Genomic DNA, 57,671 nt, shown 5'->3' with positions numbered 1-57,671 from the left:
TAGGAATGGCAGTCTGCGAAAAGTCGTACAGCAGGTTGTTGGTGAGCACCTGGATCGGCGCCATCGGCAGGAACGGAAGGATAATGCTTGCGCCAAGCACGCTGAACATGTTGCCAAAATTCGAGCTGGCGCCCATTTTGATGTACTTGGTGATGTTACCGAACACCTTCCGGCCTTCAAGTACCCCTTCACCGAGTACGGCGAGGCTCTTCTCTAGCAGAATGATATCGGCTGACTCCTTCGCGATGTCGACCGCGCTGTCCACCGAAACGCCCACGTCCGCTACTTTGAGCGCTGGTCCGTCATTGATGCCGTCCCCCATGAAACCGACAACATGCCCCTGCCGATGCAAGGCATCGACAATCGAGGCCTTTTGCGAGGGCGAGACTTTGGCGAAGACGGAAGCGGTCTCTGCGAGATCGGCCAACTGGGCCGGCGATAGTCGTTCCAGTTCCTTGCCAAGCACGAGCCGGTCCACCGGAAGCCCGACCTCATGGCAAATGTGGCGGGCAACAATGTCGTTATCCCCGGTTAGAATTTTCACCTGCACGCCGCAGGCCTTCAATGCATCAATTGCCGCCGCGGCTGTCTCCTTCGGTGGGTCAAGAAACGCAATGTAGCCGAGGAGCGTCAGATCCGCCTCATCGCCGACCGAATAGGCCGCCTGCTCCGGTGGCATCTCTTTGTAGGCGACCGCGATGACTCGAAACCCATCTGCATTGAGCGAAGCAGTGGTCGACTTCGCTGCGGTGAAATGGCTTTCGTCAAGCGTGCCCGTCTCGCCGTTGATGACGTAACGGGTGCAAACGGAGAAGATTTCCTCGACCGCGCCCTTGCAGATCAAGATATGCGCACCGTCCTCCCGGGCGAGAACGACAGACATCCGGCGCCGCTCGAAATCGAACGGCATCTCGTCGATTTTGGTGAACCGTTCATGTGCTTTGAGATACTCATGAAGCTCGACGTGCTTTAGCACGGCAACATCGAGCAGGTTCTTCAGGCCTGACTGGTGCGTGCTGTTCAGATAAGCATATTCGAGGACCTGGTCCGATTCGTCGCCGCGAAGGTCGAGATGACGCTTCAGGATGATGCGGTCCTGTGTAAGGGTACCCGTCTTGTCGGTACAAAGAACATCCATTGCACCGAAATTCTGAATCGCGTTGAGGCGCTTCACGATGACTTTCTTGCGCGACATCGCGATGGCACCTTTGGCGAGATTGACCGTCACGATCATCGGCAACATTTCGGGCGTGAGCCCTACCGCCACAGCAACCGCAAAAAGCAGCGCCTCGAACCAATTGCCCTTAGTCAGGCCGTTAGTGACGAATACCAGGGGCACCATTACCAGGATGAAACCGATCATCAGCCAGGTGAACCGCGTAATGCCCTTGTCGAAGCTTGTCTGTATGCGTTGTGCGGCAATCATGTCAGCGACGCGGCCAAAAGCTGTCCGCCCTCCTGTGAGCACAACGACGCCGCAGCCGATGCCGCTCACGACAGCACTGCCCATGAAGCAGATGTTCTGCAGGTCGAAGTGTGTCTCAGTTGACGTGGTGCAGGCATGCGCGACCTTCTCAAGCGGCATTGCCTCGCCGGTCAGCGCCGATTGATTCACGAAGAGATCTCTCGCCGAGATCAGCCGTAGATCTGCTGGAATCATATCGCCGGCTGACAACAGGACCACGTCGCCAGGAACGATCTGATCGATTGGAATGTCGACATCGTCCGCTTCAGCACCCGATGTGCGTCGGCGCACAGTGGCGGTCGTACGCACCATCTGGCGCAATGCGTCAGCGGCTTTGTTCGAGCGATGCTCCTGCAGAAAGCCGAGTGAAACACTTAAGATAACCATCACCGCGATCATGATCGCCGCGCGTGGATCGCCGAGAAAGTACGACGCAGAGGCCAGCGACAGAAGCAGCAGGTTTAGAGGGTTAATCGATCGCTTTGCGAGTTCACCCAGGACCGTGTGGCGTACCTCGTGAGCCACCTCGTTGGGACCGGTTGTAGTCAGCCGTTGCGCTACCTCGTCGATAGCGAGACCGCGCCCCGTGCTGTGAAGCCGCTGGAGCGCTTCATCAGGCGAAATCCGCGCGAACTCCCCGAGTGTTTCGCTGCTTGCGCTCGACATGTGCCCGCCTGCCGCCGGCGACCGTCTCAGCCAGCTCAGGAGTGGGATCGCGGCACGCGCGCCATATTTGTCGTCGAAAAGGATCATGGACTGGTCATGCGAAGTCGAACACCTCTGAACATTGGAGGCGGCGGTAGAGGCGGTAGAACCGGTAGAAGCGGGGCAGATCCGGCGCCCAGACTTCAGGCAACTACAGACGTTATAGGCAGTTCAGCGGATACTGGCGCGCGCGAGTCGCGGCACACTTGATGGGTATCAATAAAAGCGCCAGCATTACCGCTGGCAGGGACAGTCATATGCGCAGCCGGACGCCAACCGCTGCGACGGAACAGTGCAGCGCTCTGTTCCGACCGCGCTGTATCGCGTGGCCGATCACTCAATCTGGGTGGAAGCGGCCTGAGCCCGCGAACCGTCGGCGAACGCTTCTTCAAATGCGGTAATGAAGTTCTCAAGACGACTGCGCGGAAGCCGACTGATGCCGGCCGCCGTCTCCCGTCCGCCGCCACTGCCGAAGCGTCTGCACAGACCGTCGGCGCCACGAGGGTTCGTCAGCGGCGCACGCACGCTCACAACGTAATCGCCCTCGATGCCCACGCTTAGCACCGCGTGGGCACGGGCGGGAAAACTCGTCGCCAGAAAGTTGCTGAAAACACCGCGCACCCGCCGTGCCCATGGCTCGTTCGGTAGCACGTAAAGTGCTCCGCACGAGAGAGCAGTTTCGGGCGATAGCCTCTGTGCCCGCTCCATGTCCCGGTGTCGCGCGTCATGCAGCGCCTGTGCAATCGGCTCGTTCGCCACGAAATCGGATGGATCGGAATAAACTTGCAATGTTTTGTAAAGGGCGCCAGGGGAAATCAACAAATCCGCCTCAGTGTCCCCGTAGGCGTTGTAATTGATCGACTCGCCCAGTTCCCGCAACTGTTCGATTTGCTCCGGCTGGAGCATTCGGCTTTCGGCAAGCTTGTTTGCAGCAAGCGAGAGGTTGTCGCCAAAGGCACCGACGATAGCCCAGAGTCGATGTTGTCCGCCGATGTGACGGTCCACCAGCAAGCTGGTGCAGACCGCGGACGTCGTGTCGATTTCCGCCCTCAGGTTGGGATACTCAGGAATTGCGCCAGAGAAGTGATGATCGAAGTACTCCACTTCGACGCCGAGCCGAAGCAACGCAAGCAACGGGGCCCGGTTGGAGTCGAGGGAGATGTCCAGCACCGTCAGGGATACGTCGGATCTGACCGGAACGCGGGCAAGCAACTCCACCTCGCGCTTGACACCTGTGATCAACAACGACCTCAATGGCTTCGTCAATCGCAATTGATGCAATGCGCAGATTCCGTCGGCGTCGCCGTTGAATACGTCGAAATGTTCCATGCTTCACCGTACCATGAAGGAGCATCGCCGAATCATGACGTGGATGACCTTATCGGCGCCCGGCCCGTCTCCCGTACCGGCAGTGAACCCGCCTCGCGAATGTCAGCTGCACCAATAGCGGTGATTGCATCAGCCCGCCACCAGATCGGCAGCGGGTTCGAGCGATGCACCCGCTATCGCTCCATCTATCGCCGCCTGCAACATATCGTGGTCCAGCACTTCCCGCTCGAGCAGTAGCCGGGCAATGCGCTCGAGCGTCGCACGCTGATCAGTGAGTGTTGTGACGACGCGTGCATGCGCGTCGTCCAGCATTTGCCGGATCTCTTCGTCCACGAGACGCGCAGTTTCGTCGCTATAGGATGAACCGCGCCAGTGATCGAAACCCTGCGAGCTCATCTGCCCGGACGGCTCGCCGACGGTCGCGAGCCCGATGCGCTCGCTCATCCCATATCGCGTCACCATGTGACGCGCCATGGCCGTGGCGCGCTCGAGATCATTTTCCGCACCCGTCGATACATCGTCAAAAATCAGTTCTTCCGCGACACGACCACCAAGTAGCGCATCAAGCCGGTCAAGTAGTTCACTATGCCGCAACACGTACCGATCTTCGGTGGGGACCTGTTGGGTATAACCGAGCGCCGCGACGCCGCGTGGGATGATCGATACCTTCCTGACGGGATCGCAATGCTCGCGGCTGTGCGCCACAAGGGCATGGCCTGCCTCGTGATACGCGATCGTGATCTTTTCCCGCGCGTTCATCACGCGGCTTTTCCGCTCCATTCCTGTCATCGCACGGTCGATGGCCTCGTCGAAGTCGGACATTTCAACCGCTGCCTTGTCGGCTTCAGCCGCGTGCAGCGCCGCCTCGTTGACCACATTGGCAAGATCCGCACCGACAAAGCCCGGTGTGCGCGACGCCAGCTCGTTCAGATCAACGTCGGCGGCGATTGTCACAAGGCGGGTGTGCACCGCGAGAATCTGGCGCCGCCCATTCAGATCCGGGCGGTCGATCGCAATGTGGCGGTCGAAGCGGCCTGGCCGTAACAGCGCTGGATCAAGCGTTTCCGGACGATTTGTCGCCGCCATGATGATGACCCCGGAATTCGACTTGAAGCCATCCATCTCGATAAGCAACTGGTTGAGCGTCTGCTCCCTCTCGTCATTGCCCGACATCAGACCGGCGCCGCGGACCTTGCCGAGCGCGTCCAGTTCGTCGATGAACACAATGCAGGGAGCCTCGGCCTGTGCCTGCTCGAACAGGTCTCGCACGCGGGCGGCGCCCACGCCGACGAACATCTCGACAAAAGCCGCGCCGCTCACCGAAAAAAACGGCACACCGGCCTCACCGGCCACGGCTTTCGCAAGCAGCGTCTTGCCGGTTCCGGGCGCACCGACGATCAACACGCCCTTGGGAATCTTCCCGCCAAGCCTGCGATAACGCTCGGCGTCGCGCAGAAAGGCAACGATCTGCCGCAGCTCCGCCGTGGCTTCGTCGATTCCGGCAATATCGTCGAAGGTAATGCCTGTTTCGTCCTGCACGAGAACGTGCGCATTGGTCTTGCCCATCTTCGTGTACTGCTGCAGGCCGCCTGAGCGCCTCAACACCAGGTTCCACACGAAGACGAGTGCGACGAGCGGTATTGCCCACGAAAGCAGCATGCCCGGCCAGGCGCTGTCGACGTCGCCCGTATAGCGAATGCCGGCCGCGAAAAGTGAATCCGCGAGACGGTCGTCGGCAACGCGAGTCGTCGTGAAGCGCCACGGCTCGCCGCGCGTCTTTGCGGCTGCCGCATCGGACGCCGGCAAGAACGACGCGGCGCCCGGCATCCTCAGCGTGCCGCGAATCCGCGTAGGCGTCACTTCCAGGTTGTCCACCTGTTTCTCGGCGACGAGCTGCTTGAAATCGCTGTAGGCAACTTCCGTGGTCGAGTCCTGAAGGGACATGAATTGCAGCGCGGCCAGCATCAAGAAAACCAGCGCAAAAGCGATCCCGGACAGTTCGGACCAGCGAGCGGGTTTGTGCGGCTGGCGCGAAGAACGCTGGACGGGCATCATGATTTCCCGACGACCAGGAGAAGCGGCATATCCGCCAACAGTGCCACCGCGGCTCCCACGCTGCCGTAGCGCCACACGGCTTGCGTGGCCGTACCGTGCGTGCCCATTACCAACAGGTCGGCGCCCCACTCTCTCGCGGCCTGCACGATCGCGTGCGCCAGGTTATCGCTGTCACGCGCGGCGGCGAGAACGATAGTCCCGGCGTCGGTCGGGTGTGTTCTCTCCGCGTCGAACGATAGATACGCTCGTCGCAACTGCGCGTGTTCGCCCGCTATTCGCCGGGCCTCTGTAACAGCGCAAAGTGCGCTCGCACTGTCGTCGCTTGCAACGAATATGCGACGCGGCGGCACATGATACCGACGCGACTCATCGATCGGCACGAACAGCACATTGCAGGCGGCAGCCTGCGCGAGATGTGCAATGGAGCGGTCGTCGCAAAGCACGAGATCGGCGCCCCAGCGGTGCGCCATTTCGCCGATCGACTGCGCCGCGTTTGCACCGGCCGCCGGTTGCAGTGCGTACGCTGCGCCAGCATCGACGCCGCGCGCAAGCAGCGCGCAGCGCACGGCGTCGGCAGTCGCGATGTCCGGCCCGCAGACGCCGCCCCCGCCTTGCCCTGCGCCATGGGTCCTCGATGCGGCATCCGGCAGCATAGCGATCACGGCAACGGCATCGGGCATTGCCCAGGCGTCAGCGTATTCGACGCTCATGACCGGCAACGCACCGCCGTCCCGGATCACGACGAGCAACCGGCGATAGCAACCGCGCGTCGCAGGCCTTTGCGGGCCCGGACTGGTTTCTCGCACATCGCGCTGCACTTCCGCGGATTTCATCGTGCCCTCCTGTTGACGAACCGGATACCTCAAGGATCGACGATGGGGCGGCGCCCGGCTTGATGTCGATCAATAGCTGGCCATCTGCACGAACCTATGCGCGCTGACCGTGCCGAGGTGCTCCGTTGATTCACGTCAAGCCGGCAAAAAGCCGCGTACCCATCGCAACTGAAGGCGGCGCCGGCGGAAACACGTCCCATGCGCCGACACCGTGCCGAAAGAACACAATGCTCAATGGCGCCGTCGATACCTGACCTTCCAGACAGACGTAGCGCACGCCGGTGCGGCCTAGACGGCCGACCTGAGTGATGTGGGCCGGGACCGACGGCGTCGGCGCAAGCCATTTATCAACAAGCGCTCTGAGAGAAATATCATTGCCGTTCATCTCGTGCTCCTCGGTCAGTCCTCAGCGGTGGCTGAACGTCGTTCAGCGGTCGTGATGACTACAGTATTGGGAGCACCGCCACTGAAATTAAATCAGCGGCGCTTGAATCGCTTGTAGTCATGGAGGTTGCACGGTAGGAATTTTCTTACGTGCGTCTGCCGCCGTTGTGCTCGCAGTTCCTCGCTCATCGCGTGGGACGAGGCGAACGGCATGAGTGGGCGCTGCGCGCCGACGGGACGAGCGACGACGAAAATCGCGGCCGGCGCCGCGACTTTGACCAGCCGATCTCTGGAAGTCACTTCGTCGCAAAGGTGATGGCCGGAATCGACAACTCGAAGTGGCGAGTGGCGCTCATCCGGCCTTTCGAAGTCGTGGTGGTCACGGCAGACGTCGATCCGGAATATCGCTATCCCATCCATTGCATGCGGGACGACAGTATGGTGTGGCCGCTTACGTGCGCACCCGAGATTGATGAGACCCGGCCGGCTTCGCGCCTTGGATTTCAATCACGCGGATAGCGCGCCTAACCCTGTGACGAACCTGCGTCATACGCGTAAATTCAAGCCACGGCCAGTTGGTCGACCACCCACCGAACTCCCTTCGTGGCCCACGCCACGCCGCAGGCAACGCGCTTGTCAAGCAATGAGTCGACTACTCCAGTCAGCCTGACGACTCCATCGCGCACGTCGACGGAAACCCCCGCTTGTTCGTGCTGCGAACGCCGCCGCAATGCATCGGCGATCTCCTTGCTGATATCCGCAGCGAGCGGATCAACTCGCACCTCGATCTGATTGGCCACGCCAACCACGCCACGCATCCGGGCGACAAGCGTCTCAGCCATTTGACGCTGAAATCCGTACTCGACCTCCCCCGTTATCGTGACGCAACCACGTTCCACCATCACGCGAATGGCATTGGCGGGCAGGCCTTCCTGCCATTGCAGCGCCGATACAATGGCCGCGGCAAGATCCTCGTCGCTGTGTCTCAATGGGGACGGCGCACGGATCACAACGTCGAGCACAACTGCGCGCGCGCCACTGACCCTCTGGACCGCCTTCTGGACCGCGAGTTTTTGCGCACAACTTTCCACGGAGCCCTCGAGGGTAACGATGCGGTTGCACACGGTAGCGGTAACGTTCCTTGCATCGAGTGCCGGGTCCCACAGCAGCTCCTGGTCCACATCGCGCTTGAGTTCCTCGTCTGATTTCATCGGTATCTCCTGCGGCCGTGACGGACCGCGAATGGTCCTTCTGACACTGCGCAACGCGCGTGGCTAATGCCAAGCGCCCGAACAGTCGATGCTAGAACCTTAGTCCGCGCGGCCGACATCCGATTGACGCAAATCAAGCGCAAACCATGCGCGCAGGCGAATAGCGGGAACGCAGCGGTGGGACCCTACATCATCCGTCGATTACTCGGCATGCAAGGCGGGAACGCGCGGGTCTTCGGCTTTTTGCAGCGCTGCATCGCGGCCCGGCAGCGGCACCATGGACGAGGGGTCCATGACGTCTGGAGCCGGCGCTGGCGCAGTCTCCGCCGGTGGAGACTGCGCTGGAGTCACGGCTGAACCGACAAGGAAGCCCGCCGAAGTAAGGAAAATCGCGGCCAATAACACGAATGCCATGATGGATGCCTCGCAGATTATCGTCAGCAACAGCCAGCACCAGTAGCACCAGCAACCGATTTCGCAGAGCTCTCCCGTCATCCGCGCGCGCCGGGGACGCGACCCGCCATCGTTAGCAGTTGCCCGTGCTGTTAGCCTAACTGCGCGGCTTCCTTGTCAATTGACGTAGAACAAAGGAATTTCGCCACCAGAAACGAAGTGCATGTTTCGACACCCGTTTCGGCGTACTTTCATAGGACAGGTCCGGTGCGACGATCGGTGGAAGCTTGTGCCTCATGACGCGCCCGCGCCTGCCGCTCGAGGCTGCGAGTTATACGCCGCGATCTTCACCGCCAAGGCAAAAGCTACCCGCCATGCGATTGGGGAAATGTCGCGCGATGGCAATCCGATGTTCGTTGCGCGTCGTTGCCCATCGTTGCCTCAGACGTTCGGCCATCCGCCAGCAGCGCCCAGATCGAACTGCTCTGTCGCGGCACGAGACGAAGATAGGCGGCAAACTCGCGCCCTGACCGGAACGTCTTTGCCTGACGGCGCGACTGCCGAACCAGCAATGTCGCATGATCAGAGCGCGACACTGCGGCGCCGGACGGGCCGATAACGCGGGAGGCGACCATTCCATCTAGATAGCCGCCGCTGCGGGTGACGAGAGTTTCGACCTGCTGATGATGTGGCGCGAGACGCGACGTGTGACCAGATCGCCGACCATCCAGCACGAACGCGTCCATCGAGAGAACAAGCATTTGCGCATCACGGGTCTCGCCCGTGGATCACCCTATCGTGCCGGCATGGTCCGAGCATGTCTGGCGACGAACGCCGCGCCTAGAATGCGGTTCCCGTCGCCATCTCGAAGATGAAGTCTTTGAGCAGGACCTTGGCTTCGTCGGTGCGCGCGCCGAACTCGGCACCGACCAGCACGCCGTCTTTTTTGCGCCTGACGTTTCTGGCGACGCAATTCCATAGGACAGCGTGCATCTTGCCATCTGTCGGCAAACGCAATGCGAGCTTGAAGTGCTCCCCGGGCACCAATGTGGCATCGCGCAATGACAATTGAAGACCATCGATGCTGACGTTGACGACAGTCGCATCGTATCCCGCGGCGGCGACATCGTTGCGAATGACGCGGGCGGCCACCCTGGTTTCGACGCGACGATGGCGCCTCACCCTGTGTTTGACCACCTTCTCCGGATGCGCGAGCACTACGAGATCGGTGGGAGCCGCGTGCCGTGCGGTCACCCGTGTGCCGAACGTATACACGTCTCGCCCGAATATCATTTTTGCCTGGACGATGACCCCGGGTTGCAGCAGCTCATCATCCTCTGGCGCTGTCACGATCAGCGCACTTCCCCTGACGGTGCCGACATACGCAGTTTGCACCGAGTGTCTGTCCGCGCCCTCCACTGTGAGTTGCAAGCAATCCAGTGCCTGCGCCAGTGCGGGAAAGTCCACGGTGATTGCAGTAGCGGCGCTCGGCGCTGGACGATGGTTCGCGCTGGAAATCAGTATGCTGCGCGCAGAACCGCTCCCGTTTCGTGCCCCCGACCCGCTGTCGTCGCGATATGCACCGACATCGAAAAGGCGCTCAAGCTGCGCCTCAGAACTGATGCAGCAGCCCCGGTTCAGAAGCAGTCTGCCATTAGCCGTGTAAATCGAAAATCTGATGGGTGCACCCAGTTGTACGTCCCCTCTGCAGACTTGGACAAAGGCCATGGTGATCGACGGTATGAGTTGGACAAGTGGACTTCGCGCCGTTGCTTCGCGGCGGCTCGAATCATCGCGAGTCACCGGACTGTATCGCGGCACTTGAATCACAAACGTGCGCCAACGCTCTTCCGTCACACAAATTTCACGGACCCCGCTCCCTTTCCGAAGTCGATGCGCCCGGCCGCCCGCAATGATGTTTTCCGGGCTTGATGGAGCACAAAAGTTGCGGTACAGGGCCGCACCTGCTCCGTGCCCGTTCACCGCAACCCTAAATCCTGCCACTCAAAAGACACTTCGCTGGCGGCAGGCGGCTAGGATGAACTTCCGCCTGCCAGCGTGGCCAACGTCGATCGGGAAGGAGCAAAGAAGGTCGTACCGGTATGTGCCGTGGAGAAGTCCAGAAGCCTGTCGTATGCGCCCGCCGGTTCGCCAACGAACATCCGCTGCAGCATCTTCTCGATCACCCACAAATGCCGGGTGTATCCGATGAAGTAGGTGCCAAACTCGCCGTGGCCGGCGCGACCGAAAGGCATGTTGTCGCGCAAGATATCGTGCTCGTTGCCATCCTCATCGACGATGGTAGCCAGCGTCTTGTGCGACTTGCGTGGGGCATCGTCGTCATCGAGTTCGATATTGTCGATCTTGGTTCGGCCGACGATTTTCTCCTGCAAGTCGGTCGAGGTTTCGCCCCAAGCCGCAAGATCGTGCAGATATTTCTGCACCACGACGTAGCTACCACCAGCAAAGTCGGAATCTTCCTCGCCGACGAGCGCGAACTGACCGATCTCGTGTCCGACCGGGTTGGCAGTGCCGTCCACGAAGCCAAGCAGGTCACGAGCATCGAAGTATCTGAAACCCGAAACCTCGTCGATCATCGTCACCGCCGACCCGAGGGTTCGGAGCAGGATTCGCTCGAACTCAAAGCAGAAATCTGGCCGTTCGGCACGAATGTGAAAGAGGAGATCGCCTGGCGTAGCCGGCGCCTTGTGCCGCGTTCCTTCAATCGCGGCGAACGGCTTCAGTTCGCGAGGCTTCGTGGGCGCACCCATGCGATCCCACAGCGCGCTACCGATCCCGGCGATGCACGACAACCGGGCGGAGAGGTCGCGAAATCCTACGGATTTCACGAGGTCGTCGATCCCACCGAGCAAATCGCGAACCTTGGCGAGGGCGTCGGCCCCCTCGTTCACGCCGACCACGAGAAAGATCGCGGCCTGCGAAAGCGGTGCCTCGATACTCTGGGCGTCGATTGGCACCCGATCCCAAGCTTGTCCTGTCATATTCACTCCGTTGTTGTGACGCCGCAGCCGTGTCGACCACGGCCTGCGTGCTTCTAACCCTCTACCCCAGAAAGCAGACCATCCGACGCAATGGATCGCGATTCGAGCTTTACCCGCGGGACGCTCAAACGCAGACGTCCGGCGCGGCAATATAGCGCTGGCAGACGATCTAAAGCGGCCGCGTTTGCCATTGCGTGTATTGGGCGAACCCTAGAGGTTAGCGAAATCGCCGTCAAGTAGGACGGTCGGTGGCCCTTAAGGCGGCCTGCCGGCTTGCGCCGAACATTTCCTTACACCAGCTTCCATATTCAAACAAAGCGTGAACGCACGAACGCCCTTCGCGCTGCACTGAAAACCCCATGCATGCCCCATGCAACGTGCATTTGCACGCCCACGGGTGCCATGCAAAGCGGCGTCTTTCACGCGCGGGTTGTAACGGCTCCGTAAAACATGATCTTTCGTGGATGGGTAACTTCCCCACTGACACGCGGCGTCGCAGTTCCGCTTGCAGGCCGCAGCGCCGCGTGACCGTAGATCCATTGAAGGAGAAAGTATGAAAAAGCTGTTGGCAATCGCGGCGCTGGCCACCCTGAGCGCAACCCTGAGCGGATGTTGGTGGGGGCCGCCTCCGGGCTGGGGCGGCGGTCCCGGTGGCGGTGGCCCCGGCGGCGGCCATGGCGACGGTCCGCATGGCGCGATCGTGGTCCCGGGACATGTCGCGCAGGGCTGACGCGAACCGGCGCACAGTGTGAGTCGAAGAAGGACGGTCAGAAGCATGACCGCCCTTTTTGCGTCAGGCGGTGAAAATCATCGACACGACGAACCCGCCGTCGGCTGCATTGTCCGCATGAAAGACGCCGCCGTTGTATCGCACGAGTCGCCGCACGATCGCTAGACCGAGGCCGCAATGTGCGTCGCCGCTGCGGGCTTCGTCCAGTCGTACGAACGGTTGCAATGCGCGCTCCAGTTGCCCGCCCGGAATGCCGCCGCCGTGATCGCGAACCGTCAGCGTGTAGTGTCCGTTGTGCCGCGACGTCGAGATCTCGACCGGCGGTTCGCCGTACGTCAGCGCGTTCTCGATCAGATTAGTGAGTATCCGGTCGAGATCGACGAGCGGCAAGCCAAAGCCGTCGCCCGCCTGGAGGTCGAGGCGCACCAATGCGTCGTCGTCGAGACTATCGCCGTAATGGCGACGGCAATGCGCATTCACGCTCGTGGGCGGCGACCTGTCCGCGCTTTCGCGCGCGAAATCGAGAAACTGCGTGACGATGCGCGACAACGACTCCGCGTCGCGCAGAAAGCCGCTGCGGTTTGCTTCGTCCGGCAGCAAATCCGCGCGCACCTGCATCCGTGTGATGGGCGCACGCAAGTCGTGCGCGACGCCTGCGAGCATCACCGCCCTCTCCTGTTCGGCCCGTGCAAGCTCATGCACCATCCGGTTGAAATCGTCGATGAGTCCCTTCACTTCGCGCGGACCGCTCGCCGGCACGACCGGCGCGCGGTGCCCCAGACGAAACTCGCGCGCCGCAATCGCGAGGCGATGCAACGGCCGTTGCAAATGCCATGCACCGATCAGCGCAAGGATTACAGCGAACATCAGCATCATCGCGGACGCGCTGATAAAACGGCGCGCGGGCAGCATCGAACTCTCGAGTTTGAGCCAGCCTGCGTTGCCGGCATAACGCACCCAGACATTGCCGCTCTCCGGGTCCGCGACCACTGTGCTGCCTGGCGGCAGCTTCGCGCGCAACGCGTTCTGGAACGGGCCGGTCGTGTCCTGGCAAGGCGCGGGGCAGCCATACGGGATCGCATCGTCTGCGTTGATAACCGACACGCCGAGCGCCGCCGAGACCTGCGAAGCGGTAACCGCGCCGTCGCGCTGCGACTGAACGGCAAGCAGCAGCGCGCGCTGCGCGTGCCCCGTATCGATCTGGCCACGATCCCGGTCCACAAGCACGAGCGACGTGAGATGGACAATGACGATCAGACCGACCGTCATCAACGCGAGCTGGCCGAACAGCGTGTTAAAGGGATTTTTCATCGTCGCTGCTGCCGGGCACGAACATATAACCGATGCCGCGTACGGTCTGGATGCGTCTCGGGTTGGCGGGGTCGTCTTCGAGCAGCCGGCGCAGTCGCCACACGGGCACGTCGATACCGCGCTCGGTCACTTCAGAGTGCGGGCCATGCAACAGGTCGACGAGTTTCGATCGCGACAGCGTTTGCATAGGATGTTTCGCGAGCACTTCGAGCAACGCATATTCGCTGCCGGTCAGCTTGAGCGGCTCGTCCTTGCGAAACAGCGTACGGCTCGCAAAGTCGAGACGAAAGCTGCCGAAGCGCAGCGCTTCGCGCTTCTCCAGCGGCGCGGTGGCCGGCGCTGCCGGTTGTGCGTGCCGCCGCAGCACCGCATGAATGCGCGCGAGCAATTCCTGCGGCATGAAGGGCTTGCCGAGGTAATCGTCGGCGCCAAGCTCCAGACCGATCACCCGGTCTACGCCCTCCGCGCGGGCCGTCAGCATGATCACGGGGATCGTGTCGCCGCTCGCGCGTAGCTGCCGCAACGCGCTGAGGCCGTCCACGCCCGGCATCATCAGATCGAGCACGACGATGGACGGCCGTTCCCGTTCCAGCCGGCGCGCCAGCTGGTTGGCGTCGTGCAATACCGAGATTTCAATGCCGCGTTGCTGAAAGAAGGTTCGCAGCAGGTCGCGAAGGTCGGCGTCGTCGTCGACCAGTAACACCTGGATGGGCGTGTCTGACATGGCTGGGCCCTGCTCGATGATTACGTTCGCGGGCAGCGCAGCGCGCTCGCCCGTCGTAGCGAATATATCGAATCGCGCAACGTAGGCGGTTTCGGATTCTTCTGCAAGCTTACAGTCTATTACTGCGCCGCTCGCCATTTCCCCGCCACGCGTCCTCAAGCGACCGTTTGTGCGCGTTGCGTTACGGCTCGTAATGCTTGCCTAAGCCACCGTAAGACGTCTCTCATTACTCTCTGGCCCATCCGTTGCCGCTGGTGCGGCGTTGCGTGGGCTCCTATCGAACCGGCGACGCATGCCAGACGGTCCTTTGTCGAATTCAGTCGAAGGATGCCCAGAGCATGCCAACATTGTTCCACCCGTATGCATCGGTGGTGCGCGCACCCCGCTTCGCGCTTCTTGCCGCGACGCTTGTCGCCGCCACGCTGATGCTGGCGGCTTGCGGCGACAACGCGCCGCACGGTCCGCCGGAAACGACACCCGAGGTCGGTGTCGAAACCATCAAGCCCCATACCGTCGTCTCTAACACCGAACTGTCGGGCCGGCTGTCGGCCATTCGTGTCGCCGAAGTCAGACCGCAGGTCGAAGGCATCATCAGAAAGCGCCTGTTCACCGAGGGTTCGCAGGTCGCGGCCGGAGCAGTGCTTTATCAGATCGACGCAACCAGCTATCAGGCCACCTACGATCAGGCGATCGGCACGCTGGCAAAAGCTGTCGCAACCGCGAACGCCGCGCAAACCAAAGCCACGCGCTACGCCGAGCTATCGAAGATCCAGGGGGTGAGCCGTCAGGACTACGACGACGCCGTGGCCGCGCTCGAAGAGGCCAAGGCCGACGTGCTTGCAGACCGCGCCGCATTGAAAACCGCTGCGATCAACCTTGGCTACACCAAGGTCGTCGCGCCCATCTCGGGGCGCATCGGCAAATCGAATGTGACCGAAGGCGCGCTTGTCACCGCGGAACAAACCACTGCGCTCGCCACCGTGCAGGCGACGAGCGAGATGTATCTCGACGTCACGCGTTCTGCCGCCGACTGGCTGCGTTTGCAGAAGGAATTCGCGAGCGGCCAGTTGCAGCCGTCGGGCGCCGACGGCGCCGTAGTCCATCTCGTGATGGAAGACGGCAGCGCCTACTCACACGCGGGCAAGCTGCTGTTCTCCGACATCACCGTCGACGCTACGACCGGCTCCGTCACGCTGCGCTGCGTGTTTCCGAACCCGGACGCCGTGCTGCTGCCCGGCATGTTCGTGCGCGCGCGGCTCGAGGAAGGCGTGAACCACCAGGCGATCACGGTGCCGCAAATCGCGGTCTCGCGTGCGTCCGACGGTTCGGCCAGCGTGCTCACGGTCGGCGCGGACAACAAGGTCGCGCAAACGCCCGTTACCGCGGATACCGCGTCGGGCTCGGACTGGATCGTCACGGACGGCCTGAAGGCAGGCGACCGCGTAATCGTGAGCGGCTCGCAGCAGGCGCGCACCGGCGCGGTCGTGAAGCCGGTCGAGATGCCGGCGGCGCCCGGCGCGCCCGCCACCGCAGAGAGCGCAGCCGCCGCGTCCGCCGCCCACAGCTAAAGCGAGAATCTCATGGCAGGTTTCTTTATCAACCGACCGATCCTCGCGTGGGTTATCGCCATTGTCATCATGATGATTGGCGGCGCTTCCATCGAGACACTACCGGTCGAGCAATATCCGAGCGTTGCGCCGGCTTCCGTGCAGATCACGGCGACGTATCCGGGTGCGTCCGCGGAAACCGTCGCGACGACCGTAACGCAGGTGATCGAGCAGAAACTGAGCGGCATCGACCATCTGCTCTATATGTCGTCGACGAGCAGTTCGGTCGGTCAGGCGCGCATCACGTTGACGTTCCAGCAAGGCACCAACGCAGACATCGCGCAGGTCCAGGTGCAGAACAAGGTCGAGCAAGCGACCTCGTCGCTGCCCGAGACCGTCCAGGAGCAAGGCGTTCAGGTCGCAAAGGCGGCCAACTCGTTCCTGATGATCGTGTCGCTCTCGTCGAGCGACAACAGCATGAGTTCCATCGACCTCGGCAACGTCATCGCGACGCAGATCGAAGACCCGCTCACGCAGATCGACGGCGTCGGCGACGTCACGCTCTTCGGCGCGCAGCACGCCATGCGCATCTGGCTCGATCCGGTGAAACTGCAGGCAGTCGGCCTCGCCACCAGCGACGTCACCACAGCAATCACAAATCAGAACGTGCAGCTTTCCGTCGGCCAGATCGGCGGCTCGCCGTCGACTAAAACGCAGGCACTGAACGCGACGATTTCCGCGTCCAGCCTGCTGACCACGCCTGAGCAATTCGGCGCGATCCTGCTGCGCGTGAATAGCGACGGTTCGAAGGTGATGTTGAAGGACGTCGCGCGTATCGAGGTCGGCGCCGACGACTACAGCACCGACTCGCGTCTGAACGGCAAGCCCGCCGCATCGCTCGCGGTCAAGCTCGCAAGCGGCGCGAACGCCATGAGCGTGGCCAAGGCTGTGCGCGCGAAGCTCAACGAATTGAGTCCGCAACTGCCGCGCAATGTCGTCGTCGACTACCCGTACGACACCACGCCGTTCGTGCGCATCTCGATTGAAGAAGTGGTCAAGACGCTGATCGAAGCGGTGCTGCTTGTCTTCGTCGTGATGTACATGTTCCTGCAGAATCTGCGCGCCACACTGATTCCGACGATCGTGGTGCCCGTCGCCCTGCTCGGCACGTTTGGGGTCATGTCGGCGGTGGGCTTCTCGATCAACGTGTTGTCCATGTTCGGCATGGTGCTGGCAATCGGCTTGCTGGTGGACGACGCGATTGTGGTAGTGGAAAACGTCGAGCGCTTGATCGCGGATGAAGGTCTCTCGCCTATCGAAGCCACGCGCCGTGCAATGGAGCAGATCACCGGCGCGCTGATCGGCATCACGACCGTGCTGATCGCCGTGTTCATTCCGATGGCGTTCTTCTCCGGAACGACGGGCGCGATTTACCGGCAGTTCTCGATCACGATCGTTGCGGCGATGCTGCTCTCCGTGTTTCTTGCGTTGACGCTCACGCCCGCGCTGTGCGCGACGCTGCTCAAGCGCTCCGACGTCGAGCATCACCCGAAGCGCGGCTTGCTCGGCTGGTTCAACCGCGTGCTCTCGCGCGGCACGGACCGCTACGATTCGGCGGTCGCGCACGTAATCGGCAAGCCGATGCGCTACATGGCGATTTACGTGTTGATCGCGGGGGTAGTCGCGCTGCTGTTCATGAAGCTGCCGTCGTCGTATCTGCCTGACGAAGACCAGGGAACCATCATCACGTCGGTCTCCGCACCGGTCGGCACGCCCGCCTCGCAGACGCTGGAAGTGGTGAAGAAGGTCGAGGACTACTATCGCAGCCAGCCAGAAGTGGACCAGCTCATTACGCTGACGGGCTTCAGTTTCAACGGCTCGGGACAGAACAATGCGCTCGCCTTCGTCAAGTTGAAGGACTGGAGCGCGCGGCGCGGTAGCAACGGGTCGGCGGCTGCGGTGATACAGCGCGCGAACATGCACTTCGCCGCGTCGCACGAGGCGCAGATTTTCGCGGTCAATCCGCCGGCCATTCAGGAACTCGGCACGCAGAGCGGCCTCGACTTCGAACTGGAGGACCGCGCGGGCCAGGGCCACGACAAGCTGATGGCCGCGCGCCAGCAATTGATGGCGCTCGCGGCCAAAGACAGCGCGTTGTCCGGGATGCGGCCAGGCGGTCTGGAAGACACGCCGCAGTTCCATGTCGACATCGACCGTGAAAAAGCGAGTGCGCTCGGGCTTTCCATTGCCGATGTGAACGACACGCTGCAGACGGCGTTTGGCTCGTCGTACGTGAACAACTATGTCGATACCGGGCGCATCCAGAAGGTGTACGTGCAGGCCGATGCCCCGTACAGGATGATGCCGTCCGACGTGGGACGCTGGTATGTGAAATCGGGCACGACGAGCAGCGCGTCTGGCAGCACATCCAGCAGCAGTTCCGCAAGCAGCACCACAAGCAGCACCAGCATCAGCACGACCAGCGGCTATGACGGCCAGATGGCGCCGTTCTCAGCATTTGCGACGGGCAAGTGGACGTTCGGCCCGCCGCAGATCGAACGCTTCAACCGCACGCTTGCGATGGAAATGACGGCTCAGACCGGCGTAAATGCCAGCACCGGGGAGGCGATGGCGGCCGTGGATGCGCTCGTGAAAAAACTGCCGGCGGGCTATGGCATCGACTGGACGGGGCAGTCATATCAGGAGCGCATGGCCGGTTCGCAGGCTATCTACCTGTATGCGATTTCGTTGATCGTCGTGTTCCTCTGTCTTGCGGGCTTGTATGAAAGCTGGTCCATTCCGATCGCGGTGATTCTCGTGGTGCCGCTCGGCGTGCTGGGCGCGGTGCTCGGCGCGCATATCCGCGGCCTGTCGGACGACATCTATTTCAAGGTCGGTCTTCTCGCGACGATCGGGCTCTCCACGAAAAACGCAATTCTGATCGTCGAATTCGCAAAAGACCTGCAAGCGCAAGGTCGCAGCCTGATCGAGGCGACCATCGAAGCTGCGCGTTTGCGTCTGCGTCCGATTCTGATGACGTCGCTCGCCTTCGTGTTCGGCGTGTTGCCGCTTGTCATCAGCACGGGCGCCGGGTCGGCGAGCCGGCATGCGATCGGCACCGGTGTGATGGGCGGCATGATCGCCGCCACGGTTCTCGCGATCTTTTTCGTCCCCGTGTTCTTTGTGGTCGTGCGCCGTGTGTTCGGCGAGCACGGCGACGCCAGGCAACAGGAAGGTGTTGAATGATGAAACTCAAAGTCGGTGTATGCGCGGTCGCATGCGTGGCCGCATTCGCGCTCGCGCTGCTGACGGGCTGCACGCTCGATCCGCACTACGTTCGGCCCGCCGCGCCTGTTCCGGCAGCCTATCCGGAAGGCGACGGATATGAGAGCACGACCGCGGCGAAAGCCTCGGCCGATGCGGGCACGAGCGCATCTCTAACGGAGTCTGCAACGACGGCGAACACGGCACCGCTCGCGGTCGACACCGCATGGCGCAGATTCTTCCGCGACGAGCGTCTGCAACGATTGATCGAAATCGCGCTCGCCAACAATCGGGATCTGCGCGTCGCGGCGCTGAATGTCGCCGAATACGAAGCCCAATACCGGATCACGCGCGCTGCCCTTGCGCCGTCCATCACGGCAAGCGGCAACATGACTCGCGAGCGCACGCAAGGAGCGATTGCAAGTTCGAGCGATGTCAGCGTCGGCACGACGTCATGGGAAATCGATTTCTTTGGACGCCTGCGCAGCTTGAAGCGCCAGGCGCTGGAAAACTACCTCGCAACAGATGCATCGCGGCAAAGCACGCAAATCAGCTTGATCGCGACGGTCGCGACCGACTATCTGACGTTACTCGCGGACGAGCGTCTGCTGCAATTGACAGAAGACACCGTCAAGTCGGATCAGGCCACCTACGACGTCACGAAGCGCGTGCAGGAACTCGGCAACGCATCGCTCCTCGACGTGCAGCAGGCGCAGAACTCGCTCGCGAGCGCAAAGGCGAATCTCGCGTCGTACCGGCGCGCTGTCGCGCAAGACCGCAACAACCTCACGGCCGTGCTCGGCGCGCCGATTCCCGACAACCTGCCTCCCGCGCGGCAGTTCGACGACGAGTCAATGTTCGCAGACATCGGTGCAGGCGTTCCGTCGCTGCTGCTCACCCGTCGGCCGGACATCGTGCAGGCAGAGCATGCGTTGAAGGCGGCGAACGCGAACATTGGTGCGGCGCGCGCCGCGTTCTTCCCGAAGATCGAACTGACGGCGACGGCAGGTACGTCGAGTTCGACGCTGTCGAATCTGTTCAAGGCTGGCACCGGCGCGTGGGCGTTCGCGCCGAGCGTATCGGTGCCTATCTTCGATTACGGCAGCAACAAGGCATCGCTCGATGTCGCCAGAATCGAAAAGCAGATCGAGGTCGCCGACTACGAAAGCGCCATCCAGACGGCGTTTAAAGAGGTGTCGAATGCGCTGACGGCGCGGGCTACTTATGTGGATCAGATCAAGGCGGACCGCGAGTACGTGGCTTCGGCGCAGAACTACTACACGCTTGCGGAGGCGCGCTACAAGACAGGTACGGACAGCTTCCTCACCTTCCTCGACGCGCAGCGCACGCTCTACGCTGCGCAGCAACAACTCGCCACCGATATTCTCTCGCGGCAGTCGAATCTCGTGACGTTATACAAGGTGTTGGGCGGTGGCTGGGAGGGCTGACCCCGCGCATGTGCACGGCTGGCCGCCAGCAGAAAGCCTGGACGGGTTTTCAGGGCGGTAACTTTCGCTGAAACGGAACCGACATACACAGGAATTGCATAACATAACCACGACGCCGTCGTTCCGTTCGGATTGCCCCGCCTTCATAGAAACGCGCTTTACGCTGGCGATGTTCGAAAAGCCGGACGAGCCGCCAACACAAGCGCGCTGGAACTTCAAAATGCACGACGGCTCATGACAACCTCGTCCATTTGTTCGAGTCGAAGCGTCGTCCCATATAACCAGTCGTTTCGCTTGACGACGATTCAGACTTTAAAACAACTCACCGTCAGCAAACACCACGGCTGAATCCAATCGCTAAAAGCATGATCTCGCGCAAATGCGTCGGACCAAAGTCTTATTGTTTCTCCATGTGAACTCCCCCACATTGGTACAGAAAGCCGCGAGTCGGCAATCGGGACAATGTGCGCCATGAGCAGGTCTTGTACTGCATCCGTAACTGGCGCAGAGATCGGATCATTACCTCCCCAATTAATGGAGGTGCACGATGAGCACAGAGATCGGCACGTTCGGCGTTCACTCCGAAGCAGGCAGATTGCGCAAAGTGATGGTGTGTTCGCCCGGCCTCGCGCACCAGCGCCTGACTCCGAGCAATTGCGATGATTTACTGTTCGACGACGTCATCTGGGTAAGCCAGGCGAAACGTGATCATTTCGACTTCGTCACGAAGATGAGAGAGCGCGGCGTCGATGTCGTCGAGATGCACAACCTGTTGACTGAGACGGTCCGCAGCCCCGAAGCTTTGAAATGGCTGCTCGACCGGAAGATCCGCACGGACACCGTAGGTGTGGGCCTCGCTGGCGAAGTGCGCCAATGGCTAGAATCGCTTGAACCCCGTAAGCTGGCTGAGTTTCTCATTGGTGGCGTAGCCGCCGAGGACATGCCGGAGACCGGCGAAGGCGACGCACTCAGAATGTTCCGCCAGTATCTCGGCTACTCGAGTTTCGTACTCGCTCCATTGCCTAACACACTGTTCACACGCGACACCACATGCTGGATTTACGGCGGTGTCTCGCTAAACCCAATGCATTGGCCTGCGCGTCGTCAGGAAACACTACTGACCACGGCGATCTACAAATTCCATCCAGACTTCGCAGGCGGGGACTATCAGGTCTGGTATGGCGATCCTGACAAGGACCATGGCTTCGCAACGCTTGAAGGCGGAGACGTCATGCCAATCGGCAATCGCACTCTGCTTGTCGGCATGGGAGAGCGCACGACACGGCAGGCCATCGGCGAACTGTCGCTCGCACTGTTCGCGAAGGGTGCAGTCGACCGCGTCATCGTTGCAGGCATGCCAAAATCGCGCGCCGCGATGCATCTCGATACCGTTTTCAGCTTTTGCGACCGTGACCTTGTCACGATCTTCCCCGATGTCGTCCGGCAGATCGTCGCCTTCTCGATACGTGCAGAGGAAGCGACAGCGTCGTCAATCAAGGTTCATCGAGAAGAAAAGCCCTTCCTGGACGTCGTCGCTGAAGCCCTCGGACTCCAGAAGCTGCGTGTCGTCGAGACCGGCGGCAACACTTTCGCGGCCGAGCGGGAACAGTGGGACGACGGCAACAACGTGGTCTGCATTTCGCCCGGTGTCGTGGTTGGCTACGACCGGAACACCTATACGAATACCCTGCTTCGCAAGGCCGGAGTGGAAGTAATCACCATTACAGCGGGCGAACTCGGACGTGGTCGTGGAGGCGGTCATTGCATGACGTGTCCGATCAGTCGCGATCCTATCGACTAGCAGACAGGTCCCTATCGCCCTGCTCACCTACCTCGCTCCCATTCACCGACATGGAGAAGCATCATGGCCTTCAATTTGCGCAACAGAAGCCTGCTGAGTCTGCTGCACCACTCGACCCGTGAATTGCGCTACTTACTCGACTTGTCGAGAGATCTGAAACGTGCGAAGTACACTGGGACCGAACAGCAGCATCTGAAAGGCGTCAACATCGCACTGATCTTCGAAAAGACGTCCACACGTACACGGTGCGCATTCGAAGTCGCCGCCTACGATCAGGGTGCGAACGTAACCTATATCGATCCAAATTCTTCGCAGATCGGCCATAAGGAAAGCATGAAGGATACCGCGCGCGTTCTCGGCCGGATGTATGACGCGATTGAATACCGCGGCTTCAAGCAGGAAATCGTCGAAGAGCTGGCGCGGTTCGCGGGCGTTCCTGTCTTCAACGGTTTAACGGATGAGTATCACCCGACCCAGATGCTCGCTGACGTCCTCACGATGCGGGAAAACACCGACAAGCCGCTCACGTCGATAAGCTACGCCTACCTGGGCGACGCCCGTAACAATATGGGGAACTCGCTGTTGATGATCGGCGCGAAGTTCGGCATGGACGTGAGAATCGCCGCCCCGCGATCACTATGGCCCGCCGATGAGCATGTGGCGCTGTGCCGCCAGTTCGGCGACGAGACAGGCGCGAGAATAACGCTTACCGAAGATCCGAAGGCGGCCGTCAAGGGCGTCGACTTCGTACACACGGATGTCTGGGTCTCGATGGGAGAGCCCGTGGAAGCATGGGGCGAACGCGTGAAGGCGCTGCTGCCCTATCAGGTCAACATGGAGTTGATGAAGGCCACAGAAAACCCGCAGGCCAAGTTCATGCATTGTCTTCCAGCTTTCCATAACAGCGAGACGAAGGTCGGCAAGCAGATCGCCGCGCAATACCCCGCTTTGGCCAATGGCGTCGAAGTAACGGAAGAAGTTTTCGAGTCGCCGCTGAATATCGCGTTCGAGCAGGCCGAGAACCGGATGCATACAATCAAGGCAATTCTCGTCTCGACCCTCGCAGATTTGTGATGCGCTCGCGCAAAACCGAGCGAAGCATGGGCAACGCGAGTTGCATCGAAAAGACGATCTACAACGCAGCTTGCGAGGTAAGCGATCATGCGAATAGTCATTGCATTAGGCGGTAATGCGTTATTGCGCCGTGGCGAGCCGATGACCGCGGAGAACCAGCGCGCCAACGTTCGGATCGCAACCGAACAGATCGCGCAGATCGTCGCACAGAACGAGATAGTCATCGCTCACGGCAATGGGCCACAAGTGGGCCTGCTTGCGCTGCAAGGCGCGGCCTATCGCGAGGTCGATACGTATCCGCTCGACGTGCTCGGTGCGCAGACCGAAGGCATGATCGGCTATCTGATCGAACAGGAGCTCGGCAATCTTCTTCCTTATGAAATTCCGTTCGCAACGCTCCTGACTCAGGTTGAAGTGGATCGCAACGATCCTGCATTTCAGCGTCCCACGAAGCCGATCGGGCCGGTTTATACGAAAGAGGAAGCTGAAAAGCTCGCGGCAGAGCGTAACTGGAGCATCGCACCGGATGGCGACAGGTTTCGCCGGGTCGTCGCCAGTCCGCGTCCGAAGCACATCTTCGAAATCCGGCCGATCAAATGGCTTCTGGAACGCGGGACCATCGTCATCTGCGCGGGCGGCGGCGGAATTCCTACCGTGTACGACGACGACCACAAGCTCAACGGCGTTGAAGCCGTGATCGACAAGGATCTCTGTTCAGCGCTGCTTGCAGAAGAACTCGACGCGGACATGCTGATCATTGCGACCGATGTCGACGCCGCTTACATCGACTGGGATAAACCCAGTAGAAAAGCAATCTCGCGCGCAAATCCGGACGATCTCGATCAGCTCGGCTTTGCAGCCGGATCAATGGGGCCAAAGATCATGGCAGCGGCCGAATTCGCCAGGAATACCGGTCGCGACGCGGTGATCGGCGCGCTGCCTGACATTGTCGCGATTACCCGCCGTCAGGCGGGAACGCTGATCAGCACCGCTCAAAAGGGAATCGAGTATTACGAGTGAGCTTACGGGGCTGAGCGACAGCCCCGCGCGCACGTCGCGTGTACACGCGAATTCAAGCCTCGCACCTGGAGACGTACGGTTCACCTCGATGCGTCTACTCGGGTAACGCCACTATACTGAAGAACCTTAGCGCATCCTGATCGGGCTGGCCGAACCACGCGGTATAAAGGTCTCGGAATCCAGTAGAAACAAACAACCTGCTCAAGGTTCGATCAACTACCAGACGCAGATCATCTTCGCCTTGTGCGAGGCCGATTGCCACCGGCGCGTAAGTGAAGCGCCGGTCGAGCACGGTCACCTGGTCGCCAAAAGGCGCGCGGGTCGCGGCAGCAAGCAGGATCGAACGTTCCGCGAACATGACGTTGGCCTTGCGGTCGACTACATTTCCGATCCCGGCGTCTACGTTCGACACAGGCACAATTTTCGCCGGAATTTCGAGTTGCGCGAGCTTCGTCGCGACCCAGCGCTCTGTCGCCGATCCGGCGACCACGGAGATCGTTTGAGCGGACAATATCTGCGCAGGCGTCGCGCGCCACAGCGGCCTTGCAGATGCGTGCCCAAGGGTAAGGACTTCCTTCAATGCAGGCGGCGCGTCCGCGCGAACCATCGCGCCGAGCCCGCCCGGATACGTGGGGATCGAGAACGCAATCTGCTTACGACCCGTGAGCGTATCGGCCTCGCCGCACAAGAGGTCGACGCGATGCTCCTGCACGGCGACAAAGCGCTCCTGCGGTGTCACCGGCACCCACTGGACCGATAAAGCTGCTAGCTTGAGTTCACTCTTTACCTGCGCGGCAATTCTCTCGCAAAGCGCGACCGTGTAGCCCGCCGGATGACCCGCGTTGTCCCGATAGGAAAAAGGCTGCGAGTCCACCGAATAACCCAGATTGATTTTCCCGGACTGGCCGATTCGCGCTAACGCGCCGCGCTGCGCGGGTGACGCGCTGGCCACCGCTTCCGCAGCGCGAGCCGGACGCGGGCTGAGGATCGCTTGCGCCACTATAGCCAGCATCAGCATGGCTGCTGTCGCAGCACCCGCGCGGAGCGCGCTCCCACGGACCGAGAAGCGCATCGCAATGAAGCCGAACACGATGTAGCCGATTGCCATGACCAGCATGCCGCCGAGCACGGCGTCCTTGCCGGCCGCATAAAGCGCATATACGGAGTAGATCATCGCTATTACCGCAACAACAGCATTGCGTCGATAGACATGAGCGCTCACCTGTGCGTCACGCATCATCGCGAACAAGGCAGACATCGAGATGATGTAGGGCAGCACGTTCGTTACCACCGCCAGATTGACTAGAGCCTCGAATTGCTGGCTCAGGTTCGGGGAAATGGTAGAGAGTGCCATCAACGATTGCACAACGCCCATGATGACCATCCCGGCGATCGGCGCCCCCATTCGATTGGCCTTGCTAAATATCTTGGGAAACATCTGCGAATCCGCCGCATCCTTGGCGGTCTGAGCCAAGGTGAACTGCCAGCCCAGCAATGAACCCACGCAAGCCATCGCCGCTAGTGCCATCACAACAGAGCCGACGAGCGGATTGAACATTTTCGCGAAAGCCAGGCCGAACGGGCCGGCCGATTTCGCGAGCTCCGCTCCCGGCACAATGCCTTGTATTACCGCGGTGGACAGAATATAAATGGCCGCCGCGCCCAATGTGCCGAACAGACTCGCGAGCGGAACATCGCGCTTCGGGTTTTCCACTGCGGATGAATTCTGCACTGCCGACTCCATACCGAGGAACGCCCACAGCGTCAGCGAAATGCTCGACCCCATGCCCTGCGAGAGTCGCAATCCGTTAGGGTTCCATGCGGCGCCGAAGATCGCGCTGCTAAACCAGAACCACCCGAACACCGAGATAAAGCCCACCGGCAGAATGACGCCCCAGACCGTCACAGAGCCCAGGCGACCCGTTAGTTTCGGGCCGCCGAAATTCGCCGCGGTTGTGATCCACAGGAGCGCGATTACGCCAATACACGTCGCAATCGGCGTCGACGTGAGCACCGGAAAGAACGCGGACAGATACCCGAGCGCGGAGCTTGCAACGGCGACGTTGGCAATGGCGAGCGACAGGAAATACAGAAAGAACACCTGGAAGTAGCCGGGTTTGCCATACGCGTCCTCGGCATAGGCGGCCATGCCCCCGGCCCGTTGATTGAGAATTCCGGCTTGCGCGAAGCCATACGCGATGGCCATCGACCCGAGCGCCGTTACGATCCAGGAGAGCAGCGAGATGGCGCCGACCTTCGCCATATTAGCCGGCAGCATGATGATGCCGGAGCCCATCATATTCACCGTGACGATGAACGTCAGCTGCACGACGTTCATCTTCTTCTGCTGTTCGGCCATGGCGCACCTCTCTCTACAGTCACGTTAGAACACTATTCGCGAACCACATACGTATAAAAGCGGATCCGTCCGTTCTCCCGTTCCTGAAAGACCCCTTGCACTTCATAGTTGAAGCCTGGGAAACGATTGAATGACTCCTGGAACGCCATGAAGTAGTCGAGCATGGGTTGCGCACGTGCGTCCCAGCGTTCGCCGGGCAGCACGACACCGATTCCCGGTGGGTAGATCAAGGCTAACGTCGCTGAGATGCGGTTCTGCGCAGTATCCAGAGGAATGTAGTCCACGTCGTTTGCGACTAGCGCCTCGTACGCGTTCTCGGCGGACATCGCGAGTTCCGGGAAACTCGATGCCCTGAAGCATTTGCGTTGCAGGTCCTTTACGTTCGCCTCCCGATAGAAACTATGCATTTCGTTGCATACTTCGCGGAGGGTGAGATCCCCGTAGCGCTGTGCATGGGAAGCATGGAGCGTGGGCAATGCCTCGCCGAGTAAGGCGTCACGGTCCCAAAGGTTCTTGAACTTGACGAGCTTTGCAATCAGCGTGTTCAGCTTGCTTTCATCCTCGGCGGGGGTCATAAGAAACAGGATGCTATTCAGGTCGCATTTTTCGGGCACCACGCCTTCTTCACGCAGATAGTTGGCGACCACCGTCGCGGGAACGCCGAAGCTTAGGTAGTCACCTGTATTGCGATCGATTCCCGGCGTCAACAGCGTGAGCTTGTTCGGATCGACCATTGCATAACCTTCCGCATAGCCCCCGTAGCCATGCCACGCGGCCTTCGGATCAAAGGTCCAGCATTGCTGTTCGCGCTTGATCACTTCGGTAGGAATGCTTTCCCAGGCAGCGTTTTCCACGTTCCCGATAAACGGCGAATCCTTGATGCTGACGAGGTCCGGTACGAAAGGATCGAAAAACCACTGCTCCTGCGTCGACCTGCCTGTGGACATGTAATGTTGTTTGAATTGGCGGAATTTCTTGCGTGCGTCGATGCCAAGTTCAATGCAACGGTCCCACAGTACCTCGCCGGCTTTTCCCTCATGAACCTTGGCATTCACGTCGAGCGACGCGAAAAGTGGGTAAAAAGGCGAGGTGGACGCATGAATCAGGAACGACTCGTTAAACCGCTTATGCTCGATGTAGCGCTTCTGCCCGCGTATATGCTCGTCGCGCTTATGTATCTGCGACGCCTGTGAAAAGCCAGCGCCTTGTTTATGCACCGACTGCGTAGAAAACAGTCCGGGCAAGTCAGGAGTCAGCCGCTGGATGCGCATAGGGCTGTAATTCTCGTAAAGCGGATGGAACGCGTTGTAGCCGATCCATGCCTCGTCCCAGAGCACGTAATCGCACAGGTGCCCGATCCTGTCGAGTACCTTGCCGACGTTGTAAATCGTTCCGTCGTAGGTCGCGAGCTGGATGCACGCGAGTCGAAACGGACGCTCCGATCTGTGCCGCTCCGGGTCCTTCACTAGCGGATTGAGGCGGATCTGCTCGCGGAGATAGCTTTCATCCCACGCCTCCCAATCGACCGCGCCAATCATGCCGAAGGGATTTCGCGCCGTGGGTAGAAAGACAGGAATTGCCCCCGCCTGAACGAGCGCGCCCTGATGAATGGACTTGTGATTATTGCGGTCGAATAGAACCAGATCGCCGCGCCTGAGCACAGCGCCCGTGACGACCTTATTCGACGTGCTAGTGCCATTGAGGACAAAGTAGGTCCTATCCGCACCGAAGACCTGGGCCGCATGCTTCTGCGCGTCGGCCGCAGCACCCTCGTGAATCAGCAGGTCGCCAAGATTGACGTCCGCGTTACATAGATCGTTTCGAAAAATGCTTTCGCCGAAAGTCTTGAAGAACAACTGTCCAGCTGGAGATTTTCGGAAGAACTGCCCGCCTTGATGCCCAGGGCAGTCGAACGCGATGGTCGCCTGGGCGTCATACGCCGCGAGACCGCCGAAGAACGGCGGCAACAGACTCATGCCGTATCGAACGATGCTGCCTATAACCTGCTTGGCGTAGAAAGCCGGCGTCTGCTGCCCGAGGTAAATGTAGCCATCCACTTCACCAAGTCCCTCGGCAACGGCCAGATCGGATATCCGATGTGAATCGCCTAGCGCCCACAACGGCGTATTGAAGCCAAGCGCGCGTACGTCTAGCGCGAGTTTTCTCGCCGCGGTGAGACGTTCGCCGTCCACCAGCGCAATATAAGCGCCCACGTCTGCGTCTTCGCTGACATCGCGCGCAAACGTTCCTCGCACTTCCACTGTATAACCTGCTTCGCGAACATGGTCGAGCAGCGTTCGCGTCTCGACGTTTTCCATGTCGACGATCGCAACTACTTTCAGCAACTTCTGGAACGGTATAGGGATCGTCGGCGTCTTGATTGAACGGGGAAGCATCGCCCGGCCCTCCGGTTGTCCGCCACCCATGCAATACGTCTGTGTGGAAAAGCGGCGCGTCTGCGCGCAAGTGTTCGTGACTTAGCGCCGCGAACACTCATCGTCATCATTAGAAGAACACAGAATTCAGTTTGATATGAATCAGACTTTGGTCCTACACATCGGGGCGCCGCTATGCAAGACGCGCGAGCCCAATGCAGCGGCTGCCGAGTGACGCATTTAATAACTTACATCCATACGACCTTGGTCCGATGGCAGCTTCGATAGACGCATGATTTTCTATCGATGTATGCGGCGCGTACGCACGAGGCTGCTGCCCAGATTCCTCACGTCCCCGCGTCGTCGCCCGAAGGAGAATTCCATGTCCACTTCCCTAACCTTTTTGCGCGCGAAGTTTCCCGTCCTGATCGTCGACCAGGAATTGAACGCAGAGAACGCAGGCGGCCGGGCGATTCGCGACATCATTGACGGCCTGACTTCCCGCGGTCTCAAGGTGATCACGGCTAGCGACTTTACGGACGGTGCTGCACGGATCGTTTCGCATCCGGAGATCGGCGTGATCGTCATGAACCACAGTACGATCGCGCAAATCCCCTCCGAAGACATGGTGCGAGCCGTGAAGCGCTTCCGCGGTCGCTATCCCGGCGTCGGCATTTTTCTCGACTCGTCAATCGATGTGCTGGAGACCGTGCCGGTCGAACTCGTCGCGCAACTCACCGGCTTCATTTACAAGCTTGAAGACACCGCCGCGTTTATTGCGGGGCGCCTCGAAGAATCTTTGGATACCTATTTGAGCACTCTGCTGCCGCCGTTTTTCAAGGAGTTAATGGAGCACACCGAAAAGTACAAGTACTCGTGGCACACGCCCGGACACTCCGGTGGCGTAGCATTCCTGAAATCGCCAGTCGGAAGAGCATTTTTCGACTTCTTCGGCGAGTCCACGTTTCGCTCGGACTTATCGGTGTCCGTGCCGGAGCTCGGATCGCTGCTCGAACACACGAGCGTCGTAGGCGAGGCAGAGAGAGAAGCCGCGCTCAACTTCGGAGCTGATCGCACCTACTTCGTCACCAACGGTACTTCCACTTCGAACAAGATGGTGTGGCACGGCTGTGTGTCGCGCGGCGACGTGGTGATAGTCGACCGCAATTGCCACAAATCTATTTTGCATTCGCTGATCATGACCGGATCTATACCGGTGTATTTCCGCCCAACGCGAAATCCGTACGGCATCATTGGTCCGATACCCGCGGCTGAGTTCACCGTGGAAGCCGTCCAGAAGAAAATCGACGAGTCGCCGCTGATCGCCGACAAAAAGAGCAAGCCGCGGCTGGCCGTCGTAACCAATTCGACTTACGACGGTCTCTGTTATAACGCAGTAGCGATCCGCACGATGCTTGCGCACCAGGTCGAGGTACTGCACTTCGACGAGGCGTGGTTTGCCTATGCCAGGTTCAGTCCGTTTTATGAAAATCGTTATGGGATGGCAGCAAGCGCGAATCCACAGGCGGGTGAGCCTGTTACGTTTGCGACGCAATCCACGCACAAGTTGCTGGCAGCACTGTCGCAGTCGTCCATGATTCATGTAAAAAACAATGCGGAGGGGAGCTATTCACACGCCCGCTTTAACGAAGCGTACATGATGCACACGTCGACCTCACCGCAGTACAGCATCATCGCCTCTTGCGACGTCGCGGGAAGGATGATGGCAGGCGGCGCGGGCCGCGCACTAATCGAGGACGCGATCGCCGAAGCGGTCGCCTTTCGCAGAAAGATCGCGCAGACATATCGGACCATGTCTGAAAATGGCGACTGGTTCTTCGGCGCATGGCAACCCGCGCAAATCGCTGACAGCAGAGCCGCGAAGACAGGACCACTCGCGCCTATCGACGTCGATCGGGAAGACTTCGTTCTGAAAGCCGGGGATTCGTGGCATGGCTTCACACACGTAACACCAGATCATTCGATGCTCGACCCGATCAAAGTAACCGTTCTCACACCGGGGGTGGATCCTCACGGGGAGTTGCAGGCACAAGGTATTCCCGCGGCGCTCGTGAGTCGCTACTTGTGGGGCCGAGGAATAGTTGTCGAGAAGACCGGCCTCTATTCTTTCCTGGTGCTTTTCTCCATCGGAATCACGAAGGGCAAGTGGGGCACTCTTCTCGCCGAGATGTTCCGCTTCAAGGAACTGTACGACACCAATGCGCCGCTAGACCGCGTATTCCCGGATCTTGTCAAACAGCATCCGGCCGCATATGAAGGTGTCAGTCTTAAGACGCTTGCCGCGCGAATCCACGACTTCTATCGTGAATTCGGCACACTGAAACTCATGGGCGACATTTATACCGACTTGCCCACTCAGGTTGTGCTGCCTTGCGACGCATACGACAAACTGGTGCGTAACGAAGTTCAGATGGTCCCGCTAAATGATCTCGCAGACCGCATTGCAGCTGTAATGCTGGTGCCTTACCCACCCGGCATTCCCGTCATCATGCCGGGCGAGCAGTTCGACAAACCCTCGGTACTCGCCTATCTGCGAAATTGCTACGAGCAGCAAGCAAGGTTCCCCGGCTTCGAGACAGAGATTCACGGGCTCGAAATGGTGCGTGAAGGAGACTCCATTCGCTACGACGTCTGCTGTGTTAAATGACTAATGCCAGTCGCGCGGCGACAAGGCGTAAGTGGCCCAAGTCGCCATTAATCCAGACTCGCTGCTTCGCACGATAGTTGCGAGCATCGCCCTCAGCGTCGAAGCGTCCTGAGGCGCTCAATCGCGTGACGCGTCACGACTGACGCGAAGGGGGTATGCCAGCAACATGCAAGGCCATCGTGGCCGCGTGGCACTATGTCACGACGGTTTCCCTATTGAGTCGGCCCTGAACAATTCGGTTCTCGTGCCATTCGCGTTACGCCGGCACTTCGGTGGCAGTGTGGCAGTTGAACAGGGCAACGAGAACGAAGACACAAAGAAGCCGCAGCTTCCTCAGGATCATCCGGAAGTTGTGACCGGCGCCGCACAGCACCGCGTGCATCGCATCGCCGAGCGCGCCTTTGAGCCAGTTGCGATCAAGTTTTCCGTCTGTCTTCATGTGACCGATGGCTGGCTCGATTGCGCTGCGTCGCCTGATCATCGCTCGTAGTCCGCGTGTGATGCCACGCCGCAACCCCGGGTGATAGATCTTCACGCCATCGACGGCGACACCCTTGTAGCCGCGATCGACGATGGCGACTTCTGGCGTGTCGTCGCACAGGATTGCCGCCTGCTCCAGCGCTTCAGCCAGCGTGTGCCCGTCATACGGATTGCCCGGCATCGAGCGCATGCCAACGACCAGGCCTTCCTTGTGGGTCGTCGTGATCGACACTTTCACGCCGAATTCGTAGGGCGTGCGGGCCTTTCCCTTTGCCAGACATTCAACTTCCGGTGCGTGCAGCGCGTAGAGCTTATTTTTGTCCTTCGGCTTCTGCGCCAGGATGCGCTTCGTGCGACCAATTAACTCCTGCAACGCCACACGACCTGAGTCTGGCACGTGGGAGAGCTGCCGCTCCACATCACGCATCACCCGTCCAACGCGCGAACGCAGCGTGCGCAATGTCTTTCTCATGCGTTTGTACTGCTTCGCGTGAGCGTAGCGGCCAATCTGCAGCCCCAGTCGCGGCGCCTCGCGGTTGTAGTTTTGCCTCAGTTTCAGACCATGCCGTGCCGCAGCCTTCACCAGATGTTCGCGACACCGTTCGAGCAATCGCGAATCGGTTGGGTGTGCGATCGCCTTCTCCATGACAGTCGTATCGACAATCACGCGCTTGACGCTCGAGGCCTTGATCACGCCAGCGCGCTTCGCTGCTTCGATCGTCTCGGCGAGCAATTCTTCAACGCCGGCTTCGCCCAGTCGTTTGCGCCAGCGCGTCAGGCTCGACGGGTCGATTGGCGGCTCCGTCTGGAGATACGTCTCGCCCGTAAAGACCTGCCAGTAGGGGTTCTCAACCCATTGCCAGACGACCTCTTCGTCGGACAGGTCGAACGCGTGCTGCAAATACAGCAGCCCGGCAATCAGTCTGGGCGACGTCGCCGGTCGCCCCTTGCGCGATACAAAGCTTTCGCTCATCGACGCGCCCAGTCGCGCCCAGTTGATCAGGTCGGCCAAACGTATCAACGGATGCTTCAGGTTGATCTGTTCGCGCAGCGGTTGGCGGAAAAAATCTCCCTCCGTCACAGGTGTCTTCGGACCCATCCGCACCTCGTCGAAAAATGCAGGGTTCTCGCGTTAATGTGCCAGGTTCCTGCAATTCTCACAACACCATTTCGGCCTCAAAGCTCTGCTGCACAAGGAGCTCCGAATTGTTCAGGGTCGACTATTGATAAGAGGGTGACTTCCATGGACCAGCCTCACCCAATTCTCCCCCCCTCTTCTCCCCGACGATTTCACGGTCTGGTTTTCCGCTTATGGTTTCGGATGGGGATACTGCGCGTTTGCGCTTCCCGCAGAGATGGCATGTCAAAAGCTGGGCTGAGCTTGCCCCCGAAAAACGAATCCCTTGCTGAACAGGTAAACTCAAGCAAGGAGAAGAACGATGACAAGCAAGGCAAAGCGAGCACAGTACACGCTCGAGTTCAAGCTGGAAGCGGTACGGTTGGTGAAAGCCGGGCAAAGCATGGCAGCAGTGGCGGCGACACTGGGTGTGGTTGAACAGACACTGTACAACTGGGTGAAGGCTGACCGGGAAGGCAAGCTCGCGGGAGCAGGCACGAAGCCCGTGAGCCCGGAACAGATGGAGCTGGCGCGGCTGCGTGCGGAGGTAGCGCGCCTGAAGATGGAGCGAGATATATTAAAAAAGTGCGCAGCGTACTTCGCGAAGGAATCGATGTGAAGTACGCCTTCATCGAGCACAATCGACGCTACTGGCCAGTCTCGGTGCTATGCGAAGTGCTGGAAGTCAGTCCCAGCGGATATCATCAGCGCCGGCAACGCACCGCGCAGGACAAGCCGCACCGAAGCCGCGTAAGCAACGATGCACTGCTCGCGCAAGTCAAGGCAATTCACACGCAGGTTAAAGGCGAATACGGCTGGCCCCGCATGTGGAGGGAGTTGCTCACACAAGGCGTGCGCGTGGGTAAAGAACGGGTTCGCAAACTGATGGCGCAGCATGGCATTCGAGCTCGCCACAAGCGCAAGTACATCGCGACGACAAACTCTAACCACGATTTGCCGGTGGCGCCGAATCTGTTGGAGCGCAACTTCACCGCTAACGCACCGAACCAGGTCTGGACGACCGACATCACGTACCTGGCGACAGCCGAAGGCTGGGTCTACCTCGCGGTTATCATCGACCTGTTCAGCAGGCAGGTGGTGGGCTGGTCGATGCAGCCACACATGAAAGCTGAACTAGTCACGGACGCATTGCGAATGGCGTGGTTCCGGCGTCGCCCTGACGCCGGCGTAATCGTGCATAGCGACAGGGGCAGCCAATATTGCAGCGGCCTGTTTCAGGACACATTGAAGGCCTACGGCATGCGTTCGTCGATGAGCCGACGTGGAAATTGTTGGGATAATTCGCCGACGGAAAGTCTATGGGGTTCGCTGAAGGTAGCACGCATGCACGGACGACACTTCGCCACTCGGCGAGCAGTAATGGATGAGGTGATTGACTGGCTGGGCTTTTACAATGCGCGTCGGTTACATTCAACGCTCGATTACGTCAGCCCCATGACGTTCGAAAAGAACTGGTTCGCAGCTCAGCGAGGCGAAGCCGCATAATTCCCCCCAGCTATGGGATTCGTCAAACGAGGGCAAGGTCAGGCGCTCGGAGTAAGAGCCCGAAGCAACTGTTGCTTGCCTTCGAGCTTGGGAAGCGGACAGTTTCCCAAGCGATAAAGAATAAAGCGTTGCCCTTCTCAGGTGAGCGAATAACGCTCACGGCAGCCGACTTCTAAGCGCGCCGGACCGCCCGTTGTGTCACGCAGCGAGCAAAGCCGGTCTCATCGCAAACGCGTAGCCGCAGCAGGCGATCACGCCGGGGCGACCTGAGCTCGATGCCTTCGCCGGTGCAGCCACGATCGACTCTGAGAGCGCTAGCCAGTTCAGCGGCGCCCAACGCGCTGATGATGCCGCCCTGCGCTGCTGGCATTTTGCCGCGACGGCTTCGCCTGTCGACCAACAAGCAGACCAGGATCGCGATGCGACCAGCGCATTGCGCGGCGCAGCCGTTCGCGGCGGAGATGAGTTCCAACCGGGATGGTGGCCTCGCGGCGGTGGCGCAACTGCGGGCGCCATTCTTGAGTCACTGCGGCCGCACTGATTCAGAAACGCGCGCAGTGGATAGAATCACCGTCCCGGCGGGTTGAGAAGGTGCTTGCGATGTGAAACCGCCGCCTTCGGGGGACTCGGGAACGGACGGCGGCCCGATGGCCGTGGCGCGGGAGGATCCGATGTGCGGGGAGCGGCGATCAGAAATCCACTCGATGTCAAAAAGATCGCGAGTAACAGGACAAATTCCATGAGACTGCTCCTGTTGCGTAACTGCCAAGGCTTGCGGATCACCCTCGTTTATGCGAATGACCGCCGACATGCCACGCGGGCGTCCGCGTATTAGCGCGGTGAATACATATGTTTGGAGCGGCCAACTGGCTTCGGGTCCGGCGGTGAGTCACGCCACGACCGGAACGCCTGTCCTCGACAAGACATCTCGATGCCTGGTGGTCGCACTCGAATAGGATCAAGGCGCCGCTCCCAAGTCGCTAATCGAACGCTTCCTAGAAATTAGGCCACCCAATGTATCCGGCCAATAGGTCTTTGGCCTTATGCCAGAATCCGTTGGAAAGAGCGCTTATAGAGCCAGTCACCATCTCGACTTTTTCAAGGGAATCGAAAAACGCCGGTCGGTGTCATGAAACCCCGGTGAGCCAAGAATGGGCCGCTGTTGACTGTACTTCGCGCTTAACCTGTAGGACGGCCAGGTCATCTGGCGACATTCTGCAGAAGGTCATTCGCGCGAATAGCCGCTTCCGGGTCCACAGCCGTTGTAACGACTGTGGAACCCGGAAGCGCGAATGAATAGCCCGCTCACGCCTTGTGATCCCGGAGGAACCTGAAGAATTCCACGCCCTCGTGCAAGCGTCGCTTCATCATCTCCCAACTGACCAGCATCTCGCGGACGATCTCCCAGATTTTCGTCGGCCTGAAATAAAAGCGCTTATAGAACTCCTCGACGCCAAGAAAGATCTCTTCGCGCGACAAATGCGGATACCCTATAGTCGATGCTTGGGTGCCCGCGGAATTGACGAGCGTGATGACCTTGCTTTCTTCCAGCCATCCGTTCTCCACAGCTTGCTTGTGAAGGACCGTCCCGGGATACGGTGCGGCGAGCGATACCTGGATCGTGTGCGGGTTGATCTCCTTCGCGTACTGGATCGTCTTCTGTATCGTCTCGTGCGTTTCCCCGGGAAGCCCGAGAATGAACGTGCCGTGAATCTTGATGCCGAGCTTGCGGCAATCGTCACTGAAGCGGCGCGCCATATCGGTTCGCAGCCCCTTTTTGACATTCACGAGAATCTGGTCGTCGCCAGACTCGTAGCCTACGAGCAGGAGCCGCAATCCGTTTTCCTTCATCACTTTGAGGGTTGAATAGGGAACGTTCGCTTTCGCGTTGCATGACCATGTCACGCCGAGTTTGCCCATGCCGCGAGCGATCTCCTCGGCCCTCGGTCTGAGATCGGTGAAGGTATCGTCATCGAACATGATTTCCTTCACTTCTGGCATGTTGTCCCTGATCCATTTCACTTCTTCAAGGACATGCTCGACCGAGCGGGTGCGATAGCGATGCCCCCCAACCGTATGCGGCCAGAGACAGAACGTGCACCGCGATTTGCAGCCTCGACCCGTGTAGATCGAGACATACGGATGCTTAAGGTAACCGCTGAAGTAGTTCTCGCTGTTGAGGTCACGCTTGTAGACGGGCGCGACGAACGGCAACTGGTCCATGTCTTCGAGAATCGGTCGGGCGTCGTTGTGCGTGATTCCGCCGTCGGGCAAGCGGTAGCTGAGACCCAGAATCGATTCGAACGGAAGTCCCTGCGCAATCTCGCGACAGGTGAAGTCGAATTCTTCGCGGCACACGAAATCGATCGCATCGCTTGCGACAAGCGAGCCGTGGGGATCGACGGCTACCTTTGCCCCGACCATCCCGATCAGAATACTGGGCTTGCGCTGCTTCAGGTGCTCCGCGAATCGCGCATCGCTCGAGAACGATGGTGAGCTCGTATGAATAATGACAAGGTCGTACTCCTGAGCAATGTCGAGCGTGGCATCCAGAGACAGGCCATCTGCGGGCGCGTCCACGACGCGGCTGCCCTCGACCAGCGCGGCAGGTTGCGCGAGCCAGGTTGGATACCAGAAGGATCGAATCTCACGCCTCGTCTGGAAGCGTGAGCCCGCGCCGCCATCGAAGCCGTCGAACGAAGGTGCCTGTAGAAACAGCGTTTTCATAAATGCCCTCGAATATTACAGTTCACTTGCGGGAATCAGTAACTCACGGGGATTCGCCGGGCTTCGGCGATTTCGCGAATTGATGCAGGCTTTCGAAAAACTATGCTGGTCACTCTGGACAGCCGGTACGCACGCCCCTCTCCGGTGGCAACTCTGAACCGTAGGGGGCCGCTAAAGCATACTACGACTCCCGACGGGTAAATTGCAAAACCTCGGTCCTTTTTCTCAGTCGATTTGTACGTCGAGACTATTGCTTTGGCCGCCTGCCGTACCGGTGGCCGGTGTCACGAGATGCGCTGCGAAGGGACCTCAGTTCTACGAAAGGTGACGCCCAGATTGAGCTTCCGCTCGATGCGTACCAGAACGCTTACACGCATCGAGGTATTCGACTGCATACGCGGTTTGCCTCATACTGAAAACCAAAGTGGGAGGCGATCGATGACGCAAGGTCGAGACGATACGGACGGCGTGCCCGTCGGCAATGGTCAGCACATCAGCCCAGCCGAATTTTTGCTGATGGCAGGCTTTCTCGCATATCGCGCCCCGTTGGCGACACCCGACGCCCGAGCGGCCGCCCGCCGTGTATTGGTCGCCGTTCTCGAAGTAGCGACCGCGCGCGGATTCGCTGATTCGGATCCTTTGCGGGCAATGATGGCGAACGCCGAGAAGTCTTCACACGTCCTAATGCTGGCGGAGCAGGCCACGGCTGCTGTCGGCAATACGGCCGCTTACCTTCAAGTTATTCGCAGCGCTGGCGTAATAATGGAGGACGCGTAAAAGCAGTCGGTATGCAGCGTTCTCGCATCGAGTGCACTCCACTAAACTGTCCAGTTCCTCGAAGGTCGCTCGGGCCGGATCGCTACGTGCTCTTCCTGGCAAGCACCAATTCCAGAAGAGAAGTCATGGTCGACTCGTTGGTCGTTTCAGCGTCGAATCATGCTGGACGCACGGCGACAACATACCGTTCTCGTCGACATCGAACCTTTGTCCACGCCATAACACGCGGGACGAGAAGAAGCTCGCAACGTAGATTACGAACTGAAGGACATCCCACAGCGGAAGCCAGGGAAATCCCCTGCAACGCTCACCCGTCGCACAATCCGTCTGCCAAACCAATATCGCGCGCACCATGAGCGTCAGCACGACCAGCCAGCAGGCCAGTAGATTGCCCCATGAAGTCAGTGCGGCCAGCAAGGCAAGCGGAAACGGATGCATCAGGATAGCCCCGAGATGACCCGTCGGATCCGCAGCGCGAATCGTGCGGCTCCAGCGCAGTTCGTGTGCGAATAACTGGGAAAGCGTTGTCTCGACGCAACCGTGACGCACGACAAACGGCGGAACGACTACCGAGAAGCCGCTGCGGCGCACCGCTTCGCCAATCGCGTAGTCTTCTGCGAGATGATGTCCAAATTGCGCGAGACCGCCTATGCGCATCAGGGTCGTCCTTGTCATCGCGATCGTTTGGCCAAAACAGGGTCGCGCGCGTCCAATCGACAATCCGGTGACTACGCCGGGCAGAAAATGATAGTCAGTCATCGCTGAACTGATCTGAGGCCAGAACCCAGGCGCGCACAATCCACGATAAGCGCAGGTGACCAACCCGACGCCAGGTTGCTGGAGTGCGCCCATGATGTCACGGAGGAAGCTTGGCCCGACGCGTACATCGCTGTCGGCAAAGCAAAGCACATCATGCTCCGCGTGATCCAGAATGTTTGAAAGATTGGCAATTTTCCGGTTGGGCCCATTCATCCTGCCGTCCGCCACAACGGTTATGTTTTTGTCGGAAAAACGCGTGCGCAGAAAATCGACGGCACTGAGTGCCTCATCAGATTGGTCATGGACGCCGAAGACATATTGAACCGGCCCCGGATAGTCCTGTTCCACGAAACTCGTCAAGTTCTCCAATAACGCCCATTCGTCGCCGTGCAACGGCTTGGCAACGGTAACTGCAGGGAAGCCAACGGGCGCGACGATTGGACGCGAAAAGAACCGGCGCATAAGGATACTGGCCGACACGGTGTACACGATGCCGAGTCCGGCACCCAGGGCAGATAACCCTGCAGCGAAAGCGAAGAATAGGTGGACAACATGCGGCAGAGCCATACGCCTCCGAACCATAGTGCCCCAAGGACATTCGAGACTGCCTCACCGATGCTTAAGATAACCTTAGCGTCGAGGCCGTAGCCCTCGTCGTTCAATTCTCGCCGGTTCGCAATTCGAGGTGGCGAACGGACCCGCGTTGTGCCAAAGCGCGGCTCGACAGCAGCCGGCATCACGTCGCGTACAACATCTCCACTACGGTCACCCGTCGTTGGCCCCAGCTCATTGACTGCCGGTCATAGCAGTCCAACGCGAGCGTCATGCGCAGCGGCGAGACGTCGTCGCAGTGGAATTGGAAGTCGTTAGAACACCGGCGGGCATTGGTGCGGCCTCTTCCTCGCGAGCTGGGGAAACGCACGGGACATCCCGGCGGCCACGTTTCAGCCGCCGACGCGCGGAGCGCTTTCTTATATGACGTTAGTCTGACAGAGACCTTTTCGTAGGTCATTGTCCTGTCCAGTCTAGACTATGCTCTCAGTCACCGAGTGCTGTATCGATGACGAACAGCGGCCCTCCCCCGAGCAGTCGCCGACAACGCGGCTCTCATTTACTTCGCCGGACTGTTACCAACTCCTGCTGCACCGCGCCGCTGGGATACCGGCGCCTCATTCATCCCGTTCGGTGGCTGCATGGCCAATCGGATTTCGAGTCGCAGGTCAAATCTTCAAGCTCGGGTTATTCGGCGGTGATCGTCGTCACGGGCACCCATTTCGCATTTTTCGCGCCTTCGGCGGCCGTACCCGCAACACTGATAAAAATGCTGTCGGCAATCCCGCCGCTGCCGACGAACTGCGCTCGCATCCCGAGCTGTTTCATGCGTTTGGTCACCAATGCCGCCTGATTGTTGAGCCCGGCGAAGTAAAGCAGGTCGGCATTCGCTGCCTTGATGGTCGTGAGTTGCGCATTGAATTCGACGGCTTTGTCGTTGGTGAATTCGGACGCGACGATCTTGCCGCCCGCCCCCTGCACCGCTTTCTTGAACTCGTCCGCTGCGCCCTGTCCGAAAGCCGTGCGGTCATCCATCACCGCAATGCGCTGGGCCTTGGTGACGTTCACCGCATATTTCCCGGCATTGCCTGAGTTCTGCGCGTCGGTGCGCGCTTTTCCATACCTCTGGTAAGGGAAGATGCCGAGAGTCGAGACCACGAGTTGGCCGTTTGCTTCGGGCGAGACCCGGCGTTCCTGAAGGGACGGGGATTTGCGGGCGATTGCGGCGTACAGCCGCGTTGCGCCAGATTAAGGCGGCTGGGCGCCTTTTGAATGGTTTTGTAGGGATTGTCCCAGGTCGGGCTTTCCCTTTCTTGCTTCGCGCGGCAACGCAGGTCGCGTTTGTTATTTCTGCGAGGTGGTTAGTCGCTGAGCGTCGCGGACGCCACCGAGCAACCGAGCGTTGAGCCGCGTCGCTCTTCTAGTCCGCGTGCGCGCGATCGAACGCCCACACCTCGGGGAACCCCATCAACGCGCACATATCGGAAAACGGATACATCGCGTCAGCGGCGGCTTCCGTGCTCCGGTGCGCAAGAATCTGCCCGTAGACATCTTTGAGCGCCTTCGCGACAGATAAGAAACCCGACGCTGGATAAATGGCCAGAGAAAAGCCGAGCTTTTGCAACTCAGGGGGCGCAAGCTGCGGCGTCCGCCCGCCTTCAACCACATTCACGAGCAACGGCATATCGAACGTGCGCCCGATCGTGTCGAGCTCCTCGATACTCTCCGGCGATTCGATGAACAGCACATCCGCACCGGCCTTCGCGTAGGCCTCGCCACGACGCAGCGCTTCATCGAGACCGAGCGACGTCCGCGCATCAGTGCGCGCGACAATCTGGAAATTGCTATCGCTGCGGCTCTCCACGGCGACCTGAATCTTGCGCACCATGTCCTCGACCGGGATCACCCGCCGGCCCGGCGTATGGCCGCACTTCTTCGGAAATTCCTGATCCTCCAGTTGTATGCCTGCCGCTCCCGCGTGCTCATAACCCCGCACGGTATGCGCGACGTTCAGCAATCCGCCATAACCGGTGTCGCCGTCGCAGATCATCGGCGTGTTCGTGCCGCCGCAGAACGCCGCGACGCGATTGACCATGTCCGTGTAGGTCGCGAGCCCCGCATCCGGCAGACCGAGGTACGACGCTACTGTGCCGAAGCCCGTCATATAGAGGCAGTCGAAGCCCATTGAGTCGGCCATCTTCGCGGAGATCATGTCGAAGATGCCCGGCGCAGTGACAATCTCCTTGCGCGCGAACCGCGCTTTCAACGCGTGACGCTTGCTTTGATGTGTGACGCTCATACGTATCCTGTTTAACGAAGGAAGTGGAAATCTCAACGTTGCGATTCATTGTGAAAGCGATGACGCCGGCAGCGGATCGTCCGTGTCGATCGAAGGCGCAATGTCCTCGAGCGAGCGTCGATTCGTCTCGATACCGAACGCTGTAAGGACTACCGCCAACACGATCAGCGTGCCGATGATCATCGTCAGCACGTCCTTCACACCGCCCGCCGCGTACATCATGACGACGAGTTGCGGCGCGCAGATGCCCGTGATGCGCCCCGCGCACCCCGCGATGCCGTTTGCGCGCATGCGATTCTCCGTGGCGAAGAGTTCCGGGATGTATGTCGCAATGCCCAGCGCGACCATCAGGTACGTGAGCGTGAAGAGGAGGAAGCCGAGCAGCGTGGCCATTTCTATGCCGGTCGAATGTCCGTATAACCAGCCGATGACTGCCGTGAGCACCGACACCGCGATGAGCCCTTTCCTGCGTCCGATCCTGTCGGCGAGCAGTACGCCCAGCAGCGCCCCTGCCGGTCCGCCGAGCGCCATCAGTGCGGTATAGCCGAGCGACGATGCCATGCCGAGCCCCTGTTTCATCAGAAACGTCGGCACCCACACGATAAAGCCGTAGATCACCATGTTGACTGCAACCTGCACCACAACGGAAAGGAACGTGCGGCGAATTTGCGCCGGCCCAAAGAGTTCGAGCAGCGTGGTTTTCCTCGTGACGGTGCGCGGCGCATCGACGACGGGCGGCAGCGTCCCATTGCGCGCCGACTCCTGTTCTGCTTCGCGCAGAATCGCTTCTGCTTCGTCGTAACGGCCCTTCGATTCGAGCCAGCGCGGTGACTCAGGCATCTTCTTACGAAGGACCCACACGATCATCGCGCCGACGCCGACGATTGCGAACATGGCGCGCCAGCCGATCGACGGGATGATCAGATACCCCAGGAACGTTGAGAAGAACAGTGCGGAGTTCGTGATGAGCGACAGATACGCGGACCACTTGCCACGCACGGCAGGCGGCATGAATTCGCCGACCGAACCATACCCGACGACGATCTCCGCGCCGAGGCCCAGTCCCATGAAGAAGCGGCACACGATCAGCCAGGTCATGTTCGGCGCAAACGCGCCCGCGAGCGACGCGAGGCCGAGCACTGCGAGATTGAACTGGTACGTGAATTTGCGGCCTTTCGCGTCTCCGAGCAGACCGGCGGTGAACGCGCCGATTAGCATGCCGATGAACGTCGAAGACAGGAACGCCGCGTTCAGGTGCATCGTCGACCAGCCGGTTTTGGCGAGCGCGCCGAGCACGCCGCCGGCAAGATAGATGTCGAACGAATCGAGGAACATGCCCGCGCCAATCAGCCACAGCACGCGCGTGTGGAAGCGCGAGATCGGCAGCCGATCGAGGCGTGCACCAGCGCTTGCGGTGCTCAAGGTATATCTATCGGTGCTCGGCATGTCTCGTCTCCAGTATTGTCGTCGTCGCGACTATTGAATGACTGCTCGTGATGCTGGTGCCTTGCTGCTCCTGGCGCGCTGATTCAGGACGTGGGGCGCTCTCCCTCGCGACGGTCGAGCACCGCACTCTCGGCGGCGAGAATGTGGCAGCGCATGGCGGCTTCCGTCCACGCGGCGTTGCGCTGCTCGAGCGCGCGAACGATTTCGAAATGCTGGCGTGCGCTGCGGACACGATCTTCGTCGCTATAGGTGCCAAACGTCCACTTGATGAGCGGGGTTTCCTTCATCGACCTGAGCGAGCGGTCGAGGCGCGCGTTGTTCCCGGCGGCTGTGATGATTGCGTGGAACTCGCTGTTCGCCGTGAACCACGCTTCGCTGGATTCGGGCGTCGATGGCTGCTGCGTAATCGCGAGCATCGCATCCGCTAGCGTTCGGAGACGTTCTATGTCGGACGCACCGATGGATAAGGATGCGCGGCCCGCGAGATACGGCTCGACGAGAAGACGCGCCTCGAAGATCTCGCGGGCGTCGTGCAGCGTCCACGTCTTCACGCGAACGCCGTAATTCGGACGCGTTTCCACCCACCCATCCGCGTCGAGACGCCGCAAGGCCTCGCGTACCGGCGTGCGACTCACGCCCAGGCTCCTGGCAAGCTGTTCCTCGCGCAGATATTGACCTGGGCCGTATTGGCCGCTGGTCACTGCGTCCTTGATTGCGGCGTAGACATCATCCGCAGAACGGGGCGGTTCAGGCGTCGTTGTATGCAATGATGCTTCTTGGCGCGCCATTTGGTTCCCGATATAAGCCTGCGTTCACACATTGTATGCAATGACGGCGCCGCCGAAACGTCGGGATTTTCCCGCAGGACGCCGCGCTCACGCCATCAGAGATGGAAAGCACGCGGGCAGCGAAGATTGTCGGTGTCGTAGACGCGAAGCGATTGGCCAGTAAGCTGAGCGCTGCTGGCAACGTCTTAATGGCGACTGGAGGCGGCGAAACGCGTGGAGCGCTTCGAACTGAAAGGCCGTGCTACGGCGATCGTTCGATTGTTCGATCGTCACGCATGAATCGCGGACACCTGGGCATTTAGCGCCACGCGGTCGCCGCTCCGGTCGGACCGCCGGAGCCCAGCATGCTGCAAGCCGAACCGGCGACTCGGAATGCGCGAGCTATGCCAATTTCACTCCTTGTCCGGCATCGCCGACGAGTGATGACTGGTAATCAGCCATTGCGTGCCATCCCACCGATAGGTGTACGTATAACGCGCCTTCACGACGACGCCGGTTTTCGCGAACGTGAACGTGTAAAGCCCCGCGTCGACAGCCGAATTGCAGCCTGAGTCGACGAAACGCATGTCGATTTTTCCGGAGGGACGATCCTGGAGGAAGTGCTGGAAATAGTCCTCCTTGTCCGCGACCGTCAAGCGCGGCTTGCTGGAGACCGTTGCGAGAAGAATGGACCGAGGCGCGTAGTTGGCGACCACCTTGTGCGGATCGCCGGTCTGCAAAGATTGATTCCATCGATCGAATAACGACGCGATCTCGGCCTCTGTCGCGACCTTGCAACTGCCGGGCTGCGCCGACGACGCATTGTTCGAGGATGTGTAATCGGAGGCGCATCCGGCGAGCGTCAGCGTCAGGACAGCAACAGTGAGCGACCTCATGGCGGCACCTCTTCCTTCAGGAGCAGGAAGAAGTTGCGTGCGCGCTGACTCTTCCCGGCAAGTCCGAGGGCGACGCGGAGATAACCTGTGACCGATCTAATGCTGCGTCCGCAGAGGGACGCACCGTCGCCAGTTCAGGCAGACCGTATCGGACAAAACAAGCCAAGTTGAACAAGCATTGCCGGGCTCGTCTGTGCGCTAGCGAACAGTTTCTGTTGCTCGTCTGCAAGCCGTATTGCGCGGCAATGCAAACATGCTTCACGCAGGACCCGGCCGGCGCCTCGCAATCGTCGTGGCGCACATCACGGACACCACGCTCGAGACCTTCGACACGAAATAACGGCACACGCTACGAGCAATTCGCCACAGCATGTGGCAGCGCGTCTTTGTACTAGAACTTCGGATGACATTCGAAGTTGACCGACGACCCATGCGTCGTCAACATCTCCACCCCGCTCACCGTTTCCACATTGATGCTGCTCTGCATGCCGCGCCGCTCGCAGTATTCGCGCGCCTCGTTCAGCGCCTCGCCGTGCGCGCGCGCCCATGCCATACGTCCGCCGGTCGCGCTTGCCGCGACTGTGTACGTGCCGGGTTTATCGGTTGCGACGACATGCGTCGAGGACGCGCAGCCGGCAAGCGCGCCTCCTATCGCGAGCGCCGCAATGGCGACGCGAGACCAATCGCGAAGCTTCTTCAACATGATGCACCTGGAATGTCTGATCGTTTCATGACCGCGCCTGGAGTCGTTACGGGGCGGTCGGTCGGTTGTATCGCAGCCGCAATTATCCGGAAATACGCGTGCGAGATCAGCCTCACGGCTCGAAAACACTGTTGCCTTCACCTGAACAATCTGTGCAGCCGCAGCATCGACGCATTGGCGCGCTGGAACTGTTTAAAGCGCTTCCCGAATCGTGGCCGAGCGATTAGTCTTTACGAAATCTTCAAACCATCCGGACAATGAACTGGAGGAGACATCGATGGAACTCGAAGCACGTACCATGAAACGTGTGACGGTTCGGCTCGTGCCGTTCCTGATCGTCTGCTATTTCATCGCCTATCTGGACCGCGTCAACGTCGGCTTCGCCGCGCTGCAGATGAACAAGGCGCTCGGTCTTTCGGCAAGCGCATTCGGCTTCGGCGCGGGGATTTTCTTTATTGCGTACTTCTTCTTCGAAGTGCCATCGAATCTTCTGCTCGAAAAATTCGGCGCGCGACGCTGGATCGCAAGAATCATGTTCACGTGGGGTTTGCTTGCCGGTGCAATGGCGTATATCCCACATATCGCGCAATACACGGGGCTGTCGGCGGCTCATGTGTTCTACAGCTTGCGCATTCTGCTGGGCGTGGCCGAAGCGGGATTCTTCCCTGGCGTCATCTTCCTGCTCACATTGTGGTTTCCCGCCGCGTATCGAGGCCGAGTGGTCGGCTATTTCATGGCGGCGATTCCACTGTCGACGGTGATCGGCGGACCGATCTCGGGCGCCCTGCTTTCCATGGACGGCTTTGCCGGTCTCGCCGGCTGGCAATGGGTTTATCTGATCGAAGCCCTGCCCGCTCTGATTCTCGCGTTCGCGGTGTGGTTCTACCTGACCGACAAACCGGCGGACGCCACCTGGCTAGCCGCCGATGAGCGCGACTGGCTGGTCGCACGTCAGAAGCAGGAGCGCGAGCATCGCGAAGCCGTGCATGCTTTTAGTGTGAAAGAGGCGCTTCTCAACCGCCGCGTGCTCGCCATTGCGCTCATCTACTTCGGCGCCAATGCAACGAATTACGGCTTGAGCTTTTTTCTGCCGCAGATCGTCAAGGCCTTCGGTCTGACTAATTTGCAGACGGGCTTTGTGACGTCGCTGCCGTATATCGTCGGCGTCATCAGCATGGTTTACTGGGGACGTCATTCGGACCGCAAGCTGGAACGCAAACGCCATGTAGCGATCGCGCTGACGGTCGCGGCGCTTGGCATCGCGGCGTCGGCCGGGCTCGACAATCCAGTGCAGAAAATGATTGCGCTGTCGATCGCGGGCTTCGGTATCTTCGGCTGTCTGCCGGTTATCTGGACTTTACCGGCTGCGTTCCTGTCGGGCGCCGCGGCTGCCGGCGGCATCGCGGCGATCAATTCGCTCGGCAATCTCGCGGGATTCTTCGGACCTTACGCGATGGGCTGGATCAAGGACAGCACCGGCGGTTTCGGAGCGGGACTGCTCTGCCTCGCAGGCGCGGGCCTCGTCGGCGCGGCGGCCGCTTTGCTGCTGCATCACGATCCCGCGCTGGAAGCGTCGGCTGGCACCGCGCGACGCGACGCGTCTGCGGCGCCCCCAGTCGCGGAATACTAGCTAACGGGACGACACGGCGACGCGGCGCCCCGTCGTCCTCGCCCGGTCGCCGTCAAGGCGAGCCGCTCGCGGCGCCAGCCTGACTCCCGGTGCCCACGGCGTCCGGCGGCACGACGTCGTCCGGCGTGGGCGTAGGCGCCAATGCCGCTGCCCCGGCGCCCTGCGCGTCGCCGTGGACGGGCTCGCTGCCCAACACCGACGTAGTTGCCGAGCCGGAGGCCGTTGCGTCGCCGGGCGTGGAAAGAAGCGGCGGTAACGCCCGCGATTCCGCGCTGGCGCCCGCTGCTGCACTGGCGGCAGCCTCGGCGCTCACACCTTCAGTCGCCGCCCCCGGCGAAGCCGTCGCCACAGGCGCATGCCGCGTGGTGTTGCGAGCCGTCACGGCCGTCTGAGACTTGACCGTCGACGACGGAAAGAGATGCTGGAACCACTCCCGCAGCCGCTCGGAACGCTCGGCGAACCAGCCCGGCTGCTGCTCGGTGGCGAACCTCACGCGTGTGTCGACCAGCTTCGAACGCTGCGCGCGCTGGAAGAAGTCGCCGACGATCGGCAACGCGCTATGCGCGCCCTGTCCCCAGTAGTCGCTGCGCAACGTCACGCGGCTGTCGTTGAAGCCGACCCACGCGCCGGCCACGAGTTGCGGATGAATCAGGATGAACCAGCCGTCTGCGTTGCCCTGCGTCGTGCCGGTCTTGCCGGCTACGTCGCCGCGCACGCCGAAGCGTCCGCGTATCGCCGATCCCGTGCCGCGGCTCACGACGTCGCGCATCACGTCGACGAGCGTGCGGGCGGCGTCCGCGGGCAGTTCCTGTTGCGGCTGCACCGGCGCGAAGTCGGCGAGCACTTCGCCGTTGCGGTCCTTGATGCGCGTGACCATCACCGGCTCCACGTATCCGCCGAGGTTGGCAATCGTTCCGTACGCCGACACCATTTCCTTCAGCGTGACCGGGCTCGTGCCGAGCGCGAGCGACGGCACGGCGTCGAGCGGGCTGTCGCGCACGCCCATGGCGCGGGCGAGCCGCGCGACCTTGTTCGGGCCGACCGTTTGCATCAGTTGCGCGGTGATGCGGTTGCGCGAATAGGCGAGCCCGTCGCGCAGCGTGATTGCCCGCTCGCTCGGCTCGTCTTCGTCGCTCGGACGCCAGACTTCTCCGCCCGTGAGTTGTATTTCGACCGGTTGATCGAGGAGCGTGTCGGTCGGCTTCGCACCCGCCTCGAAGGCGGCCGCGTAGACAAACGGCTTGAACGTCGAGCCAGGCTGACGGCGCGCCTGCTGCACGTGGTCGAACGGATCCTGGCTGAAGTCGCGGCTGCCGACCCACGCCCTGATCTGGCCGTTGCGCGGGTCCATCGCGAGAAAATCCGCCTGCACGCGGGTCTTGGATTCGCAGACGGACTGCACGAGGTTGCGGTCGGACGACACGCGCTTGAGCGCATCGTCGTCGGTCAGACCCATGTCTTTCGCGGCCCGAAAGTCCGGCGTTTCGCGCAGGAAGGTTGCGAGCAGATCCTTGCCGTTCGAACAACCGGCGCGGCTGCCCCACGCCGCATTGGCAATGCCTTGCAACTGGTTGCCCTGCAGGATCACCGCCTGGGTGGCCATGGTCTGGAGGCGCGAATCGATCGTGGTGCGCACCACGAGGCCGTCCGAATAAATGTTGTAGTCGTTGCGGTCGGCCCACGCCGCGAGCCACTTGCGCAGTTGCTGCGCAAAGTGCGGCGCGGGTCCCGGCGGCTCGGTCTGCCGCTCGAAGTCGATGCGCAGCGGACGTTTTCTGAGCGTCTCGAACGCGGCGGGCGTCAGCTTGCCGAACTTCACCATCTGCGCGAGCACGGTATTGCGCCGCTGCAATGCGCGCTCCGGGTTGAGCACCGGGTTGTAGTAGCTGTTGCCCTTCAGCATGCCCGCGAGCGTCGAGCTTTCCAGCACGTTCAGGTCCGACGCCGATTTGTCGAAATACGTGCGCGCCGCCATCTCGATGCCGTACGCGTTGTAGAGAAACGGCACCGTGTTCAGGTACGTTTCGAGGATCTCGTCCTTCGTATAGAGCGCCTCGATCTTGAAGGCGGTGATCGCCTCCTTCAGCTTGCGGGTCAGCGTCGGCGCACGGCCGATTTCGTCCGGATAGAGATTGCGCGCGAGTTGCTGCGTGATCGTCGAGCCGCCCTGCCGGTCGCCGGAAAACGTATGCAGCGCGGCCGATGCCGTGCGCCGCCAGTCCAGCCCGAAATGCTCATAGAAGCGATGATCTTCGGTGGCGATCAGCGCATTGACCACATTCGGCGAGATGTCCTTGAGCTTGACCCACTCGCGGTTGGACGGCTTGAACTCGGCGAGCAGCTTACCGTCGGCCGAGAGAATGCGCGCGGGCTGCTCGATCTTGGCCTTGCGAATATCGCCGATGCCCGGCGTGAACGGAATCAGCAGCAGCACATAAAGCACGAACAACAGCGGAAGCGCCGCGCAGGCCCTCAGCACGCCACGGCGGGTCGGATGGCGCAGGTGCCGCAACGCCCCGGTCACGAGCGGGTTCGCGCGGGTCAGACCTCGGTCGAGGGTCTCCAGAATCAGGGAAATAAAACGCTTCACACCGGTTACCGTCTGCTGGAAAAGGCTGAATCGTACCAAGATGTGCGGAGCCGCCCGATTTCCGGCTGTCATGACGGCCCGCCCGGCGCTCTACGTGACCGATCCCGCGCGCCACGCCAGGAGCCGCGCGGGCCACTATAATGTCGCCAATTCCGACAAGAGGTGCTTCATGATCATCAAACCGCGCGTGCGTGGCTTCATCTGCGTCACCACCCATCCGACGGGCTGCGAGGCCAACGTCAAGGAACAGATCGAATACGTCAAGGCACGCGGTCCCATCGCCAACGGTCCCAAAAAGGTCCTCGTGATTGGCGCATCCACGGGCTACGGACTTGCCGCGCGCATCACCGCGGCGTTCGGCAGCGGCGCGGACACGCTCGGCGTGTTCTTCGAGCGTGGCGGCAGCGAAACCAAAGCGGGCACGGCTGGCTGGTACAACAGCGCGGCATTCGAGAAATTCGCGACCGCAGAAGGCCTACACGCGACGAGCATCAACGGCGACGCATTTTCGGACGAAGTAAAGGCACGCACGATCGAGGTCATCAAGCGCGATCTCGGCCAGGTCGACCTCGTCGTGTATAGCCTCGCCGCGCCCAAGCGCACGCATCCGAAAACCGGCGAAGTGTTCAACTCCACGTTGAAACCGGTCGGCAAAGCGGTCAAGCTGCGCGGCATCGACACGGACAAGGAAGTCATCAAGGAAACCGTGCTCGAACCCGCCACGCAAGCCGAAATCGATCATACGGTCGCAGTCATGGGCGGCGAAGACTGGCAAATGTGGATCGACGCGCTGCTGGAAGCCGGCGTGCTCGCAGACGGCGCGAAGACGACCGCGTTCACCTACCTCGGCGAGAAAATCACGCACGACATCTACTGGAACGGCTCGATTGGCGCGGCCAAGAAAGACCTCGACCAGAAAGTGCTCGGCATTCGCGAGAAGCTCTCGGCCAAAGGTGGCGACGCGCGCGTCTCGGTGCTGAAGGCGGTCGTCACGCAAGCAAGTTCCGCCATTCCAATGATGCCGCTCTACCTGTCGCTGCTCTTCAAGGTGATGAAGGCAAAAGGCACGCACGAGGGCTGCATCGAGCAGGTCTACGGCCTCTACAAAGAGAGTCTGTACGGGTCGGCGCCGCACATCGACGACGAAGGACGCTTGCGCGCGGACTACAAGGAACTGGCCCCCGACGTGCAAAACGAGGTTCAGGCGCTGTGGGACAAGGTGACGAACGACAACATCTACGAACTTACCGATTTCAGCGGCTACAAGACGGATTTTCTGCGTCTTTTTGGTTTCGAGATCGCAGGTGTCGACTACGAGGCCGACGTCAATCCCGACGTGCAGATTCCGCGGCTCGTGCAGGTTTGAGCGGTTGCGGTAGCGACCGCGTTTGCGTCTGTGTTTGTGTTGCGGGGCCGTTGTGGCCCCGCGTCGTTTGTCCGGTTGGTCTTCTTCCTCTTTTCTTCTTCTCTGCTCGCGACCGCGTCTACGGCGTGCCGTTGCGGCAGTATTCGCGATAACCGTCTCGTTCCGCGAGACGCGTCATATAAGCGGCGACGGCGGGTAGGTCGTCGTGCTCAATCGGCGTTTCGAGCCAACGGTTGATCGACAGCGCGATCGGAATGTCCGCGAGCGAGAACGCATTGCCCGCGATGAACGCGCCGGTTCGCTGCAACTGCCCTTCGACGATCGCCATGTGCTTCGCCCAGCTCGCCCGCGACGACTCGATCTGCTGCGCGTCGCGATGCGCGGGCGACTGCCGCACGAGCGCGAGGAACGCGTAACTCCACGAGCGGTTCAGTTCGCTTGCCTGCCAGTCGATCCACTGGTCGCACCGCGCGCGCTCGCACGGGTCGCCCGGATACAGCGACTCGCCGCGATCCCGGTAGCGGCCGGCGAGGTAGCGGATGATCGAGTTGGATTCCCACAGTACGAAGTCGCCGTCCTTGATGACGGGGACCATTGCATTCGGATTGAGCGCGAGAAACTGCGGGTCGTTGGTCGGGCGAAATCCCGCGCCCCAGTCTTCCTGCTCGAACGCGAGGTCGAGTTCGGCGCAGGTCCACAGCACCTTGCGCACGTTGATGGATGAAGTCTTGCCGAGGATCTGCAGCATAGGACGTCGGATGCGGTAGTCGGGAAAAAAGGCTACGTTAGCGCGTCGCGGGATTTTCCGCTGCTCGTGCAGCGCCGGCGGGCGCCGTGTAGCGTGCGCCAGGGTACGCCCGGGAATTGCCGCTGGTGAATTCTGCGTGATATTGTTAATAAATGCGGAGGACGGTCGCACGCCGCCTCCCCCGGAAAGCACTTTACCGCAGCGAGCGTCGCCATGAGTGATGTACGCCACCATCTGAGTCCGCGAGACCGCCTGGAGCTGTTGTGCTGGCTCACATGCGGCAGCCTCGGCGCTTATTACCTCAACGAGGACTGGCCCGACGCGGCGTTCCACGTACAGGCCGCCCACAAATGGCTCGACCGGCGCGCGCGCGAGGCCGACTGGCTTTCCATTGCAAAGTTGTCGGCGACCGCGCTGGAGATTGCGCGACGCCACGCGCGCTTTGTCGACACCGACTGGGCGCGCGACGCCGTCGAAGAAATCCTGGACACCGACGAACTCGACCCGCAAGCCCGGCTCGTACGGCAGGTTCTTGCGGATTGCGAGAAGGCGCTGGCGGACCGGCGGACGGCGGATTAACTTTTCCAGTAAAAGCCGGGTTCACGTGGCCGCTTAACGGTTGGACGAATCGTCTGCACTCCGGGCGCTCAGCCGGGAAGTCGAGAAACCGGGAAACCGGCTCAAAACCTCCATGCCGCATGCATCGCTTCGCGCACCCAAACGCTAGAATGCCGGGCATAGCGCGTACTCGCGCGCCACCTTCTCCGGTCGAACACCTTGAAACGCAAAATGCCCGCGCTGAATGCGCTCAAAGCCTTCGAAGTGGCTGGCCGCACGGGCAGCTTCACACGCGCCGCGGAATTGTTGAACGTCACGCAAAGCGCGGTGAGCCGGCAAGTGCGCCAACTGGAGGCGCAGATTGGCGAGACGCTGTTGCAACGCCATCATCACCATTTGGAGCTTTCGGCGGCCGGCCGTGTGCTTCTGCAAGCGCTGCAGCAATCGTTCGACCGTATCGAACTCACGGTGCGCAGCCTGCAGGAGAAAACGCATCGCAACCGCCTGCGCATCAACGCGCCGCCCACCTTCACGAGCCGCTGGCTGATGCCGCGCCTCGGCCGTCTGCGCGACGCGCATCCACACCTTGAATTGAGCCTGTCCACTCGCCTCGACGACAAACTCGCGGAGTCAGGCGTGCTCGACTGCGCAATCCGCTTCGGCAACGGCGAGTGGGAAGGTTTCGACAATCGTCTGTTGATGAACGAACGGCATATCGCTGTCTGCGCGCCGGCATTGCTCGCACGGCAGGCCGGCCGCGCCGCTATCGACCTCAACGAGTTCACGCTGCTGCATGTGCTCGCCAGCGCGGATCAGCGTTACCTGACGTGGCAACACTGGCTGAAAGCCGCCGGAATCGAGAACGTGGATACGCGCGGCGGTTATGAATTCGATCTGCTCGACCACGCGATCCGCGCGGCCATCGACGGGCTCGGCGTGACCATTGCAGACCGCAACATGATCGCGCGCGAACTTGCCGAAGGCCGGCTTGTGCAAGTGTTGAACGTGCACGCCGACGGCCACCAGTCGTACTGGCTCGTCACCCGTGCGGGGCAGGACGAGCTGCCGCACGTCACGCTGTTTCGCAACTGGCTGCAGCAGGAGATCTGGCTGGGTGAACGGGCTTTCGAGTCGTCAGAGGCGGTGCCGTTGGGCGACGTGTAGCGACAGCCGCGCCGTGGATGGTGGCCACGGCGAGAATACTGCAGATAGGAAAAACCCGCGCCGATCGACTGACCGCGCGGCGTTTCAAGCACCTTCTGAAGGGCCAACGAGCATCAGGCGGCGGTGGCGAGTTCGGCCACATGCGGCTCGTGCGCAGCACGCGCGGCAGCGTCGTCGAGAATCATGTCGGCGCCCTTCTCCGCGACCATCATCGTGGGCGCATTGATGTTGCCGGAAGTGATGTTCGGAAAGACCGACGCGTCGACTACGCGCAATCCGGCAACGCCATGCACGCGCAAACGCGCATCCACCACGGACGTGCGCGGATCATTGCCCATCGCGCAAGAGCCACACAAGTGATAGATCGAGCCGGACTGCTCGCGAAAGTACTGCAGGAAGCTTTCGCGGCTCGCCACCTGCGGCCCCGGCGAGATTTCCTCGACCGTGATTTCCTTTAATGCGGGCGATGCCATCACCTTGCGCACGAGTTCGCAGCCCTGGATCACCTCGTCGATATCCTTTTGCGTAGTCAGCGCGTTCAGGCGGATTTTCGCGGCGTCTTCCGCACGGCTCGACGCGATTTCGATGGAGCCGCGGCTCGTCGGCCGGCAAGGATTGAATGCAAGCAGGAAACCGGAGTACGGTTCCGGTTCCAGGTTCGCCTTGTTGCTCTTCGGAATGCGATACGACAGCGGATTGAAGTAGAGCTGCAGGTTAGGCTGCGCCTCCCGCGCGCTGCCTCTGAAGAAACCGCCTGACTGATTCACGCTCATCGCAAGCGGCCCCTTGCGCGTGAGCAAATACTGCAACCCGAGCTTCAGCTTGCCGATCAGCGGCCGCAGTTCGTCGTTCAGCGTCTTTACGTTCGCGCGGTAATAGAAGCTCACGCACAGATGGTCCTGCAAATTCTGGCCAACCGCGGGCAATTCGTTGATCGTCGTAATGCCGTGTTTCGCGAGCAGTGCGCTATCGCCGAGGCCGGACAGTTGCAGCAACTTCGGCGAATCGACCGCGCCGGCAGCGAGAATGACCTCGCGCTTCGCCATGAAACGTCGGGCGACGCCGTTCTGCGTGACGCTCACGCCGATAGCGCGGTGCTTACCCTCGAACAGAACGCGATTGGCCAACACATTGTGTTCGACCTTGAGATTCTTGCGCGCGAGCGCCGGATGCAGATACTCGAAACTGCTCGACGAGCGTTGGCCGTTGCGCGTGTTGACATCGTAAATACCGGCACCTTCGAACTGTGCGCCGTTGAAGTCGTCGCTGCGCCGGTAGCCGGCCTGATCGCAGCCCTTCAGGAACACATGACAGATCGGATGCACGGCGTCTTTCATCGGCGAAATGCGGATTGGGCCGTCAGCGCCGTGATATTCCGTGTCGCCGAGCGGATGCGATTCGAGCTTGCGGAAATACGGCAGGACATCGCGGAATGCCCAGCCTGGATTGCCGGCTGCCGCCCAATCGTCGAAATCGTGCGGTTGGCCGCGCACGTAGATCATCGCGTTGATCGAACCGGAGCCGCCCTGCACCTTGCCGCGCGGGCAATAGATAGGCCGGTTATCGAGCTCCTTTTCCGGCTCGCTGTAGTACATCCAGTTGTAGGTTTCGTTGTAATACGTCTTCGTGAAACCTACCGGAACCTTGAACCAGAACGAGCTGTCTTTGCCGCCCGCCTCCAGCAGCAGCACCGAGTATTCGCCCGATGCCGACAGGCGATTGGCGAGAATGCAGCCCGCCGACCCGGCGCCGACGATGATGTAGTCGTAGTTCATGCTATGTCGCCAGAGCGGCGCTCAATCCATTGAATGCTTGTAGAAGGCCGAGCGGCGTTCAGCCCTTGGCCGGCGCGAGATCTTTCACGTCGACGGGTTGCGCGGCCATTTGCAGGTGCAGACGATCGCCCGTATATGGCGTGTGCTGCGCGACCACTTCCATGTTCAGTTCGACGCCGAGGCCAGGCTCGCGCGACGGAATGATGTAGCCGTCTTCCCACTGAAGCGGTTTCTTCAGCACGGCCGCGTGAAAACCGTCCCACGTGCCGATGCTTTCCTGGATCAGGAAGTTCGGCGTGCATGCCGCCAGCTGAATGCTCGCCGCCGCACCGATCGGACCGTTGTAGAGATGCGGCGCGATCTGCGCGTAATACACCTCGGCAAGTGCAGCAACCTTTTTCGCTTCGAGCAGGCCGCCCACGCGCGCCACGTTCAGTTGCAGGATAGACGCAGCGCCCGCCTGCAGCAGCTTGAAGAACTCGTATTTCGTAGTGAGGCGCTCGCCCGCTGCGACTGGAATGCTCGTGTGCCGCGCGACTTGCGCCATCGCGTCTTCCTGACCCGGCGGCACCGGCTCTTCGAACCAGAGCGGATCGTATTTTTCGAGGCGCTTCGCAAGCCGGATCGCCGATGAGGGCACCATCTGCCCATGCGTGCCGAATAGCAGATCAGCCTTGCTGCCCACCGCTTCACGCACGCGGCGGCAGAATGTCTCGCAACGGTCGAGCACTTCCATCGACAGTTGATGCCCCGAGTAAGCCGTGTATGGCCCCGCAGGATCAAACTTCAACGCCGTGAAGCCGCGCTTCACGTTCTCGGCGGCGCATTCGGCGGCGAGGTCGGGATCGTCGTAATCGTATTCGCCGCGGCTGTTCTTCGGGTACAGGTATGTGTACGAACGCAGGCGCGGATTGACCATGCCGCCGAGCAACTCGTACACCGGCTTGCCTGCGGCCTTGCCGATGATGTCCCAGCACGCCATTTCGAGGCCGCTCACCACGCCCATCATCGTCAGGTCGGGACGTTGCGTGAAGCCGCTCGAATACGCTTCGCGCCAGAGCCGCTCGATATGATGCGGATCGTGATCGAGCAGGTAGCGGGAAAAGACATCGTCCACGATATGCGTCATTGCTTTCGGATGGAACGTGGCCGAATAGATTTCGCCGACGCCTTCAATGCCGCAATCGGTCTTCAGCTTGACGAAGATCCAGTACATGCCGCCGACGTGCGGCGGCGGTACGGCAACGACATGCGTTTCGAGCGAGACAACTTTCATTTACACAACCTCTTTCCTGTTGAGCATGCTTCTCAGCGCGAGTCCGGCGAAACCGCCGAGCGCCGCCATCGCGGCCACATAGCCGAAATACAGCTGATAGCCGAATACGCCCGGAAACGTCTGCGTCAGGTAACCGTTGATGAGCGGCAGAAACACATCGGGCGAATAACCAAGTACGGAGATGAGACCGATTGCAAGGCCCATCGTGGAAACCGGAATGTTGCAGCGATCCAGCATCGACCAGTAAAGCCCGCGAATCGCATAAGTCAGAATGCCGATGAACAGCACGAGAAAGACCAGCAGCACATGACTCGAAATACGCGGTGCGGCCATCAGTCCGACCAGCGACAGCGCGGCGAGGAAGAGCGCGATAACCAGCACGGACACCTTCGAGTAACGGTCGCCGAGAAAGCCGCCGCCAATGCCGCCGATGGGTCGCATCCACAGCTTCAGGGTGGTGATCGTGCCCGCCATGACGACCGTGAGGCCAATATCGCCTTCGTGCAGATAGGCGGAAAAGCTGTAGGTCGCCCAGAACACCTGGTAGCCGCAGAACACAATGGCTGCGACGAGCCACAGTTCGGGAATTTTCGCGAGCGTTGCGAGATCAGCGAGCACGTTGGTGCGCTGGCGCGCTGCGCGATTCGCGGCGTCGGCGCGGGTGCCCTGCTCGCCTTGCGGATCCTTCACGAGCACGAGCACGACGCCGAGCGCGATGCACAGGAACGCGTACAGGTAGACGACCATTCGGAAGCCGGCTGCGACCGTCTCGCCTTTGGTCTGCGTCGCCCATGCGAACAGCGTGATCGCGATCGTGGCGAGCATCGCCTCGATGAG

General features: G+C 60.7%; 41 protein-coding genes and 2 pseudogenes (2 of these 43 only partly in view). 15 read left to right on the top strand and 28 right to left on the bottom strand.

The annotated features are described in order from the left end of the window. The 5 genes from mgtA to OH764_RS07925 all read right to left on the bottom strand — a co-directional run. Positions 1 to 2,218, bottom strand: the 5' portion of a protein-coding gene (gene mgtA, locus OH764_RS07945) for an HAD family hydrolase (RefSeq protein ID WP_498848649.1). It extends 455 nt beyond the left edge of the window; only the first 2,218 of its 2,673 coding nucleotides appear in the window; its start codon is at positions 2,216 to 2,218; the stop codon falls past the left edge of the window. A gap of 285 nt (positions 2,219 to 2,503) precedes the next feature. Further along, positions 2,504 to 3,499 (bottom strand): DHH family phosphoesterase, encoded by a 996-nt coding sequence (locus OH764_RS07940; RefSeq protein ID WP_498848648.1) that lies wholly within the window; start codon positions 3,497 to 3,499, stop codon positions 2,504 to 2,506. A gap of 129 nt (positions 3,500 to 3,628) precedes the next feature. After that, positions 3,629 to 5,551, bottom strand: coding sequence for an ATP-dependent zinc metalloprotease FtsH (ftsH, locus tag OH764_RS07935; RefSeq protein ID WP_498848778.1), 1,923 nt, complete (start codon positions 5,549 to 5,551; stop codon positions 3,629 to 3,631). Continuing rightward, on the bottom strand, positions 5,551 to 6,387 hold the full coding sequence (locus tag OH764_RS07930) for a universal stress protein (RefSeq protein ID WP_498848647.1): 837 nt from the start codon (positions 6,385 to 6,387) through the stop codon (positions 5,551 to 5,553). The genes ftsH and OH764_RS07930 overlap by 1 nt, the downstream gene beginning before the upstream one ends. Before the next feature lie 130 nt (positions 6,388 to 6,517). Continuing rightward, on the bottom strand, positions 6,518 to 6,772 hold the full coding sequence (locus OH764_RS07925) for a hypothetical protein (protein WP_498848646.1): 255 nt from the start codon (positions 6,770 to 6,772) through the stop codon (positions 6,518 to 6,520). 149 nt (positions 6,773 to 6,921) lie between these two features. Between OH764_RS07925 and OH764_RS07920 the strand changes: the two genes are divergently transcribed. Then, positions 6,922 to 7,290, top strand: coding sequence for a hypothetical protein (locus tag OH764_RS07920; RefSeq protein ID WP_498848645.1), 369 nt, complete (start codon positions 6,922 to 6,924; stop codon positions 7,288 to 7,290). A 41-nt stretch (positions 7,291 to 7,331) separates the two neighbouring features. Here the strand turns inward: OH764_RS07920 and OH764_RS07915 are convergent, their stop codons facing one another. The 4 genes from OH764_RS07915 to OH764_RS07900 form a co-directional block, all read right to left on the bottom strand. Continuing rightward, complete coding sequence (locus OH764_RS07915) at positions 7,332 to 7,982, bottom strand: BON domain-containing protein (RefSeq protein WP_498848644.1); 651 nt, start codon at positions 7,980 to 7,982, stop codon at positions 7,332 to 7,334. 758 nt (positions 7,983 to 8,740) lie between these two features. Further along, on the bottom strand, positions 8,741 to 9,136 hold the full coding sequence (locus OH764_RS07910; RefSeq protein WP_498848860.1) for a hypothetical protein: 396 nt from the start codon (positions 9,134 to 9,136) through the stop codon (positions 8,741 to 8,743). A 79-nt stretch (positions 9,137 to 9,215) separates the two neighbouring features. Then, complete coding sequence (locus OH764_RS07905) at positions 9,216 to 9,842, bottom strand: PilZ domain-containing protein (RefSeq protein WP_498848643.1); 627 nt, start codon at positions 9,840 to 9,842, stop codon at positions 9,216 to 9,218. Between the two features lie 566 nt (positions 9,843 to 10,408). Beyond that, the gene (locus tag OH764_RS07900) at positions 10,409 to 11,377 is read right to left on the bottom strand and encodes a Dyp-type peroxidase (RefSeq protein ID WP_498848777.1); all 969 of its coding nucleotides are present in this window, start codon (positions 11,375 to 11,377) and stop codon (positions 10,409 to 10,411) included. A 553-nt stretch (positions 11,378 to 11,930) separates the two neighbouring features. Here OH764_RS07900 and OH764_RS07895 point away from each other — a divergent pair. Continuing rightward, positions 11,931 to 12,107 (top strand): hypothetical protein, encoded by a 177-nt coding sequence (locus tag OH764_RS07895; RefSeq protein ID WP_498848642.1) that lies wholly within the window; start codon positions 11,931 to 11,933, stop codon positions 12,105 to 12,107. A 63-nt stretch (positions 12,108 to 12,170) separates the two neighbouring features. Here the strand turns inward: OH764_RS07895 and OH764_RS07890 are convergent, their stop codons facing one another. After that, positions 12,171 to 13,418, bottom strand: a complete 1,248-nt coding sequence (locus OH764_RS07890) for a two-component system sensor histidine kinase family protein (RefSeq protein WP_498848641.1) — start codon at positions 13,416 to 13,418, stop codon at positions 12,171 to 12,173. Next, positions 13,402 to 14,142, bottom strand: a complete 741-nt coding sequence (locus tag OH764_RS07885) for a response regulator transcription factor family protein (protein WP_498848640.1) — start codon at positions 14,140 to 14,142, stop codon at positions 13,402 to 13,404. The genes OH764_RS07890 and OH764_RS07885 overlap by 17 nt, the downstream gene beginning before the upstream one ends. A 338-nt stretch (positions 14,143 to 14,480) precedes the next feature. On the opposite strand from OH764_RS07885, the gene OH764_RS07880 reads away from it, so the two are divergent. From OH764_RS07880 to arcC, 6 genes are all read left to right on the top strand, one after another. After that, positions 14,481 to 15,710 (top strand): efflux RND transporter periplasmic adaptor subunit, encoded by a 1,230-nt coding sequence (locus OH764_RS07880; RefSeq protein WP_498848639.1) that lies wholly within the window; start codon positions 14,481 to 14,483, stop codon positions 15,708 to 15,710. A gap of 12 nt (positions 15,711 to 15,722) precedes the next feature. Then, complete coding sequence (locus tag OH764_RS07875) at positions 15,723 to 18,935, top strand: efflux RND transporter permease subunit (protein ID WP_498848638.1); 3,213 nt, start codon at positions 15,723 to 15,725, stop codon at positions 18,933 to 18,935. Continuing rightward, a complete protein-coding gene (locus tag OH764_RS07870; RefSeq protein WP_498848637.1) occupies positions 18,932 to 20,401 on the top strand; it encodes an outer membrane factor lipoprotein domain-containing protein in 1,470 nt (489 codons plus the stop codon). Before OH764_RS07875 ends, OH764_RS07870 begins: the two co-directional genes overlap by 4 nt. Positions 20,402 to 20,948: 547 nt before the next feature. Then, positions 20,949 to 22,202: an arginine deiminase gene (gene arcA, locus OH764_RS07865; protein ID WP_498848636.1), complete on the top strand. Its 1,254-nt coding sequence runs from the start codon at positions 20,949 to 20,951 to the stop codon at positions 22,200 to 22,202. A gap of 63 nt (positions 22,203 to 22,265) precedes the next feature. Next, on the top strand, positions 22,266 to 23,276 hold the full coding sequence (locus OH764_RS07860; protein WP_498848635.1) for a Rossmann-fold NAD(P)-binding domain-containing protein: 1,011 nt from the start codon (positions 22,266 to 22,268) through the stop codon (positions 23,274 to 23,276). An 87-nt stretch (positions 23,277 to 23,363) separates the two neighbouring features. Beyond that, the gene (arcC, locus tag OH764_RS07855; protein ID WP_498848634.1) at positions 23,364 to 24,296 is read left to right on the top strand and encodes a carbamate kinase; all 933 of its coding nucleotides are present in this window, start codon (positions 23,364 to 23,366) and stop codon (positions 24,294 to 24,296) included. Between the two features lie 94 nt (positions 24,297 to 24,390). Here arcC and potE read toward each other — a convergent pair whose 3' ends face one another. Beyond that, the gene (gene potE, locus OH764_RS07850; RefSeq protein ID WP_498848633.1) at positions 24,391 to 26,655 is read right to left on the bottom strand and encodes a putrescine-ornithine antiporter; all 2,265 of its coding nucleotides are present in this window, start codon (positions 26,653 to 26,655) and stop codon (positions 24,391 to 24,393) included. Positions 26,656 to 26,687: 32 nt separating this feature from the next. Continuing rightward, entirely contained in the window at positions 26,688 to 29,051 is a 2,364-nt protein-coding gene (gene speC / locus OH764_RS07845; protein ID WP_498848632.1) for an ornithine decarboxylase, read from the bottom strand. A 361-nt stretch (positions 29,052 to 29,412) separates the two neighbouring features. Here speC and OH764_RS07840 point away from each other — a divergent pair, with 361 nt between their 5' ends. Continuing rightward, entirely contained in the window at positions 29,413 to 31,698 is a 2,286-nt protein-coding gene (locus OH764_RS07840; RefSeq protein WP_498848631.1) for an Orn/Lys/Arg family decarboxylase, read from the top strand. Between the two features lie 256 nt (positions 31,699 to 31,954). On the opposite strand, the gene OH764_RS07835 is transcribed toward OH764_RS07840, so the two are convergent. Then, the gene (locus tag OH764_RS07835) at positions 31,955 to 33,277 is read right to left on the bottom strand and encodes an IS5 family transposase (RefSeq protein WP_498847578.1); all 1,323 of its coding nucleotides are present in this window, start codon (positions 33,275 to 33,277) and stop codon (positions 31,955 to 31,957) included. A 340-nt stretch (positions 33,278 to 33,617) separates the two neighbouring features. Here OH764_RS07835 and OH764_RS07830 point away from each other — a divergent pair. After that, positions 33,618 to 34,801 (top strand): IS3 family transposase gene (locus OH764_RS07830; RefSeq protein ID WP_498848630.1). Its coding sequence is split into 2 segments (ribosomal slippage): positions 33,618 to 33,882 and positions 33,882 to 34,801, totalling 1,185 coding nucleotides; the frame shifts between segments, so codons are not numbered across the junction. Positions 34,802 to 36,106: 1,305 nt separating this feature from the next. Here OH764_RS07830 and hpnJ read toward each other — a convergent pair. Beyond that, positions 36,107 to 37,528 carry a hopanoid biosynthesis associated radical SAM protein HpnJ gene (hpnJ, locus tag OH764_RS07825; RefSeq protein WP_498848629.1) on the bottom strand — a complete coding sequence of 474 codons (1,422 nt, stop codon included), beginning with the start codon at positions 37,526 to 37,528 and terminating at the stop codon, positions 36,107 to 36,109. A 438-nt stretch (positions 37,529 to 37,966) separates the two neighbouring features. On the opposite strand from hpnJ, the gene OH764_RS07820 reads away from it, so the two are divergent. Further along, on the top strand, positions 37,967 to 38,305 hold the full coding sequence (locus tag OH764_RS07820; protein ID WP_498848628.1) for a hypothetical protein: 339 nt from the start codon (positions 37,967 to 37,969) through the stop codon (positions 38,303 to 38,305). 123 nt (positions 38,306 to 38,428) lie between these two features. On the opposite strand, the gene hpnI is transcribed toward OH764_RS07820, so the two are convergent. The 8 genes and pseudogenes from hpnI to OH764_RS07780 all read right to left on the bottom strand — a co-directional run bounded on the left by hpnI (position 38,429) and on the right by OH764_RS07780 (position 45,727). Beyond that, on the bottom strand, positions 38,429 to 39,631 hold the full coding sequence (gene hpnI, locus OH764_RS07815; protein WP_498848627.1) for a bacteriohopanetetrol glucosamine biosynthesis glycosyltransferase HpnI: 1,203 nt from the start codon (positions 39,629 to 39,631) through the stop codon (positions 38,429 to 38,431). A gap of 119 nt (positions 39,632 to 39,750) precedes the next feature. Further along, positions 39,751 to 39,956 (bottom strand): annotated as a pseudogene (locus tag OH764_RS07810) (IS3 family transposase); the annotation flags it as partial. 392 nt (positions 39,957 to 40,348) lie between these two features. After that, positions 40,349 to 40,723: pseudogene (locus OH764_RS07805) on the bottom strand (ABC transporter substrate-binding protein); the annotation flags it as partial. Between the two features lie 313 nt (positions 40,724 to 41,036). Continuing rightward, positions 41,037 to 41,915 carry an isocitrate lyase/PEP mutase family protein gene (locus OH764_RS07800; RefSeq protein WP_498848626.1) on the bottom strand — a complete coding sequence of 293 codons (879 nt, stop codon included), beginning with the start codon at positions 41,913 to 41,915 and terminating at the stop codon, positions 41,037 to 41,039. Positions 41,916 to 41,960: 45 nt separating this feature from the next. Beyond that, positions 41,961 to 43,361 (bottom strand): MFS transporter, encoded by a 1,401-nt coding sequence (locus tag OH764_RS07795; RefSeq protein ID WP_498848625.1) that lies wholly within the window; start codon positions 43,359 to 43,361, stop codon positions 41,961 to 41,963. An 83-nt stretch (positions 43,362 to 43,444) separates the two neighbouring features. Then, positions 43,445 to 44,149 carry a GntR family transcriptional regulator gene (locus OH764_RS07790; RefSeq protein ID WP_498848624.1) on the bottom strand — a complete coding sequence of 235 codons (705 nt, stop codon included), beginning with the start codon at positions 44,147 to 44,149 and terminating at the stop codon, positions 43,445 to 43,447. A 392-nt stretch (positions 44,150 to 44,541) separates the two neighbouring features. Next, positions 44,542 to 45,024 carry a DUF4440 domain-containing protein gene (locus tag OH764_RS07785; RefSeq protein ID WP_498848623.1) on the bottom strand — a complete coding sequence of 161 codons (483 nt, stop codon included), beginning with the start codon at positions 45,022 to 45,024 and terminating at the stop codon, positions 44,542 to 44,544. 391 nt (positions 45,025 to 45,415) lie between these two features. Further along, positions 45,416 to 45,727, bottom strand: a complete 312-nt coding sequence (locus OH764_RS07780) for a hypothetical protein (protein WP_498848622.1) — start codon at positions 45,725 to 45,727, stop codon at positions 45,416 to 45,418. Positions 45,728 to 46,004: 277 nt separating this feature from the next. Between OH764_RS07780 and OH764_RS07775 the strand changes: the two genes are divergently transcribed. Next, complete coding sequence (locus OH764_RS07775) at positions 46,005 to 47,357, top strand: MFS transporter (RefSeq protein WP_498848621.1); 1,353 nt, start codon at positions 46,005 to 46,007, stop codon at positions 47,355 to 47,357. A gap of 52 nt (positions 47,358 to 47,409) precedes the next feature. Here OH764_RS07775 and OH764_RS07770 read toward each other — a convergent pair whose 3' ends face one another. Beyond that, positions 47,410 to 49,947, bottom strand: a complete 2,538-nt coding sequence (locus OH764_RS07770) for a penicillin-binding protein 1A (RefSeq protein WP_498848620.1) — start codon at positions 49,945 to 49,947, stop codon at positions 47,410 to 47,412. Between the two features lie 169 nt (positions 49,948 to 50,116). Here OH764_RS07770 and fabV point away from each other — a divergent pair, with 169 nt between their 5' ends. Beyond that, positions 50,117 to 51,313: an enoyl-ACP reductase FabV gene (gene fabV / locus OH764_RS07765; protein ID WP_498848619.1), complete on the top strand. Its 1,197-nt coding sequence runs from the start codon at positions 50,117 to 50,119 to the stop codon at positions 51,311 to 51,313. Positions 51,314 to 51,431: 118 nt separating this feature from the next. On the opposite strand, the gene OH764_RS07760 is transcribed toward fabV, so the two are convergent. After that, on the bottom strand, positions 51,432 to 52,061 hold the full coding sequence (locus OH764_RS07760) for a glutathione S-transferase family protein (protein WP_498848618.1): 630 nt from the start codon (positions 52,059 to 52,061) through the stop codon (positions 51,432 to 51,434). A 213-nt stretch (positions 52,062 to 52,274) separates the two neighbouring features. Here OH764_RS07760 and OH764_RS07755 point away from each other — a divergent pair, with 213 nt between their 5' ends. Together OH764_RS07755 and OH764_RS07750 are read left to right on the top strand one after the other, a co-directional pair. Beyond that, positions 52,275 to 52,640 carry a hypothetical protein gene (locus tag OH764_RS07755; protein ID WP_020065989.1) on the top strand — a complete coding sequence of 122 codons (366 nt, stop codon included), beginning with the start codon at positions 52,275 to 52,277 and terminating at the stop codon, positions 52,638 to 52,640. Between the two features lie 210 nt (positions 52,641 to 52,850). Next, on the top strand, positions 52,851 to 53,783 hold the full coding sequence (locus OH764_RS07750) for a LysR family transcriptional regulator (protein WP_498848617.1): 933 nt from the start codon (positions 52,851 to 52,853) through the stop codon (positions 53,781 to 53,783). A gap of 113 nt (positions 53,784 to 53,896) precedes the next feature. Here OH764_RS07750 and OH764_RS07745 read toward each other — a convergent pair whose 3' ends face one another. The 3 genes in view from OH764_RS07745 to OH764_RS07735 are tightly spaced (at most 58 nt apart) and all read right to left on the bottom strand, a layout consistent with a single transcriptional unit that may run on beyond the window. Next, positions 53,897 to 55,558: a GMC family oxidoreductase gene (locus OH764_RS07745; RefSeq protein WP_498848616.1), complete on the bottom strand. Its 1,662-nt coding sequence runs from the start codon at positions 55,556 to 55,558 to the stop codon at positions 53,897 to 53,899. Between the two features lie 58 nt (positions 55,559 to 55,616). Beyond that, the gene (locus OH764_RS07740) at positions 55,617 to 56,834 is read right to left on the bottom strand and encodes a mandelate racemase/muconate lactonizing enzyme family protein (protein ID WP_498848615.1); all 1,218 of its coding nucleotides are present in this window, start codon (positions 56,832 to 56,834) and stop codon (positions 55,617 to 55,619) included. Further along, positions 56,835 to 57,671: the 3' portion of an MFS transporter gene (locus OH764_RS07735; protein WP_498848776.1), read on the bottom strand. 471 nt of this gene lie beyond the right edge of the window; 837 of the gene's 1,308 nt are visible here — the last part of the coding sequence; its start codon lies beyond the right edge, outside the window; the stop codon is at positions 56,835 to 56,837.

It is taken from the genome of Burkholderia sp. M6-3 (genome assembly GCF_050858985.1).
GTDB classification, from domain to species: Bacteria; Pseudomonadota; Gammaproteobacteria; order Burkholderiales; family Burkholderiaceae; genus Paraburkholderia; species Paraburkholderia caledonica.
Note: the sequence above shows the minus strand (reverse complement) of the source record. Positions and strands in the feature narration are given on the sequence as shown.

Excerpts from the sequence above, each read along its gene's own strand:
- OH764_RS07760 (WP_498848618.1), bottom strand. The coding sequence starts at position 52,061 with ATGCTGCAGATCCTCGGCAAGACTTCATCCATCAACGTGCGCAAGGTG.
- OH764_RS07780 (WP_498848622.1), bottom strand. The coding sequence starts at position 45,727 with ATGTTGAAGAAGCTTCGCGATTGGTCTCGCGTCGCCATTGCGGCGCTC.
- potE (WP_498848633.1), bottom strand. The coding sequence starts at position 26,655 with ATGGCCGAACAGCAGAAGAAGATGAACGTCGTGCAGCTGACGTTCATC.
- fabV (WP_498848619.1), top strand. The coding sequence starts at position 50,117 with ATGATCATCAAACCGCGCGTGCGTGGCTTCATCTGCGTCACCACCCAT.
- OH764_RS07750 (WP_498848617.1), top strand. The coding sequence starts at position 52,851 with ATGCCCGCGCTGAATGCGCTCAAAGCCTTCGAAGTGGCTGGCCGCACG.
- OH764_RS07925 (WP_498848646.1), bottom strand. The coding sequence starts at position 6,772 with ATGAACGGCAATGATATTTCTCTCAGAGCGCTTGTTGATAAATGGCTT.
- OH764_RS07930 (WP_498848647.1), bottom strand. The coding sequence starts at position 6,387 with ATGAAATCCGCGGAAGTGCAGCGCGATGTGCGAGAAACCAGTCCGGGC.
- OH764_RS07785 (WP_498848623.1), bottom strand. The coding sequence starts at position 45,024 with ATGAGGTCGCTCACTGTTGCTGTCCTGACGCTGACGCTCGCCGGATGC.
- OH764_RS07840 (WP_498848631.1), top strand. The coding sequence starts at position 29,413 with ATGTCCACTTCCCTAACCTTTTTGCGCGCGAAGTTTCCCGTCCTGATC.
- OH764_RS07775 (WP_498848621.1), top strand. The coding sequence starts at position 46,005 with ATGGAACTCGAAGCACGTACCATGAAACGTGTGACGGTTCGGCTCGTG.
- OH764_RS07820 (WP_498848628.1), top strand. The coding sequence starts at position 37,967 with ATGACGCAAGGTCGAGACGATACGGACGGCGTGCCCGTCGGCAATGGT.
- OH764_RS07900 (WP_498848777.1), bottom strand. The coding sequence starts at position 11,377 with ATGACAGGACAAGCTTGGGATCGGGTGCCAATCGACGCCCAGAGTATC.
- OH764_RS07875 (WP_498848638.1), top strand. The coding sequence starts at position 15,723 with ATGGCAGGTTTCTTTATCAACCGACCGATCCTCGCGTGGGTTATCGCC.
- OH764_RS07870 (WP_498848637.1), top strand. The coding sequence starts at position 18,932 with ATGATGAAACTCAAAGTCGGTGTATGCGCGGTCGCATGCGTGGCCGCA.
- ftsH (WP_498848778.1), bottom strand. The coding sequence starts at position 5,551 with ATGCCCGTCCAGCGTTCTTCGCGCCAGCCGCACAAACCCGCTCGCTGG.
- OH764_RS07880 (WP_498848639.1), top strand. The coding sequence starts at position 14,481 with ATGCCAACATTGTTCCACCCGTATGCATCGGTGGTGCGCGCACCCCGC.
- arcC (WP_498848634.1), top strand. The coding sequence starts at position 23,364 with ATGCGAATAGTCATTGCATTAGGCGGTAATGCGTTATTGCGCCGTGGC.
- speC (WP_498848632.1), bottom strand. The coding sequence starts at position 29,051 with ATGCTTCCCCGTTCAATCAAGACGCCGACGATCCCTATACCGTTCCAG.
- OH764_RS07795 (WP_498848625.1), bottom strand. The coding sequence starts at position 43,361 with ATGCCGAGCACCGATAGATATACCTTGAGCACCGCAAGCGCTGGTGCA.
- OH764_RS07910 (WP_498848860.1), bottom strand. The coding sequence starts at position 9,136 with ATGCTTGTTCTCTCGATGGACGCGTTCGTGCTGGATGGTCGGCGATCT.
- OH764_RS07755 (WP_020065989.1), top strand. The coding sequence starts at position 52,275 with ATGAGTGATGTACGCCACCATCTGAGTCCGCGAGACCGCCTGGAGCTG.
- OH764_RS07860 (WP_498848635.1), top strand. The coding sequence starts at position 22,266 with ATGGCCTTCAATTTGCGCAACAGAAGCCTGCTGAGTCTGCTGCACCAC.
- OH764_RS07885 (WP_498848640.1), bottom strand. The coding sequence starts at position 14,142 with ATGTCAGACACGCCCATCCAGGTGTTACTGGTCGACGACGACGCCGAC.
- OH764_RS07895 (WP_498848642.1), top strand. The coding sequence starts at position 11,931 with ATGAAAAAGCTGTTGGCAATCGCGGCGCTGGCCACCCTGAGCGCAACC.
- hpnI (WP_498848627.1), bottom strand. The coding sequence starts at position 39,631 with ATGGCTCTGCCGCATGTTGTCCACCTATTCTTCGCTTTCGCTGCAGGG.
- OH764_RS07745 (WP_498848616.1), bottom strand. The coding sequence starts at position 55,558 with ATGAACTACGACTACATCATCGTCGGCGCCGGGTCGGCGGGCTGCATT.
- arcA (WP_498848636.1), top strand. The coding sequence starts at position 20,949 with ATGAGCACAGAGATCGGCACGTTCGGCGTTCACTCCGAAGCAGGCAGA.
- hpnJ (WP_498848629.1), bottom strand. The coding sequence starts at position 37,528 with ATGAAAACGCTGTTTCTACAGGCACCTTCGTTCGACGGCTTCGATGGC.
- OH764_RS07800 (WP_498848626.1), bottom strand. The coding sequence starts at position 41,915 with ATGAGCGTCACACATCAAAGCAAGCGTCACGCGTTGAAAGCGCGGTTC.
- OH764_RS07915 (WP_498848644.1), bottom strand. The coding sequence starts at position 7,982 with ATGAAATCAGACGAGGAACTCAAGCGCGATGTGGACCAGGAGCTGCTG.
- OH764_RS07940 (WP_498848648.1), bottom strand. The coding sequence starts at position 3,499 with ATGGAACATTTCGACGTATTCAACGGCGACGCCGACGGAATCTGCGCA.
- OH764_RS07890 (WP_498848641.1), bottom strand. The coding sequence starts at position 13,418 with ATGAAAAATCCCTTTAACACGCTGTTCGGCCAGCTCGCGTTGATGACG.
- OH764_RS07790 (WP_498848624.1), bottom strand. The coding sequence starts at position 44,149 with ATGGCGCGCCAAGAAGCATCATTGCATACAACGACGCCTGAACCGCCC.
- OH764_RS07740 (WP_498848615.1), bottom strand. The coding sequence starts at position 56,834 with ATGAAAGTTGTCTCGCTCGAAACGCATGTCGTTGCCGTACCGCCGCCG.
- OH764_RS07835 (WP_498847578.1), bottom strand. The coding sequence starts at position 33,277 with ATGGGTCCGAAGACACCTGTGACGGAGGGAGATTTTTTCCGCCAACCG.